The organism is Rhizobium sp. BK176 (genome assembly GCF_024808055.1).
On sequence record NZ_JANUBV010000032.1, the window covers coordinates 1 to 50,223 of the forward strand.

49 protein-coding genes and 1 pseudogene are annotated in these 50,223 nt (G+C 57.6%); 33 read left to right on the forward strand and 17 right to left on the reverse strand.

All coding sequences use genetic code 11. From position 1 onward, the window contains the following. Positions 1–271: 271 nt before the first annotated feature. Positions 272–1,495, reverse strand: coding sequence for an ATP-binding protein (locus FHT76_RS37870; RefSeq protein ID WP_183865041.1), 1,224 nt, complete (start codon positions 1,493–1,495; stop codon positions 272–274). Positions 1,496–1,842: 347 nt separating this feature from the next. Between FHT76_RS37870 and FHT76_RS37875 the strand changes: the two are divergent. Further along, a pseudogene (locus FHT76_RS37875) lies at positions 1,843–3,129 on the forward strand (cellulose biosynthesis cyclic di-GMP-binding regulatory protein BcsB); the annotation flags it as partial. A gap of 167 nt (positions 3,130–3,296) precedes the next feature. On the opposite strand, the gene FHT76_RS37880 reads toward FHT76_RS37875, so the two are convergent. The 4 genes from FHT76_RS37880 to FHT76_RS37895 all read right to left on the reverse strand — a co-directional run bounded on the left by FHT76_RS37880 (position 3,297) and on the right by FHT76_RS37895 (position 8,909). Next, a complete protein-coding gene (locus tag FHT76_RS37880) occupies positions 3,297–5,009 on the reverse strand; it encodes a hypothetical protein (protein ID WP_183865040.1) in 1,713 nt (570 codons plus the stop codon). A gap of 23 nt (positions 5,010–5,032) precedes the next feature. Then, positions 5,033–5,623, reverse strand: coding sequence for a hypothetical protein (locus FHT76_RS37885; RefSeq protein ID WP_183865039.1), 591 nt, complete (start codon positions 5,621–5,623; stop codon positions 5,033–5,035). 512 nt (positions 5,624–6,135) lie between these two features. After that, positions 6,136–8,001: an ABC transporter ATP-binding protein gene (locus FHT76_RS37890; protein WP_405049534.1), complete on the reverse strand. Its 1,866-nt coding sequence runs from the start codon at positions 7,999–8,001 to the stop codon at positions 6,136–6,138. A 20-nt stretch (positions 8,002–8,021) separates the two neighbouring features. Continuing rightward, on the reverse strand, positions 8,022–8,909 hold the full coding sequence (locus FHT76_RS37895) for a LysR family transcriptional regulator (protein ID WP_183865037.1): 888 nt from the start codon (positions 8,907–8,909) through the stop codon (positions 8,022–8,024). 431 nt (positions 8,910–9,340) lie between these two features. On the opposite strand from FHT76_RS37895, the gene FHT76_RS37900 reads away from it, so the two are divergent. The 8 genes from FHT76_RS37900 to FHT76_RS37935 all read left to right on the forward strand — a co-directional run bounded on the left by FHT76_RS37900 (position 9,341) and on the right by FHT76_RS37935 (position 18,984). Continuing rightward, complete coding sequence (locus FHT76_RS37900; protein WP_259186650.1) at positions 9,341–10,660, forward strand: amidohydrolase family protein; 1,320 nt, start codon at positions 9,341–9,343, stop codon at positions 10,658–10,660. Further along, positions 10,651–12,699, forward strand: a complete 2,049-nt coding sequence (locus tag FHT76_RS37905; protein WP_183865035.1) for an alpha-amylase family protein — start codon at positions 10,651–10,653, stop codon at positions 12,697–12,699. Before FHT76_RS37900 ends, FHT76_RS37905 begins: the two co-directional genes overlap by 10 nt. 71 nt (positions 12,700–12,770) lie before the next feature. Continuing rightward, positions 12,771–14,291: an ABC transporter substrate-binding protein gene (locus FHT76_RS37910; RefSeq protein ID WP_183865034.1), complete on the forward strand. Its 1,521-nt coding sequence runs from the start codon at positions 12,771–12,773 to the stop codon at positions 14,289–14,291. 67 nt (positions 14,292–14,358) lie between these two features. Continuing rightward, on the forward strand, positions 14,359–15,279 hold the full coding sequence (locus FHT76_RS37915; RefSeq protein WP_183865033.1) for an ABC transporter permease: 921 nt from the start codon (positions 14,359–14,361) through the stop codon (positions 15,277–15,279). Next, complete coding sequence (locus FHT76_RS37920) at positions 15,276–16,130, forward strand: ABC transporter permease (protein ID WP_259186625.1); 855 nt, start codon at positions 15,276–15,278, stop codon at positions 16,128–16,130. The genes FHT76_RS37915 and FHT76_RS37920 overlap by 4 nt, the downstream gene beginning before the upstream one ends. Further along, positions 16,130–16,846: an MBL fold metallo-hydrolase gene (locus FHT76_RS37925; protein WP_183865031.1), complete on the forward strand. Its 717-nt coding sequence runs from the start codon at positions 16,130–16,132 to the stop codon at positions 16,844–16,846. Before FHT76_RS37920 ends, FHT76_RS37925 begins: the two co-directional genes overlap by 1 nt. Next, complete coding sequence (locus FHT76_RS37930; RefSeq protein WP_183865030.1) at positions 16,847–18,142, forward strand: amidohydrolase family protein; 1,296 nt, start codon at positions 16,847–16,849, stop codon at positions 18,140–18,142. Positions 18,143–18,153: 11 nt separating this feature from the next. Then, positions 18,154–18,984 carry an MTAP family purine nucleoside phosphorylase gene (locus FHT76_RS37935; RefSeq protein ID WP_259186627.1) on the forward strand — a complete coding sequence of 277 codons (831 nt, stop codon included), beginning with the start codon at positions 18,154–18,156 and terminating at the stop codon, positions 18,982–18,984. 484 nt (positions 18,985–19,468) lie between these two features. Here FHT76_RS37935 and FHT76_RS37945 read toward each other — a convergent pair whose 3' ends face one another. Continuing rightward, positions 19,469–19,936 carry an Hsp20 family protein gene (locus FHT76_RS37945; RefSeq protein ID WP_183758746.1) on the reverse strand — a complete coding sequence of 156 codons (468 nt, stop codon included), beginning with the start codon at positions 19,934–19,936 and terminating at the stop codon, positions 19,469–19,471. A 28-nt stretch (positions 19,937–19,964) separates the two neighbouring features. Here FHT76_RS37945 and FHT76_RS37950 point away from each other — a divergent pair, with 28 nt between their 5' ends. The 3 genes from FHT76_RS37950 to FHT76_RS37960 are packed head-to-tail and all read left to right on the forward strand — an operon-like array spanning position 19,965 to position 20,811. Continuing rightward, complete coding sequence (locus FHT76_RS37950; RefSeq protein WP_183758748.1) at positions 19,965–20,171, forward strand: hypothetical protein; 207 nt, start codon at positions 19,965–19,967, stop codon at positions 20,169–20,171. Between the two features lie 11 nt (positions 20,172–20,182). Further along, the gene (locus FHT76_RS37955) at positions 20,183–20,494 is read left to right on the forward strand and encodes a hypothetical protein (RefSeq protein WP_183865027.1); all 312 of its coding nucleotides are present in this window, start codon (positions 20,183–20,185) and stop codon (positions 20,492–20,494) included. A 14-nt stretch (positions 20,495–20,508) separates the two neighbouring features. Next, the gene (locus FHT76_RS37960; RefSeq protein ID WP_183865026.1) at positions 20,509–20,811 is read left to right on the forward strand and encodes a hypothetical protein; all 303 of its coding nucleotides are present in this window, start codon (positions 20,509–20,511) and stop codon (positions 20,809–20,811) included. Between the two features lie 141 nt (positions 20,812–20,952). Here the strand turns inward: FHT76_RS37960 and FHT76_RS37965 are convergent, their stop codons facing one another. Continuing rightward, entirely contained in the window at positions 20,953–21,240 is a 288-nt protein-coding gene (locus tag FHT76_RS37965; RefSeq protein ID WP_183758754.1) for a hypothetical protein, read from the reverse strand. Positions 21,241–21,507: 267 nt separating this feature from the next. Between FHT76_RS37965 and groES the strand changes: the two genes are divergently transcribed. The 4 genes from groES to FHT76_RS37985 all read left to right on the forward strand — a co-directional run bounded on the left by groES (position 21,508) and on the right by FHT76_RS37985 (position 24,041). Further along, the gene (groES, locus tag FHT76_RS37970) at positions 21,508–21,822 is read left to right on the forward strand and encodes a co-chaperone GroES (RefSeq protein WP_183758756.1); all 315 of its coding nucleotides are present in this window, start codon (positions 21,508–21,510) and stop codon (positions 21,820–21,822) included. Between the two features lie 38 nt (positions 21,823–21,860). Next, positions 21,861–23,489: a chaperonin GroEL gene (groL, locus tag FHT76_RS37975; RefSeq protein ID WP_183758757.1), complete on the forward strand. Its 1,629-nt coding sequence runs from the start codon at positions 21,861–21,863 to the stop codon at positions 23,487–23,489. Positions 23,490–23,534: 45 nt separating this feature from the next. After that, entirely contained in the window at positions 23,535–23,732 is a 198-nt protein-coding gene (locus tag FHT76_RS37980; RefSeq protein ID WP_183758760.1) for a hypothetical protein, read from the forward strand. 78 nt (positions 23,733–23,810) lie between these two features. Then, positions 23,811–24,041, forward strand: a complete 231-nt coding sequence (locus FHT76_RS37985; RefSeq protein WP_259186631.1) for a hypothetical protein — start codon at positions 23,811–23,813, stop codon at positions 24,039–24,041. 362 nt (positions 24,042–24,403) lie between these two features. Here the strand turns inward: FHT76_RS37985 and FHT76_RS37990 are convergent, their stop codons facing one another. Further along, on the reverse strand, positions 24,404–24,907 hold the full coding sequence (locus FHT76_RS37990) for a hypothetical protein (RefSeq protein ID WP_246712841.1): 504 nt from the start codon (positions 24,905–24,907) through the stop codon (positions 24,404–24,406). Positions 24,908–25,697: 790 nt separating this feature from the next. On the opposite strand from FHT76_RS37990, the gene FHT76_RS37995 reads away from it, so the two are divergent. Both FHT76_RS37995 and FHT76_RS38000 read left to right on the forward strand, forming a co-directional pair. Further along, positions 25,698–26,528, forward strand: coding sequence for a FecR domain-containing protein (locus FHT76_RS37995; protein ID WP_405049532.1), 831 nt, complete (start codon positions 25,698–25,700; stop codon positions 26,526–26,528). Next, a complete protein-coding gene (locus FHT76_RS38000) occupies positions 26,525–29,263 on the forward strand; it encodes an EAL domain-containing protein (protein ID WP_259186633.1) in 2,739 nt (912 codons plus the stop codon). The genes FHT76_RS37995 and FHT76_RS38000 overlap by 4 nt, the downstream gene beginning before the upstream one ends. A gap of 72 nt (positions 29,264–29,335) precedes the next feature. Here the strand turns inward: FHT76_RS38000 and FHT76_RS38005 are convergent, their stop codons facing one another. The 6 genes from FHT76_RS38005 to FHT76_RS38030 form a co-directional block, all read right to left on the reverse strand. Beyond that, entirely contained in the window at positions 29,336–29,878 is a 543-nt protein-coding gene (locus FHT76_RS38005) for a DUF1003 domain-containing protein (protein WP_183865024.1), read from the reverse strand. Positions 29,879–30,177: 299 nt separating this feature from the next. Then, positions 30,178–30,588: a DUF2442 domain-containing protein gene (locus FHT76_RS38010; protein WP_183758783.1), complete on the reverse strand. Its 411-nt coding sequence runs from the start codon at positions 30,586–30,588 to the stop codon at positions 30,178–30,180. After that, positions 30,581–30,739, reverse strand: coding sequence for a DUF4160 domain-containing protein (locus FHT76_RS38015; protein WP_259186635.1), 159 nt, complete (start codon positions 30,737–30,739; stop codon positions 30,581–30,583). Before FHT76_RS38015 ends, FHT76_RS38010 begins: the two co-directional genes overlap by 8 nt. 154 nt (positions 30,740–30,893) lie before the next feature. Next, positions 30,894–31,430 carry a hypothetical protein gene (locus FHT76_RS38020; RefSeq protein WP_183865023.1) on the reverse strand — a complete coding sequence of 179 codons (537 nt, stop codon included), beginning with the start codon at positions 31,428–31,430 and terminating at the stop codon, positions 30,894–30,896. Between the two features lie 22 nt (positions 31,431–31,452). Then, entirely contained in the window at positions 31,453–32,196 is a 744-nt protein-coding gene (locus tag FHT76_RS38025; protein WP_183758787.1) for a thermonuclease family protein, read from the reverse strand. After that, a complete protein-coding gene (locus FHT76_RS38030; RefSeq protein ID WP_183758822.1) occupies positions 32,193–32,765 on the reverse strand; it encodes a hypothetical protein in 573 nt (190 codons plus the stop codon). Before FHT76_RS38030 ends, FHT76_RS38025 begins: the two co-directional genes overlap by 4 nt. Before the next feature lie 544 nt (positions 32,766–33,309). Between FHT76_RS38030 and FHT76_RS38035 the strand changes: the two genes are divergently transcribed. From FHT76_RS38035 to FHT76_RS38100, 14 genes are all read left to right on the forward strand, one after another. Further along, positions 33,310–33,804: a lytic transglycosylase domain-containing protein gene (locus FHT76_RS38035; protein ID WP_183865022.1), complete on the forward strand. Its 495-nt coding sequence runs from the start codon at positions 33,310–33,312 to the stop codon at positions 33,802–33,804. 17 nt (positions 33,805–33,821) lie between these two features. Then, complete coding sequence (locus FHT76_RS38040) at positions 33,822–34,160, forward strand: TrbC/VirB2 family protein (RefSeq protein ID WP_183865021.1); 339 nt, start codon at positions 33,822–33,824, stop codon at positions 34,158–34,160. Positions 34,161–34,164: 4 nt separating this feature from the next. Next, a complete protein-coding gene (locus tag FHT76_RS38045; RefSeq protein ID WP_183758790.1) occupies positions 34,165–34,461 on the forward strand; it encodes a type IV secretion system protein VirB3 in 297 nt (98 codons plus the stop codon). A 3-nt stretch (positions 34,462–34,464) separates the two neighbouring features. Continuing rightward, complete coding sequence (locus FHT76_RS38050; RefSeq protein ID WP_183865020.1) at positions 34,465–36,876, forward strand: VirB4 family type IV secretion/conjugal transfer ATPase; 2,412 nt, start codon at positions 34,465–34,467, stop codon at positions 36,874–36,876. Continuing rightward, positions 36,873–37,976 carry a lytic transglycosylase domain-containing protein gene (locus FHT76_RS38055; protein ID WP_183865019.1) on the forward strand — a complete coding sequence of 368 codons (1,104 nt, stop codon included), beginning with the start codon at positions 36,873–36,875 and terminating at the stop codon, positions 37,974–37,976. The genes FHT76_RS38050 and FHT76_RS38055 overlap by 4 nt, the downstream gene beginning before the upstream one ends. A gap of 14 nt (positions 37,977–37,990) precedes the next feature. Further along, on the forward strand, positions 37,991–38,692 hold the full coding sequence (locus tag FHT76_RS38060; RefSeq protein WP_183865018.1) for a type IV secretion system protein: 702 nt from the start codon (positions 37,991–37,993) through the stop codon (positions 38,690–38,692). A 1-nt stretch (position 38,693) separates the two neighbouring features. Then, positions 38,694–38,912, forward strand: a complete 219-nt coding sequence (locus tag FHT76_RS38065) for a hypothetical protein (RefSeq protein WP_183865017.1) — start codon at positions 38,694–38,696, stop codon at positions 38,910–38,912. Beyond that, positions 38,912–39,940: a type IV secretion system protein gene (locus tag FHT76_RS38070; RefSeq protein WP_183865016.1), complete on the forward strand. Its 1,029-nt coding sequence runs from the start codon at positions 38,912–38,914 to the stop codon at positions 39,938–39,940. The genes FHT76_RS38065 and FHT76_RS38070 overlap by 1 nt, the downstream gene beginning before the upstream one ends. 22 nt (positions 39,941–39,962) lie before the next feature. Continuing rightward, complete coding sequence (locus FHT76_RS38075; protein WP_183865015.1) at positions 39,963–40,655, forward strand: virB8 family protein; 693 nt, start codon at positions 39,963–39,965, stop codon at positions 40,653–40,655. Next, complete coding sequence (locus FHT76_RS38080; protein WP_405049533.1) at positions 40,652–41,464, forward strand: TrbG/VirB9 family P-type conjugative transfer protein; 813 nt, start codon at positions 40,652–40,654, stop codon at positions 41,462–41,464. Before FHT76_RS38075 ends, FHT76_RS38080 begins: the two co-directional genes overlap by 4 nt. After that, positions 41,464–42,699, forward strand: coding sequence for a type IV secretion system protein VirB10 (virB10, locus tag FHT76_RS38085; protein WP_259186640.1), 1,236 nt, complete (start codon positions 41,464–41,466; stop codon positions 42,697–42,699). Before FHT76_RS38080 ends, virB10 begins: the two co-directional genes overlap by 1 nt. Then, positions 42,665–43,690, forward strand: coding sequence for a P-type DNA transfer ATPase VirB11 (gene virB11, locus FHT76_RS38090; protein WP_259186641.1), 1,026 nt, complete (start codon positions 42,665–42,667; stop codon positions 43,688–43,690). Before virB10 ends, virB11 begins: the two co-directional genes overlap by 35 nt. Continuing rightward, the gene (locus tag FHT76_RS38095; protein WP_259186643.1) at positions 43,687–45,696 is read left to right on the forward strand and encodes a type IV secretory system conjugative DNA transfer family protein; all 2,010 of its coding nucleotides are present in this window, start codon (positions 43,687–43,689) and stop codon (positions 45,694–45,696) included. The genes virB11 and FHT76_RS38095 overlap by 4 nt, the downstream gene beginning before the upstream one ends. Positions 45,697–46,424: 728 nt before the next feature. After that, positions 46,425–46,736, forward strand: coding sequence for a DUF736 domain-containing protein (locus FHT76_RS38100; RefSeq protein ID WP_183865012.1), 312 nt, complete (start codon positions 46,425–46,427; stop codon positions 46,734–46,736). Between the two features lie 262 nt (positions 46,737–46,998). Here the strand turns inward: FHT76_RS38100 and FHT76_RS38105 are convergent, their stop codons facing one another. Then, a complete protein-coding gene (locus FHT76_RS38105; RefSeq protein ID WP_259186645.1) occupies positions 46,999–48,258 on the reverse strand; it encodes a DUF1173 domain-containing protein in 1,260 nt (419 codons plus the stop codon). 223 nt (positions 48,259–48,481) lie between these two features. Between FHT76_RS38105 and FHT76_RS38110 the strand changes: the two genes are divergently transcribed. Continuing rightward, positions 48,482–48,646 (forward strand): hypothetical protein, encoded by a 165-nt coding sequence (locus tag FHT76_RS38110; protein WP_183865010.1) that lies wholly within the window; start codon positions 48,482–48,484, stop codon positions 48,644–48,646. Between the two features lie 63 nt (positions 48,647–48,709). Here FHT76_RS38110 and FHT76_RS38115 read toward each other — a convergent pair whose 3' ends face one another. Together FHT76_RS38115 and FHT76_RS38120 are read right to left on the reverse strand one after the other, a co-directional pair. Then, positions 48,710–49,129 (reverse strand): hypothetical protein, encoded by a 420-nt coding sequence (locus FHT76_RS38115; RefSeq protein ID WP_183865009.1) that lies wholly within the window; start codon positions 49,127–49,129, stop codon positions 48,710–48,712. Then, the gene (locus tag FHT76_RS38120) at positions 49,126–49,836 is read right to left on the reverse strand and encodes a ParA family protein (protein WP_259186649.1); all 711 of its coding nucleotides are present in this window, start codon (positions 49,834–49,836) and stop codon (positions 49,126–49,128) included. Before FHT76_RS38120 ends, FHT76_RS38115 begins: the two co-directional genes overlap by 4 nt. Between the last annotated feature and the right edge of the window lie 387 nt (positions 49,837–50,223).

Here is a 50,223-nt window from a genome sequence, read left to right on the forward strand (position 1 = left end):
CAAAGGCCGTACATATGAACGCACCGTCCGCGTGGATAAATCGGTTGAGAAGCCCCTTGCACCGCGGGCCGTTCCACATATGAGGTTGTATAGGTCCGAGAACGGATCGGTAATTGCTATGGGCTTAGACCATGGATCCGCCCACATGCCACTCCAATGATCCATTTGACAAAAGACCTGATGTGAAGGGAATTGAACCTGAGGCCTATCCGTTAAAACTGTATATCTCAAGAATGCTCGGGTCTGAAGACTGAAGCGTAATTCTCGCGCGCTAACGCCACAATGCCGATATTGGAACAGCGGACAAACGTTCCCCGAAAGGGATCACCTTATGGTGGTCATACAAGACCATGCCCGAAACAAACCGTTCTCCGGATGCCTTGGCTAAAATTCGCAATCCCGAAAAATCGGAATTGGAGACGGATGCTGCCGCCTTTATCTCGATACCGACGATCCGCCCCCTTCTATCTTCGATGACGATATCGACTTCGTTCTGCTGCTTGTCACGAAAATGCGAAAACTCGAAGCGGGTTTGCCCGCCGCTGGCGAGTTTAAGGATCTCGGCAAAAACGAAAGTCTCCAGCAGTGCCCCGAACTGACCCCTGTCGTCGTGGAGGCGGTCGAGAGAGAGGTCACGAAGGGATGCAAGAAGGCCAGAATCGAGGAAATGTACTTTCGGTGTCTTCGTGAGACGTTTCAGTTTGTTAGAAAACCAGGGTTGTACGGTGCAAGCGAGGAACAGGCTCTCGAAGATACCGACATATTTTTGCGTTGTGATGTGGTTCATCCCAATGGCCGCACCAATCCGGGAATAGTTCACCAACTGTCCCGAATGCTCTGCCAGAATGCGTAGCAGGCGCGGCATTTGAGCAATCTGCTCGATTTGCGCGACATCACGAACGTCGCGTTGAACGATCGCCTGGATATAATCCGCATACCAGTCCTGTCTACGGCTCAAGGTTTTGCGGCCCAGCGCCTCGGGATATCCACCGGCCAAAACTGCAGCCATAAGGTCGTCTCCGAAGATTGGCTCTCCGGCCTTGGCTTCGTTTCGAAAGGCGTCGCGCAGGAAGCTGCTTCCGGCGGTTCTGATCTCGCTTTGCGCAAGCGGCAGCAATCGAACGACCTCCATGCGCCCTGCGAGCGAGTCTGCCACGCGTGGCAACGTCATGAGATTGGCTGAACCCGTCAGAAGGAAGCGCCCTGGTCGCTGGTCGGTATCCACGCTTTCCTTGATGGCCAACAACAGCTCGGGCGCGCGCTGAATTTCATCGATGATGGCGCGATCCATACCTCTTACAAAGCCAACTGGATCCTCTCGCGCGGCGTCCAGAGTCGTTGCATTATCCAGCGTGTAATACTCCATCCCTTCATTGGCCATCTTCTTGGCCAACGTCGTTTTTCCTGATTGTCTGGGACCGACGATCAGCACGACTCGCGTGTCTGACATGGCGTCGGCAACGCGTTGCTCAGCGAGCCTTGGATACAGCGCCACAACTTCATTCCTTTAATGACTGTTTGAAATTACGGCGATGACCAATTGAAAGTCAACATGTGACTATTTGAAATTTGCATGGCGGCAGATTGAAACGAGAAACCAAAAAGTGGGTGGCATGTTAGATGGCGGCATGGGGCCACAGCCCACGCAGGCGCCGCTGAACCTTTCGCTGACTGGTCGCCGGAACTGGCCTAGCTGATCCTCAATGGAGGGGTATCTGCTCAGAAGCGAAGCGAACGCAAATTTGTGCATATTGCTCGAGATCAAGAACCTGAAGCTCGCTTACGCAGCACCCCGATCCTGATCGGCGTCGATCTTTCGGTGAAACGAAGCATCGCGTCGATTGCTCCGTCGATGCAACCTATGAACTCTGGACCCAGGTCGATTCCGAGCGCAGCGGCTTCGTCTTCGGTGGAGCCCCCAAGACAGCCGGCAATTCAATCCCCGACCTCATCGCACTTGGCGGTAGCAATGATGGGCGCACGCCAATCCGTGGATTGATTACATCAGGCGCAGCTCCGGGTGAATACAACCCCATCCTGGCCGTCATTCAGTCATTGGCAATTGCTGGCAGCTTCGACCGCCCGGCCGTCACCATCGGCGCGGAGGCTGGCCAGGGTCCGGGCATCGACGTCGTCGTCGGAACGAGAACAGTGATCGCTCCCGCGCTCGGCGCGAACAGGGCCGCAAGCCTGAAGGACGGCATCAGTGTTCTCGCCGACGGTGCCAACAACCGAAAGACTCTGGTGATCACCGGCCAGACCGCGGCCGACGTCGACGCTGCCGTCGCCGAGTTCCAGCGGTCAGGTGAACAGCAGCGAAACGACGGCACGCCGCAGGGCTTACGGGCGCTTGCTAACGCCAAGGGTCGAGCGCTGACGCCGAACTCCATCGTGCCGCTCCAGAACCTCGGTTTCATTGCTCAGCCGTTCTCGGGTCGCCTCTACAAGGAGCGTGTCAACTTCTCGATGCCATCAGACTTCCACCCCGGCGACTATGGCTCGATGGTCCTCCACCTCAACGCCCAATATGCCGCCAACCTGTCCCGCGACGCCGAGTTGATCCTTCGGGCCAACGGGGAAACGGTTGCGGACATCACGCTTGGCGCAAGCCCCACTGGCTTGATCGACGATCAGCGGCTGCCGATCCCGCTCGGCAAGTTGCGTCCTGGTGAAAACACCATCGAGTTCGAAGCGCGGCTGCCGACGGCGGCAGACACTGTCTGCGATCCCATCACCGGGACAAACGAGGACCGCGCCCGCCTGTCGATCCACGGATCGAGCTTCCTCGAAACCCCGTCCTTTGCCCGCGTTGGTCGCTATCCCGACCTCGCAGCGCTTGTCTCAGGCGCATCGTTCAGCGACCGCACGGATACGGAAAACACCTCGGTCTATGTGCCGGGCCTCAATGCGGCTTCGCTCGACGCGGCTGGTTCCTTCCTTGCCAAGATGGCCTACTCCTCCGGACACGTCCTGCCAGTCGATGTCACCACGGCGGTTCCGGATGCAACTCGGCGCCGTGTTATGGCCTTCGGCAGCTTCGGCAAGGTGCCTGCCGAAATTCAGACCGAAGCACCTTCGGTACGCAGAAACTCGGTCGCCGCAATTCTATTCCGGTTGTCTTCGTGCTAAGAGCCGCTCCTAGCACCGACGACGATGGGAACTGAGAACCTCTCACTCGAGACGACCCTCGCTTGCGCCGTGCCCGAATATCGGCCCGCCAAATTCCAGTCCCAACGTCACTCGTATTGGCATTCATTCGCCAGCATCAGCGGAACCGATAGCCAGAGCGATTAAGCTCATTGGGCCTTGTGAAAACCAAACCGCGCATTCCAAATCGGAAGTTTACCACTGGGGCAGTAGGTCTCCACCAATAGGCTCTTAGCGTCTTTGCATTTTCTGTTTGGATCTATCAGAACATCTATTACATCTGCGCAGGCGCGTGGACTTGCGAAACTTGTGCCAAACTCCGATCCTAAATACGCTAGATGGGCCATCAAAGGGACCTCCAGCCCCCCATTTGCCGTGTCGTATTCGGCAGCCGGGCCTCGGGAAGACCCCTTCCAAACGTTTCCGTTTCTGTCGAGGCCGGCGACACTGAGAACAGCGGGATCGCTCGCAGGAACGATTACGTTTCCTTGGGCACCGCCTTCAATGAAGTTGGTCGCGGCCGTCAACGGGTCCGCCTCAGCTACCACAATCCAACCGTTCACGGCTGTCCGGGTCGTTGCTGGTGCGTTCTGCGCCTGAAGCCGCAGCTTGATGTCTAGGACTGGCAAAGCAGCCTTGTTTGTCGATGTGATTGCAAACGAGATGCAGTTTAAACTATTATGACAACGTGCTCCAAATAGCGACTGCATTATCATTGTTGTAGGAAGCCCTGTGGGGGTCACCGACAAAGTACCAAGAGCTGATGAATCGATCCGCAAGGTAGCGTGATTTGTACGAGTGCCGACATTATGGGTAACGTCGGTTTCCCATATGTCGACGTCGATAGACATACTGATCCCAGCGGAGTCCTCCCACCAGAATTCGACCAGCATCTCCTCACAAAGTGAGCCGGTCCTAATACTAAGATAATCCGGCTCGTCTCCCTCCAGCGTGCATTTCGCGGAGTGACCCGCGCCACCTTCGTTGCCGGCCGCAACCACTAGATACCGATCATTTTTTGTCAACTTTGCTGCAATGTATTCTTCCAAAGGAGATTCGCCATTGTGTGGTCCGACGTGTGTTCCGAGTGACAGATTTACGGCAACTGGAAGGCCGTCCGCGTCGAGTTGCGTTTTCAACGCTTCGATGGCGGTCAAGATCTCGGGCGAGCATGCTTGATCGAATGCGGACAAGCCGGTGCCTATGAATGCGGTTGGCGGTCGCACCAACGCGCAACTCACCGTCGTTTTGTCCAGCTTGGAGTTTTTGTCCAGGCGCTCCAGAAGAACGGATAGGACCTTCTCAGCGTGACCGGACAGCTTTATGTCATTGGTGACGGCATGTCGTAGCTTGTTGCCATAATCGTCGGGCTGGCAGCCTATGTCTTCCTCCCCCAGATCAACGATCGCTGCGGCCACCGTCGCCGCTGACAGTGTTGCGGCATGTTGAAACAAGCTTCTGCAGGTCTGATCATGTGGCGAACCGGAGCCGAGTTCGAAGAGGGGCGTGCCGATATCCAGTAGTTCCTCGGTGGGATCCAAGTGGTGAAATTGAGTGAAATAGCCGACGAGCCTGTCCAAACGGAAGCGTCCCCAAAAGACAGAAAATGGATCTAGTTGGTCAAACCTAAAGCTCTGTGACCCGATTTCCTCGTTGGAGAAATACTCTTTCAATAGCGAGATCGGTTGGCGCGTCCGTGCAACCACTGGAATAGTTGTGCGCGAACATTTCACCTTGTCCGCGATTGCATTTAGTTTGTCAGCTATGTCTTTGGCGGTCACATAGCTTGTCGGATTGGAAGACCAAGGCATCTCCCTATCGAAGCTGTGGAACATGATCGATACCAGGCTCGGACTGAACATTTGGGCGTTCCCTAGCCAGCCAATTACTCTTCGCCACGAAGCGTGAAATTGCGCTCTTGGAAAAACCAGAGCTCCCCGCGTCGCTCCGCCATGTTGTCGGACGAGAGTTTTTCCATGGTAGTTGTGATCCAGTTCGGCTGCTCGATCACCTGCAGTGCCTGTGCAGCTTTGGCTTCGGTCATGCCGAGATGCCAGGCGAACTGGAATAGCTTGGGATCACGCACGAACTTTTCAACGTTTTGCTTCAGCGTCGCCTCAGTAACCCCATTGGGCGATTGTGCTAGCATCACATAGGTTATGTAGTTGATTGCCGACAGTTGTTGTACCAGCGCAGCGACGACCGTTTTCACAGCAGCAACGGCTTCTACACCTATGCCCAGCCATGTGACCGGGTCAAAAGTGGTGTGAGCGGCCGCAAGTACCTTCACCGCAACACTTCCCGTTTCCCAGGTGGCTTGCAGAGCCTTTATAAGGTTGATACGAAGATTGATTCCAAGGAAAGGTGCCTTAGCCGCGGAGGGCGACGCCGGAATTTTCTGCGCTGCCTCTTTCCAGATCTCGCGGATCCGCGCGCCTTCGCTGCTCTTTGAGAATTCAACCTGTTCCCCCGGCATTGCCAAGCCCTCCAGATCCTTCCACAATTTCAAATCTGTTATTAATATTAGAACTAGCTAATAATTAAACTGAAGTCCACGACTTTAGATTGCTCGAAAGGGAAAACGTCCATGACGCGGCAGCGCGGGCTGGACGTCAAACCAGCTGTCAGCGCATGAACGTTGTCTCGGCCTGGGCGATGATTGAGTAGTTGCTCAGCCCTCAATTCTCTTGTGTCCCGCAACGCAGTGGGGTTTCCCTTCGACAAACGCCCGTCCCGAATTGCCAATAAGGAGTATCGAGTTCGCCCATCAGATAGCCAAGAACATCAAGGTGGACCGGTTCCCGCATGACCCGAATGGGGCAAGGCGGGCCCGGTTTATTTCTCGCGGATCGCCTTTGAGACGCGGTCGCGGATCGGCTGCCACAGATACGGGCGAACGTCCTGCTCGAGGTTGCAATGAACACCTCGGCAGGCATTCCCAGCACGAGCCGAACGCCGTCCTCGTCGCTATTCCTGCGATGTCAAAGCCTACTCATTCTCCGCGAAGCTCACCATATCTGACCTGACTAGATGCCCTGCGCTCACGACGCGATATGAGGGTTTGGCCGGGATATACTGAAGTGTCCTGAGCGGCGATTTAAGTTCTTCTGCAGGTGTTTCACGGCGAATGGCACGCCTGGAGGGGTCGGGCACAGGCACTGCATGGATGAGTCTTCGGGTATATGGATGCTGAGCGTTTTCGAAGATGGCGGATCTCGGTCCAATCTCGACGATTTCGCCGAGATACATCACCGCCACCCGGTGGCTAACTCTCTCCACGATAGCCATGTCGTGTGAGATGAACAGGAATGAGAGGCCAAGCTTCGCCTGCAGTTCCAGCAAGAGATTCACGACCTGTGCCTTCACCGACACGTCGAGTGCAGAGACGGACTCGTCAGCAATAATGAGCTTGGGTTCCAGAGCAAGCGCCCTGGCGATCGAAATGCGCTGTCGTTGGCCTCCAGAGAACTCATGCGGAAACCGCTCTGCCATATCGGGTGAGAGCCCAACCTGCGATAGCAGTTCGGCCACCCTCGCCTTCGATTGCAGCCGGTTACCAAGGCCATGAGCAAGGTAGGGTTCAGCAATTGCATCACCGATCCGCATTCGGGGATTGAGGCTTGCATATGGATCCTGAAAAATCATTTGGATGCTTCGGCGAATGCTCCGCATCTCTTGCTTGCCAAGTGTAGAAACGTCCTGTCCCTCAAACAGGATTGCCCCCGATGTCGGCTTCACCAACCCGATGATGGAGCGACCGGTCGTTGATTTACCGCAGCCGGACTCCCCGACAAGCGACAGGGTTTCGCCCGGTCGTATCGAAAAGGAGACATCTTCCACTGCATGCACGCGCCCTGAAAGTCGCCCGAAGGAACCGGAGTGAATATCGAAACGCGTTGACAAGCTGGATACTTCCAGGAGCGCGCGATGTTCATGAGAAACGGTAGTAACCACGGTGGACTGGGGCGTTTGAATTCCGCTTTCCATATCAATAATCGGGAACTTTAGAGGTTCTGTATGTCCACGCATTGCTCCTAATCGAGGAACCGAGGCGAGAAGAGAGCGCGTATAGGCGTGATTTGGAATGTTGAAAACCTGCTCGGTCTGGCCGGACTCCACGCACTGGCCCCTGTACATGACGATCGTTTGATCAGCCATCTCAGCAACGACGCCCATATCGTGCGTGATAAACAGCACCGACATCCCGTCTTCGTCCTGCAACGATTTTATGAGGTCGAGCACCTGTCCCTGTATGGTAACGTCAAGTGCTGTTGTCGGCTCGTCAGCGATGAGCAGTTTCGGGCGGCTCGCAAGGGCCATGGCGATAACGACACGTTGCCGCATGCCTCCGGAGAACTGGTGTGGAAATTCGCTGTAACGACTTGCCGCGGCTGGAATGCGGACCTTATCCATCAGTCGCAGGGCCTCGGTCTTGGCTTCTGCATACGACATGGATTTGTTGTGACACAGCAAGGCCTCCGAAATCTGGTCTCCGATGGTGAAAATCGGATTGAGGCTTGTCATCGGCTCCTGGAACACCATTGCAGCGTCCCGACCGCGGACCTGCCGCATCTGGCGGTCAGTGAGCGATAGAATATCGGTGCCACCGAGGACGATGTTCCCCTCGATACGGCAGGATTGCTTGGGCAAAAGTCGCATGATTGACAGCGATGTGACGCTCTTGCCGGATCCGGACTCACCGACGATTGCGAGCGTTTCCTTCGGAGCAATCTGGAAAGAGACATCCTGGACGACGGGTTTCCAACGTCCCTCAACCAGGAATGAGGTTGTAAGATTGGAGACGGAAAGAACCGATTGCTCAGCGGCGATCTGGCGCGACGTTGCGAGTGCGATCATGATGTCTTTTCCTTCGATCAACTCTGGCTGCTACGGGTTATTTGCAAGAGGAAGTCAACGACTGCCCTGACTTTCGCCGGCGTCCGGCGATGGGCCGGGAAGACAATGGATATCGGATCAGCCTCGATCTCGAAATCTTCGAGCATCGGGATCAACGCGCCGTTATTGATGTCATCGCGAAAGATCCACCAGGTCGCCTGAGAAATTCCGAGACCGGCGACTGCCGCTTCACGCAGAATGTCCCCGCTATCAGTGACCAGTTTTCCGGCCACTCGGATGACCTGGTCTTGGCCATCGAGTCCGCGAAAATGCCAGTTGGCACCAAAGCCTCCGACTATGCAGTTGTGCTGCTGGAGATCGGTTGGGGATTGTGGCATACCGTGTCGCTCAAGGTAGCGTGGCGATGCAACGGTCTTTTGGGAGCCACGCACGAGGATCCGGTTTATCAATCGGGAGTCGGCAAGGCGACCGGAATGAACAACCAGATCGTATCCGCCGTCAATTGGATTGGCAGTCTGGTGTTTGAGACACAAATCTAGCGTTACTTCCGGATAACGCTCGTAGAAGGATTCAAGCGCAGGGATTACGGTCCTCCGCCCAAAGGATGGCGGTAAGGCGACACGGACGCTACCGCGCGGCCGAAGGTTCTTCTCGCGCGCCGCATTCTCGGCCGTTTCGAGATCTTGGAGGATATCACGACAACGTTCATAGAATTCCGCGCCGGTCTCGGTGAGATGCATTCGCCGTGTTGTCCGATGAAGTAGCTGTAGTCCAAGCCCTTCCTCGAGGCGTGTTACGCTCTTCGTCACCGCAGATGTGGTCAGGGAGAGCGCACGAGCCGCCGCCGTGAAGCTGCCGAGTTCGGCCACGCGGGCGAATGCCAAAATATCCTGGAACTTGTTCACGATGCCGTCACGTTCCCTGCCTATTTATGTTGCGCACCGCATAAAAACCCGTCATTCAGCAGCAAGTCGACTGGTTTCCCGACCAATACGCGGACAGCATAGCAATTGATGTGCCGTGGGAAGCCTAAAAATGCGCTGCGGCACCTTGATTGTGGGAAAATGATTTTTTCCAAAATGCCGTATTCTCCTAATTCGATACTCTGAAAGACTTAGGACATAAGAGCCCGCAAGCGGCCAAGGGAACATGCCGATAGGAACCCGCTTTGTCCTCGATGTATTTCAGAAATGCATTATGCCTTACACAGGACTCAGGTGCCTGGGTCGCAAAACGGCATTCAATCGAAATTCGCGATGGAACAATCTCCGCGCTCGAGGTTGATGAAGACCGGGTATCGAACTCCGACAAAATGGAGATGATTGATGCATCAGGGATGCTCGTTGTTCCCGGCTTCGTCAATGCGCATTCTCATTCACCAGATAACCTGGTTCGCGGGACTGGAGACAACCTGCCACTCGAACTTTGGTCATTGTCGTCGTCAGCGGGTCGTGAAAACCGCAGTTTGAGAGAAGTCTACCTCTCTGTCTTGCTGGGCGCGATCGAGATGATGCGAAACGGCACCACTACCGTACTCGACCACGTTCGAATTTCTCCCGATATCAATGCGGACGCGCTTGATGCGGTCGCGTCGGCTTGGTTGGACAGCGGCATGCGGGCGACGATCGCTCCGATTGTCTCAGACCGCGCCGTTGTAGACACGATGCCCTTTGAGGCAAGGGATTTTGATGGCGTGGACCAGTCGGACTTCGGGACACGCCTGCCCTTGCCGGCCACCGAACAGATTGCGATCGTCGAGGATTTCTACGAGCGATGGCATGGAAGAGGAAATGGCCGGATTCGGGTGGCTATCGGCCCTTCAGCGCCTCAGAGATGCTCCGACAAGTTGTTGGTGCAAGCGGCGGACTTCAGTCTGCGCAAGAATGCTCTCCTTCACATGCACGTGCTGGAGACAGACGTCCAGCGACACATGGGGGACAAGCTCTACCGGACTGGCACGATTTCGCATCTTGCAGACTTGGGGCTTTTGAGCTCGCGCACACACCTCGTCCACTGCATCTGGGTCAACGAAAGCGAAATCGAGACCATTGCGCGCCACGACGCCTGCATCGTCCACAATCCCGTGTCGAACGCGCGGCTTGGCAGTGGCTATTGTAAGCTTCCCGCCATGCTCGATCGGGGAGTCCGGGTCGCCCTGGGAACTGACAGCACCTGCTGCAATGACGGAAGCAGCATGCTCGAAACCATGAAATGGACTGCAATCTTGCACAATCTCGCGTCGACCGATCCGTCCCATTGGATTGGGCCGGACCGCGCCCTGGCAATGGGCACGGCAGGCGGTGCAGACGCAATTGGTCTCGGCGACAACATCGGCAGAATAGCGAAAGGCCTTTCAGCCGACCTCACGCTTTACCGTCTTGCCTCACCATCTTTCGTCCCACTTAGGGAGCCTGTCCGTCAGCTAGTGCTGTCAGAGACGGGAATGTCTCATGGCCTGACCCTGTGTCACGGCCGCGTCCTCGCAAGAGATGGTCGGGCGACAGTCATCGATGAGAGGGCGGTCTGGCAGGAAGCCGAAGACCTGGCTGCCCGTCGCAAGCGCGACAATGCCAGCGTCTACGAATCTGCCAACAAACTTGAGAGGCCGATCATGCGCATGCGCGCTCGGCTGATCGGAGGATGCGCATGTCACTAGAATGGACCAATAACCCTATCCGCTTCTTCCAGCACCTTTTGCGGGAGTCGGATGCCAAGAACCTTGATGTCAAGTCCCTGATCTCGGAGGTGACAGAGGTCGGCGCTGGCGGCTACATTGCCATGGGCGGTGGCTTCTCGGCCTGGTATCCGACGGCGCGGACTTCCCAGACGATCAATCCCTATCTGGAGTTTGATTTCTTGGGCACCGTGATCGATGCCGCCAAGCAGAATGACATCCGAGTCCTGGTTCGGATGGATATCTCAAAGGGACGCGCGGGGATGGACAGCAACCATCCAGACTGGTTCGTCAGGCGAGAAGACGGCAGTGTTTCGAAGGTATGGGATATGCCCCAGATCTGTGCGACGGGTCCTTTCTGGCAGGATGAGGTATTCGCCATTCTCGATGAGATCATCACCCGTTATCCCCTACTCGACGGCTTCTTCTTCAACTACCTCCATGTCCCACGCTGTTTTTGTTCGCGTTGCGTCAAAATCGTGTGGGACTCGACAGGTGGTTCCGTTCCAAGCTCAGGTGTTCGTATAGTCGGATACGAGCGTTGGCGGCAAAACTTTCTCGCTGACCACATGGCAGGGGTTAGGAGGTTTATCCGTGCGCGGCACCAAAGTGCTGCGCTCGTGCCCTATCACCATGTGCATGACGGTTGGGACATCCGACGGATGGCTGAAATCTCTGACGTTATTAGTTCGCAGGTGTCAAACCCGGTCATTCCAAATCCTGTTGATCCGCAGCCGATGTGGAATTTTTGGGCTGCGGAGGAAGCCTTGACCGCCAAAGCCCTGAAGCCTGAGACCGCGCCAATTCTCATACAGACGAGCTCCGAGGTCTTTGCGAGCCGCCAAACCTCAATGCCATCGGCTCGTCTGGTCCATAACCTCATCCAGGCGGCTGCCCACGGGGCAAACACTGCGCCGGCAGTGAATGGACTACTCAGTCAGTCAGATACGCGGTTCGTCCCCGCTCTGAGGGATTTCGGTGACTATCAGCTTCGGGCGGAGGAATGGTATCGCGAGCTCCAGTCTGCAGCAAAGGTCGCGATCGTCAAATCGGAAGACAGCCGTTTATGGGGACGCGACGACGGGCGCGCGGCCGGTGCGGTTGATGGACGTGGCCATGTCTCCGAGTTTCGCGGGCTGTTCGAAATTCTTGCCGATCTTCGATACCCCTGCGATGTCCTCGTCGCTGGCAACTTGGACCGAAAGAAGCTTGCCGTTTACGACGCAATCGTCCTGCCCGCGGTCGAGGCGCTATCGCAAGATGATGCAGAACTGATCGATGCTTTCGTTGCAGCTGGCGGGCAGATCTTCGTTACGGCCGATACAGGCCGAACTGACGACAACGGCAGAGCGAAAGTGACCGCGGCACTGAACTGCCTCCCAAGCCTGCCGGGTGATGCGCTTGATGTAACAGGCGCCTATTTCAATCTCGACGCGCCGCAGATTTCTCAGGCGTTCGGCGGGATTCCACATATTGCAGCTGCGGGCGACTTCTGGCCGGTCGATTTGGTGCATGACAGCGATTGCCTTCGGCTGATTGGGCCCTATGCGAATAACGCACCTGAATTCACGGTTGTCGAAGGTCCCGGGAAAGCACCAGGCGTGATTGCGAGACGATTTGGGAAGGGTAGAGCAACCTGGCTGCCTTGGCGCATCGGGTCGTTGTATCACCAATTCTCCATGCCGGAATATCGAACTCTGTTTGCGGCTCTGGCAGAACCGGCCATAGGGGAGCCCCCGGTGAAGACATCGGGATCATCGGCTGTTGAGACAATCCTTTATCGTCGCGGTGAAACGGACATTCTTCATCTTTTAAACGGTGCGGCTGCCCGGCAGAAAGTTCTGACGGAACTTACGCCGCTGGCTGGCTTCGACGTGGCAGTTACGACTGGTGCGCGCCGCGCCGTCCAGATCGGCGACGGTCGCGAAGTCCCTTCGAGGCGGAATGGAGACCAACTGGTACTTCACATCGATCGCCTTGAGGGCTTCATGGCGATTGCACTCCTTCCGTCCGGTTCCTAGCCAAAGCCAAAGCGACACTGAAGATCGCAGCCAATTCCGAGATAATAACCAAGACCAAAATGAGGTGAACCATGAACAAGATACTGAGACGAACCTTTCTGACAGCAGCACTTGCGACGACATCGCTGGCGATCGCTCCTTTTCCAGTGGCTGCTCAAGAGGCTGATACGCTTGTCGTTGCGCAACCGGCCGACGCCTATTCGATGGACCCTGCCAAGCATTCTGCCTTTCCGACCGCAAACATTCTCTTCCAGATTTATGATGGGCTCGTTACGCAGGGCGACGACGGCCAGATGGCTCCCGCTCTGGCGAAATCGTGGACCAACCCCGATCCATTGACTTGGCGCTTCAAACTTCGCGAGGGCGTTAAGTTTCAAAATGGCGAACCCTTCAATGCCGAGGCAGTAAAGTTCACATTCGACCGTGCGCTCGATCCGAAGTTCAAGGCCCCGTACTATTCGCGTATTTCGGCGATCAAATCCGTTGTGGTCGTCGACGACTACACGGTAGACTTCAAGACTGCAAAGCCGTTCCCGACGATGCTCCTATCGCTCTATGAGGCTTCTTTTGCGGCGCTTATTGTGCCTCCGAAGCATACCCAGGAGAATGGCGGCAACGCCCTCGCGACGACCCCCGTCGGAACCGGCCCCTATAAATTTGTCAAATGGCTGAAGGACGAAGAGGTCGAACTCGAGGCGAACCCCGACTACTGGGGTGGCAAGCCAAAGATCGCCAAAGTGGTTTTCCGCCCCATAAAGGAAACCCGCACCCGTATAGCTGAACTCACAATTGGTGGGGTCGGTCTTGCTGCCGATATCCCTCCCGAGGATGTCCCGTCACTCTCCAGCGGCGATACCAAGATTGAGACCGTCCCAAGCGACTTTCTATATTTTCTCGCTTTCGACACAACGCGCGATACCCCTCTCAAGGACAAGAGGGTTCGGCAGGCAATTAACTATGCGGTTGACGTCGATGCGATCCAGCAGGCGCTCCTGAATAGCATGGGCAATCGCATTGCGCTGACACTGCCCGCCAATGGCTTTGCCTACAATCCAGACTGGAAGCCCTATCCCTACGATCCGGACAAGGCCAAGAAACTGCTTGCCGAAGCCGGCTACCCGGATGGTTTCACGATCCCGCTGATGACGCGAAAGGGACGCTTCCTCAAAGACGCCGAGATCGTGGAAGCAACAGCTGGATTCCTCGCCAAGGTCGGGATCAAGGCCGAGATCAAATATCTCGAGCCGGGTGTCTGGGGTCAGATCTCCGAGAAAAAGGGCCGAGAGGGCATTACGTTCCCGGGTTGGAGCGGACGCGACCCCAACCTCGTTTGGGATCCGCTCCTCAAGACCGGCCAGTATCAAAGCTACTTCAGCAATCCCGAGCTGGACGCTTTGCTGGATCAGGGCGCCTCGACAATCAATCCCGAAGAGCGCAAGTCGATCTACGAGAAGGCCGCCGTGATCATCAAGGATGAAGCTCCGCACCTGCCCATGATCCAGCCGCCGCTGATTTATGGGCTCAGTGCAAACCTGAACTGGAAGCCGCGCACCGACAGCATCATCGACCTGCGCAAGGCCAGCTTCCAATAATGTTAACCGCCATGGCTGGAAATGAACCAGCCATGGCGACCCGTCAAGCACAAGGGAACCACCTGTTGTGAGCGCTTTCTTGTTGTCGCGAATATTATACGCGATCGCCGTAATCTTCGGGGTTTCGATCGCCGTCTTTTTCCTGATCAGGATTGGCGGCGATCCCTCGGCACTCTTTCTCCCCCCGGAAGCTTCGGCGGAGGAAATTGCGCGCTTCCGTCACTTGATGGGGTTCGACCGTTCATTGGGGGCACAATACCTGGACTTTCTGGGCCGCGCGCTCCGTGGTGATTTTGGCATGTCACTCCGTTACGAGCAGCCGGCCATGCAACTGGTGCTCGACCGCGTCCCTGCGACGCTGGAACTCAGTGGAATGGCGCTGGGGCTGTCTCTTGTGGTCTCCATTCCATTGGCTATCGTGGCAGCTGCATGGCGGGGTTCGATCGCGGACCGCGCTAGCCTGTTGGTATCTCTGATTGGCCAGAGCTTTCCTGCTTTTTGGCTGGCGATCATGCTGATCCTGCTTTTCTCGGAGACATTTCACATCCTGCCACCGTCGGGTCGTGGTGGTGTTAGGCATCTGATCATGCCCGCAGTTGTGCTGGCGACATACTCGACAGCGATCATCACCCGCCTGCTGCGCTCGTCCATGATCGAAGTCTTGCAGTCTGACTATATTCGCACAGCACGGGGCAAAGGCGTCAGCGAACGGCGCATCGTCCTGAAGCATGCCCTTCGCAATGCCGCGATCCCAACCCTCACCGTGATTGGTCTTCAGGTGGGAGCGCTACTGGGCGGGGCCGTCATTACCGAAGAGGTATTTGCCTATCCCGGCATTGGTCGTCTTGCCATTCAGGCAATCTCAAACCGTGACTTCACGGTCGTACAGGCCTTTGTCCTCGTCATGGCCACCGCGATCGTCTCGATAAACCTTCTGGTCGACCTCTCTTATGGCTTCCTTGATCCACGTCTGAGGAAAGGCAAATGACCGCATTTCTGAGACGCTACGTAAGAAGCGCGCTTGCCGCCCTCGGGCTTGCCATCGTGCTGCTCATCGTCTTCCTCGCCGTTTTTGGCCACTGGCTCATGCCCTTCGACCCTGACGCGCAGGAAATTCTCCAGCGTTTGAAACCTCCGCTCTGGTCAAACGGCGATGGAATGCACTTATTCGGTACCGACGCCCTTGGCCGCGATGTTCTCAGCCGTGTTATTGCAGGAGCTCGCGTTTCGCTAATTGTCGGAGTGACGTCAGTCGTCATCTCTGGTGCGATCGGTGTCACATTAGGGCTGATGGCTGGATATGATGATCGCCGTTCCGGGCGCGTGATCATGGCCGCTACCGATATACAACTTGCCATTCCCTTTCTCGTATTGGCCCTTGCTGTCGCAGCGGTCGTTGGTCCCAGCCTCTGGAATATCGTGGCCATTCTCGGCATCACCAATTGGGTGCAATACGCCCGAGTTGTCAGGGCTGAATGCCTGGTCTTGCGGGAAAGGGAGTTCATTCAGGCAGCACGAACGATGGGGATATCAACTCCAATGATCCTGATCAGGCACCTTCTGCCGAATGTGACGTCCTCCATCATTGTCATATCGAGCTTGCTTGTCGCCAAGATGATCCTGTTTGAATCGTCCTTGAGCTTCCTGGGACTTGGGGTCCCACCGGAAACCCCAACATGGGGCACGATGATATCTGAGGGCCGGAACTATATCGGCAATGCGTGGTGGGTCGCGACCATTCCGGGCTTTGCAATTTTCCTTACGGTCGTCGGCATCAATCTCATTGGCGATCGGCTTCGCGACCTCCTCGATCCTCGCCTGCGGCAGGTGGAAACCTGATGACAACACAATACGACATTCTTCTTTCAGGCTTTCCAGGTAAATGCAGCCGAGGCTTCCTCGGCTGGAGCACGACGGTCTTGCTGAAGACCAGGGCAGGATATGCGTTGTTCGACACCGGCGGCGCGGGTGATCGGCCTGGCATTCTTGAAGGACTGGCCAAACGTGGGGTCGACGCTGGCGACATTCGCACAGTCATTCTGTCTCACCTGCACTTTGATCACATCGCCAACGCTGAGTGCTTCCCGGACGCCGAAATCGTTATCCATGAGGCAGAACTCAGTTACTTCGATAGGCATTGGGCGCACGACAGGGCTGTTCCCAAGTATCTGGTGGAAGGACTATTGCGCAGACCGCAACTCTCTGTGGTTTCCGGAGAGCTGGATATCCTGCCGGGAGTTCGAATGATCAGAACGCCGGGACATACTGGCGGTCACATCGCGCTTGTCCTCCAGATCGACGGCGAATGCGTTGTCCTGGCGCAGGATGCCTTGAAGCATCGTGGTGAAGTTGCCACCAGCGTATCGGCTGGCTCGTTTGACGCAAAGGCCGCATCCGCGAGCGTTCAGCGCATCGTCGGTATGGCCGATATCATTGTCCCTGGTCACGATGCTCCCTTCCGCATCCACGACGGAGCCGTCGTACTGCCTGGCCGTCTGCATGAGGAGATCCGGATCACGATCGACGACAGACTATATGAAATGGAGATCGGATAGATGAAGCTGCTATTCAATGCGTTTATCTGCACTGGCCTGCCTGGTGGATTTTACGCAGACGGCGCGATCCTCGTCGAGGGCAGCACCATCAAATGGATCGGCCCATCGAGCGACTTGCCGGACGTAGCGATTGGGGCAACAAGAGATGATCAAAATGGGAAAGTGGTCATCCCCGGCCTCGTCAACACCCATGCCCATGGTGGGCTTTCCACTCACCGTGGCTGCTGTGACGATGGCGACCTTTTCCAATGGGCAAAGGCACTTGCTCCGCATACCGCATCCCTGACAATCGACGACAACCGGCGGGGCTCCACCCTCGCTGCGATGGATATGATACGCGCGGGCATTACGACCGCATGCGACTGTACACGGTACGGTGCAGGTGTCTTCGCATCGGTGGCGAGCGAAATTGGCATGAGGTCGTTAAGCGGCGCTCTTGCAAACTCGCCCGAACTTCGACCCAACGGCCGCCCCAATTGGCCGCTTGCGCTTAAGGAGACACGGCAAGCGATTTCGGACAATGCGGGCAACGGACTGTGCCGCTTTTATCTCGGGGCCCATTCTCCGTACAGCTGCACGCCAGAGCTATTGAGGGCCGTCAAGCGCGGGGCCGAGGCGCTCGGACTTCCCTTCACGATACATGTGGCGGAGAACCTCGCTGAAAACGATCTGATTGCGGAGCGCTATGGTCGCTCACCCGTCGCCTGGCTCAACGATCTCGGCGTGCTCGATGGGACCTCTATTCTTGCCCATTGTGTATGGCTCGATGACGCCGACATGGACATCCTTGCTGCGACCGGAGCTGGCGTGGCTCATAACCCCGCGAGCAATGCAAAGCTTGCGAGCGGTGTCGCACCCATCCCGGCGCTGCGGCGGCGCGGCGTGCCCGTCGGACTGGGTACCGATAGCACCCTTTCGAACAACAGCCTGGACATCTTTCAGGAGATGAAGCTGTCGGTCCTTCTCCAGCGCGCGACAACTCTTGATGCTTCGATCCTCGGCGCTGCGGACGCCTTCTCGATGGCCACCATCGAGGGAGCGCGGGTCCTCGGATGGGATCGCGAGATCGGCAGTCTGGAGCCCGGAAAGCAAGCCGATCTGGTCGTCCTCGCCTTGGAGCACCCGTTGGGAATGACCTACGAGAGAGCTCTTTCTGACATCGTCTACCACGCCGGTCCGCAGCACGTCCGCAAAGTGATGATCGCGGGGGAAACCGTGTTCGACGAAGGCAAATTAACAAGGATCGACGAAGCCGCGGTGCGGTCAACGATCCATCGTCACTATCAATGCAATTGAGGGAATCGAGTATGAACAGAGCACCAGTCGGACTGCTTACGAGCGCTGCCTCCGAAAACCTTCTTCAAAATCGTCGGTCGGAATCCGTTTCGACCCCGTGGGGTAAAGCCGAAGTCCTGCTCGGAACCATTGGCGGGCGCGAGACGGCGGTCATTCTGCGGTATGGCGAAAAGCTGACGGTACCCAGTCACAAGATAAACTATCATGCGAACATATGGGCGTTTCGCGAACTGGGCGTCGAGGCCATCATTTCCCAGAACGCCATCGGCTCCGTCAATCCGGCCATTCGGCCCGGTGATATCGTCATTTCCGATGACTTCCTCGACAAGACGAAGTCGCGCGCCCAGTCCTTGTTCGACGAGAGCGATTGCTGGGTGCGCGTCGACTTCACTGATCCATTTTGCCCGCGTCTTCGCACGGAACTGATCGCCGCCGCAAACAAGTACAGTAATCGCGTCATCGAGCGTGGCACCTTTGTTTGCACCGAAGGTCCCCGTTTCGAAACGCCCGCAGAAATTCGCTCCTATCAACGCGACGGGGGTGACATAGTCGGCACGCCGCTTGTGCCAGAGGTTATCTTCGCGCGCGAAGCGGAACTGTGCTTCGCGTCGATAGCACCAGTTATCAATTTTGGTTCGGGGATGGCACCAGCGGTGGTTCACTTTGGACCCGGCAGCATGAACGAAATCTACTACAAAGAAGGTCTCCACGACCTTATTGAAAAGACACTGATAGAAGCAATTTCAGGGCTTTCAACCGATCGGACATGCGGTTGCTCGCACGCTCTCGACGGAGGCTTTCATGGAACCCCGCCGACGTGGCTGAAACGGAAGATCGCTTGAGTTCACCTCGGGCGTGACCGTCGCGTTTCAGCAGCGCTCTCCAATCTTCCTCGGATTCGAGGGCTTGTCGACGATCCCGCCTGGGGGTTCGTCAGTGATCGGTTCGCGCCGCTCTTCGACCTTGGCGACGCCAGAACTGGCCATCGCACCCCAGATGTTATGCCTCAGATGGTCAAATTCGCTTGTAGCGCCGTTGTGCCCTTCAAAGTCAATGCCGCGTCTCAAGCAATCCCCGTGCAGTTCGCACCATCATTGCCAGATGCGCCGGATCGCGCACTCCCTCGCGGTAAAGTGTCACAAGGATCGCTGCTATGCGATCCGCTTCTTCCGACCCCTTTTCTAGACCACCTTCTGTAAGCACCTGGTTGAACACCGGCTGACAGGCGGCAAGATCCCGGGCGTCAAACGTATTTGGCTTTCGAACGTCAATCGTCTTCATCGCTGCAAAGGGAGCGCCGCAATCGCGACGCCCCCGCCCCCCCAGTTACGCGACTTGCTTTTCGGCGTCGATCTGCAGCGAGTGAGGCGCAGTTTCTGCGCCAATCGCAATCTTGCGCGGCTTCATGGCCTCGGGAATTTCTCGCTTCAGGTCTATGCTGAGGAGACCATTTGTCAGCGTTGCATTTTCAACGCGAACGTGATCGGCAAGCTCGAAGCGTCGTTCGAAGGCGCGGCCAGCGATCCCTCGGTGGAGGTATTCGCCGCCACTGTCTTCCGCCTTCTGGCCCTTCACCACGAGAACGTTGCGTTCCTGCGTGATGTCAAGATCACCATCGGAAAAGCCCGCGACCGCCATCTGGATCCGGTAGCCATCCTCGTCCGTCTTCAGGATGTCATATGGCGGCCAGGTTTCTATCCCCTGAACGCGCTGCGAGTTGGCAAGAAGATTGAACACCCTGTCAAAGCCGATGCTGGATCGGAAAAGCGGTGTAAAGTCGAGTTCGTTTCTCATAACCAAAACCTCCGTAAAGCGAGTTGGAATGGAGACGCGCAAGTCGGGCGCCTCCGACGCTGCCAGCCCCTTTCAGGCGGCCGGCGAAAATGATCTGGTTTGGGGGATTTGCAGATTCAAGATGGCTCATAAAAATTTTTTTAACAGCGGCCAGCCCGACCTCTTGAACGATGAAATCGTTGAAACAATCTCAGTTCTGCCTGGAGATTTTCACTCCCTTGATGAAGGTTTTTAGGAGAAACGAAGATGACGACTGAAAGGAACGATCAACTCAACCCTCGTGCCTCGGAGAAGCCGGGCACGAATCGGATCCTTGACAGGAAACAGTCCTATGATCACCCGCGCGACATCCTCGCAACCGCGCTATGCGACAGCGAAAAGCGGGCCATCCTTGCTTCCTGGGCTTCCGATCTCTTTGCTGTCGACTCCTCGCCACAACTGCGGCGCCCACCGGGGGTCAGGAAACCTGTGCGCTATGAGGACATCCTCAAGGCTCTCAAGGCCCTCGATGACGGTGAGGCTCCGTCAATGGCCAGACCCGAAGCTTATTACCGCTGATTTCGGAGGCCATCATGATCGTGAAGCCAAATGCGATGGCCGCTGGAAACGGTCCCCATGTCGATAAGATCGGCGGCCGAATGATTGTAGCGTCCCGCTATGCGGATTGCCTATACCGTCTTGCCCGACAAGCGTACCGGTTTGATATGGCCGACCTTGGCGCCAAGCTAAATAATGTCGCTCGAGCAATCGAGGCCATGGCGCACCGGATCGGCGTCGACCAGCGTGGAGTCGTTGTCCTAGGACGGGCAAGCCGCCTCATCGGCGCGGTAGAAGCAATCGTCGAAAAAACGTCCAAGAGGACCTTCCTTCACTAGAGCACTGGTAGTTAGGGGCGGCGCAAGATCTTGAAGGCCGCCCTTTCCTGAGGCGCAAGGCAAATAGATCGCGAGGCTAAGGAAGCGCTTCAGCCTCTCCAACGCAGCGAAGCTGCCGATGGTGGCGGTTCTACGTGAACCCTAGTGGATGGCGTGACTGCGCATGCGGTGAGGGTGGACGGCCTCGAACTGGCGGACGAGTTCCCTCGCCTGTTTCATGACATGGAAAGGAGTATGACTTTCGTCGCGGGCCAGCTCATCGGCGCTGATGAAGATCGCATCGGCCATGTTCTTCGAGACCATCGCGAACTTCCGGTTGCCTTCCACCATAGATTCCAGGGCGGTACGATCCAGCTGCCGCGCGATATCGATGAAGATCTCCTCGCGCTCCTCGACACTCAGCGCCCTCATGTCGCCTTCTGTATTCATGCTTGTCTCACTCCATTGACGTGAAGCCGCGCGGCCTCCCGTGAAAACCGCGGCCAAAACCTAGGAACCGAGAATTTACAGATCAAGAGGGCGGCTGGCACTCGTTGGCCATGAGTGCCAAAATTTTTTCGAGACCATCTTGAAAGCCGAAAAATAGCAAAATAAATCTTTGCCGCGAGGTGCTCTTCGAGGCCTCGCACCCGCCCGGACTGGCCATCCGGTCCGGCAAGGGTTTCAAAACATGATCGTTTGTCCAAGGAGGAAAACATGTCATTCCGTCCACTGCATGACCGTGTCCTGGTCCGCCGCGTCGAGTCTGAAGAAAGGACCAGGGGCGGCATTATCATCCCCGACACAGCCAAGGAAAAGCCCCAGGAGGGAGAAGTGGTCGCCGTTGGCACCGGCGCTCGCAACGAGGCAGGTCAAATTCAGGCACTCGACGTAAAAGCGGGGGATCGCATCCTGTTTGGCAAGTGGTCCGGCACCGAGATCAAGATCAACGGAGAAGACCTTCTGATCATGAAAGAAAGCGACGTTTTGGGAATTATCGAAATTCACAGCGAGCAGAAGCAGGCCGCTTAAGGCGCAGTTGGGTCAATTGCTATCTGGGAGTTAGAAAGATGGCTGCAAAGGAAATCAAGTTCAGCACTGATGCGCGCACCCGCATGCTGCGCGGCGTCGATACACTTGCAGACGCTGTCAAGGTGACCCTTGGTCCCAAGGGACGCAACGTCGTCATCTCCAAGTCTTTCGGCGCGCCCCGCATCACCAAGGATGGGGTAACGGTTGCCAAGGAAATCGAACTGGAAGACAAGTTCGAGAACATGGGCGCGCAAATGCTGCGTGAGGTAGCATCAAAGACGAACGATCTGGCGGGAGACGGAACGACGACCGCAACCGTCCTCGCACAGGCCATCGTTCGCGAGGGCGCCAAGGCTGTCGCCTCCGGCATGAACCCGATGGATCTAAAACGCGGCATTGATCTGGCTGTCGATGCGGTGGTCAATGAGTTGAAGACCAACGCGCGAAAGATATCCAACAACTCGGAAATCGCTCAGGTCGGAACCATTTCCGCCAACGGCGATTCCGAAGTCGGTCGCTTCCTCGCAGAGGCAATGCAGAAGGTCGGTAACGAAGGTGTCATTACCGTTGAGGAAGCCAAGACTGCCGATACCGAACTCGAGGTCGTCGAGGGAATGCAGTTCGACCGCGGTTATCTCAGCCCCTATTTCGTCACCAACCCTGAGAAGATGCGTGTTGAGTTCGAGGAGCCTTACATCCTCATTCACGAGAAGAAGCTGTCGAACCTGCAGTCCCTGCTCCCGGTCCTCGAAGCCGTCGTACAGTCGGGCAAGCCGCTCCTTGTGATCGCTGAAGACGTTGAAGGTGAAGCTCTTGCGACACTCGTCGTCAACAAGCTGCGCGGCGGCCTGAAGATCGCTGCCGTCAAGGCTCCGGGCTTCGGCGATCGCCGCAAGGCCATGCTTGAGGATATCGCGATCCTCACCGGCGGAACGGCGGTTTCGGAGGATCTTGGTATCAAGCTGGAGAATGTCACCCTGAACATGCTTGGTCGTGCGAAAAAGGTCACCATCGAAAAGGAGAACACGACGATCATCGACGGCGTCGGATCAAAAGCCGAGATCGATGGGCGCGTCGCACAGATCAGGGCTCAGATCGAGGAAACGACCTCCGACTACGACCGGGAAAAGCTGCAGGAACGCCTTGCAAAGCTTGCCGGTGGCGTTGCCGTCATTCGTGTTGGCGGTTCGACAGAGGTAGAGGTCAAGGAGAAGAAGGACCGCGTAGACGATGCTCTTCACGCGACTCGTGCCGCAGTTGAAGAAGGAATTCTTCCCGGCGGTGGCGTTGCACTGCTGCGCGCCGTCAAGGCTCTCGAGGGCCTTGAGACGGACAACCGCGACCAGCGCGTGGGGGTCGATATTATCCGGCGTGCCATCGAGGCTCCCGTCCGGCAGATCGCAGAAAACGCTGGCGCCGAGGGTTCGGTCATCGTCGGAAAACTCCGCGAACAGACGGGCTTCTCCTTCGGCTGGAACGCACAGACGGGCGAGTTCGGCGACCTCTATGGCCAAGGCGTGATTGATCCGGTCAAGGTTGTCCGCACCGCGCTTGAGGATGCCGCTTCGGTTGCGGGCCTGTTGATTACGACAGAGGCAATGATTGCCGAGAAGCCAAAGGATGAAGCCGCTCCAGCGCTGCCCGCAGGCGCCGGAATGGGCTTCTAGGAGAGCTGCTCATGCCGTCGTTAGGCGAGCGTCCTGGAGGAAGGAATGACGACGCGTCTTCTGACTAGAGAAGAACTCCGCCTTTGTGTAGATGCCGTAAAGACGGTCGCACGCGAACGCGGGGTGGAAAAGGATGGGGCTGCGGTGGCCAGGATCATGGCAACCGTTGCCGATCTTTTCAACAAAGGCATGCGCACGCATGAGGATCTGGTAGCGGCCATGAAGGCCGAAACCACCATATGATCGGGAGCGCCCGGGAAATTGTCGGGCGCTTCCACCTGAAAATTTTCATAGCCACTGAAGGTTTTTGGGACAGACGAAATGAACATGAACGGCACCAATTGGATAAGTCGCAACGTGCTGACTGATGCGCTTTCGGCCTCCTACATCCTGGACCATTACCGCTCCATCATCACCAAAAAAAAGATAGAGGTTCCTTTCAAGGCGCAGAAATTGTCGCAAAAGGCCTGCAAGCCTGGTGTTCACTGGCCCGCGGCTCGCCCCCGCCATCCGGCAAAAGCGACCTCCAAATGCGAGGGTCGATCCCGTTAATCGACAATGGTACCCTCGGCCGACAGCTTTCGAAGCTTGGTCCTGGAAGGTATGATAGGCCAACATTCAACGGGGGCCTTGTGTCGACGACCGCTGGCTTGATCCTTGCTGCTTTCATCGCGATCGACCCCAGTTCAGCGTTCGCCCACGGCGGTGGGGTGGGAAATGGAACAATATGGGATTGGGCAACGCTTGCCTTGCAGGAGCGCAACGTCATCGGCGGCTGCCGAGCAAGGACATTTAGCACCGAGAGAAGCTGAAGCGGAGCATGGAGAAAAAAGGTTGCACGGCTGAAGTCGATTGAGGCCCGCCGCCAATCAGCCGGCTGCCCGGCGGATTTGGCTCCTCGAACGTCAGTCTGGTTACTGCTCGTGTTTTAGTCGCTCGATCGCTTCGTCGGCGTCCTCTTCGAGAAACTTGATGCGGGTCCAGAGCTGTTTTGGATTGACCTGGTGGAGCCTTGCAAGCTCCAGGACAGAGACATCGGCGCCCCGCGATCTCACCAGAATGTTCTCATAAGCCGCTGGCTTGCGTTTGGACGCCCATATGCAGTTGGCTGGCTCAAAGTCTCCCGTATTTTTGAGACGGCCGAGCACCGTACCGGGAGGACGCTCACCCATGTCTTCAAGGAAAGCTGAAAATGAAGCCCAGCGCGGGCACAATTTGACACCTGCCCCACCGAACTTCCCGTAAAGCGGATCGGCTCTGTTTTCACATCGGCTTTTCACCTCAGTGTACGCACGTCTCGTCGGAGTGACTTTATGGCCAACCGCGTGTCCATGAACCAGGGATCGCTCCCGGTTGCGTTCTGCGCGCAGGCATCCGCAACTTTTGCTGTCTCCCTTTTTTACGGCAAAAAGAAACATAGAACGCTCGTTGCCGCAATCGCACCGAAAGATCCAGCGCTTGTGACGGCCAGGCACGCTATCGGGACGGAGCCCTGTCAGACGGCCGTATCTTTGACCGGTAATATCGTCAGCGCGTGGCATTCCCTTCCATTCCTGTGTTCTCAACCGACAAAAGCATCACGAGGTGCCTTTCAATGCCCGCCGGACGGAGGACAGAGAGCTTGCTCTCAGGAATTGATGCGACCCGGGGCAATGCCCCTTACGCCGGGCCCCGCCCATTCAGCGGTGTTGGTCCGTGCAGCAGGCTGCCCAGCGCTGACTGTTCGCACCACCGCTCGACCGCATTCAACGAGTTGCGTTCCTTGCGACGACCTTGCAGGCATCCTCATCTCGATGGTTTGGGTTTTCGATGACGAGCTCCCGATTACTGAAGTGGAAGAATAGTACCGTTGCTACATTAGAGGTCAATAAATGATGCGGTACGCCAGCGCACGCCGAGTACGCGGCCGTGCGTCACAATTACAAATTCGGGAGGAGGATCCGCATCGACAAGGACTGTCCGTCCGTTACCGTACGCTGGGAAACTTCGCCGACGATCTATAGCCATTCTTAACAACCCCATGATGTCTTCGTCAGATCAGAGGGGAAGATCATGTTCGCTTGTTTCCGTTTTATCGTTCTCGCATTTTTACTCGTACCGGTGTCTTCGTTTGCTGCAAATGATGACTGGCGGGTAGCCAAAGCCACGAAAGAGGTTCGATATTCACTCGGGGACGCCAAGTGGATCGATTTGCATGCCGGAGACGTCTTGCCGAACCACGCATCGATTACCACAGGTACCCGGGGACGGGCGCTGTTGGTTCGCGGTGTCGAGAGGATCGAATTTCAACCGAACACAACTGCGTCCATCACGACGACGTCAGGCTTCTTGTCGCCGCGCAAGACGGAAATCAAGCAACAGATTGGGTCGCTCGAGCTGGAAATCGAGAAGCGGAGCCAACCGCACACAACAGTCCAGACACCCTTCCTCGCAGCCGTGGTAAAAGGGACGATCTTCCACGTCTCCGTCAGCAAGACGGCGGCATCCGTCAAGGTCGACCGAGGTCTCGTTCAGGTTACCTCCTTTGCCAGCGGCCAGCAGGCAAATGTCGGCCCGAAGCAGTCCGCCAGCGTCGGCGCCAAGACCGGTATGAGTGTCGCTGGGCAGGAAGCAACACCTTCGATCACGTCGGTCCCGGCGTCGGCAGCAAAGCTTCCGGCCGCGGGAAGCAAAAAACTGGGCAGCGAGAAGCAGGCCAACAGCAATAATAAGCCTTCGAAGGCCGATGATGGATCTAAGGCTGCCAACGGCAAGAGCCACTTTGGCGGAAGCAGCATTGGCGGTGATAGATCCAGCAATGGAAACAACGGATCGGATCGTTCGCGTGGCAGCGGCAATGGCAATGGAAACAGCGGCGACACCGGTCATGGAAACGGCGGGAACAACGGCGCGAAGGGCAACAACTCTGGCAGCGGAAACCATGGCAATTCCGCTAGCGGAAACAACGGCAATGGGCATGGCAGAAGCGGGAACAACGGAAACGGCAAGGGGGGCAGCGGTAATAACGGCAATGGCAATGGGAATGGCAAGGGGCGGTGAGGAAGGCAGCTGCGAATTTGCTGCGGGTTGCCAGCAGTTTCGCTGGAGCGACCGCGTCTCGCTGCATCATCATAGCAGGGATGCTGGGTGTCGCGGCGTTTTGCGCCGACCTTCGTCCAATCGTACAATTGGACCACGCGCTGATTGCAAAACGCTTTTCCCTGGCCGAACGCCCTGCATCCGGAAAGATCGTTTTCGTCGCGATCGACAAACGTAGCATCGATCAGGTTGGTACATGGCCGTGGCCGCGGGGTCTTTATGGAGAGCTGCTGGACAGGCTCGTGTCTGCCAAGGTCGGCGACATCGTGCTGGATATCGATTTTTCAACGCCCTCCACTGCCGAAGAAGACGCGCTCCTTTCAGCTGCGCTGGAACGCGCAGGCACAGGCGTCTTGCTTCCCCTTTTTCGCCAGCAAGCGTCGGCAAATTCGTCGGAAACCGAGATATCAAGACCTATCCCTCAACTCCTCGACAAATCCTGGCCGGCCTTCGCGAATGTTTCACTTGACCTGGATGGATTGGTCAGACGGTTCTCGCTTGGGGACATTGATAACGGTACTCCCACGCCATCCGTGGCCGCCGCACTTGGCGGCGCCTCGGCAGCGATCGAAAGCCAGTTGGTGGATTTCTCGATCACACCGCAAAGCGTGCCAACCTACTCCCTGTCGGACGTTCTTGACCGTACGGTCGGAGCCGCTGAGCTTGCCGGCCGCTCGGTCGTCGTCGGTGGTTCGGCAACCGAACTCAAGGACATTTTCCCCGTCCCGGTCTACGGCGCGCTAGCTGGGCCTTTGATTCACGTCCTGGCGGCCGAAACACTGCTTCAGGGCCGCACACTCAAGACATTCGGTCAACGACCGCTCGAGCTTCTACTGGCGACCTGCCTCATCGCGGCCCTGCTTTCCTTTCGCTACATCGGCATGACAAGAACGAGCGGTTTGCTCGCAGCATTCGGATTGATCGGCGAGATCGCCGCATATCTTCTCCAGAGGGACTTTGCGTTCGTGATCCGAACCGCGGTACCGTGGATGCTGCTCTTCCTCGCATGGGTTCTTGCATTGAACGAGCGCATCGACCTCGGCCAGGTAGTCGCAGCCATCGCCAGGACAAACGCCAGCAATACACGGCGCCTGATGGCCCGCATCATCTCCAATAGCTCGGATGGCATCGTGGCATTCGGCGACGACCTGAAGATTGTGGAGATCAACGAGTCGGCAAGATCGATCCTGAAATCCGATCTTGGCGCCGATATTCTCGCCGCCGTAAATGAGCGCGTCTCCCGAGCCCTTGGTGAACTGGTCCATCAGTTTGCCGCAAGTCCTGGTTTGGTTCGCTCAGTGACCGTCCAGTTTTCCGAAAATGAGGCAGACAGCCATTTCGACTACGAAGCAATCATCACTCTTTCGCCGCTCGAGGACGCGATCTCGAAGTCCGGAACAAGATTTGGCGGCTGCATCATCATCCGTGACATCACCACCCGCAAGCGCTACGAAGCCAGGCTGAAGCGGCTGTCCGAAGAAGATCAGCTCACCGGGCTCCTCAGTCGTCGTGAGTTTCTCGCGCGTATCGAAGGGTGCGATGGCATGGTCGCGGTCCTCGACGTCGATCGGTTCTCTCGCATCTGCTCGACACTGGGAAGAGCTGTCGGTGACAATATGCTCAGAGCAATCGCCAACCGCCTTTCTGAAAACGTGGAGGCAGTGCTTGCGCGTATTGACGGTGACCTTTTTGCGATCGCATGGCTCGAGGAAATCCAGGATAAAGCGGTCGTTGCTGAACATCTCGTTTCGCTTTTTGACGAGCCCCTCTTCGCGAACGATATGCGGACGAATGTCTCTGTTCGACTGGGAGCCGCACCGCTGGGGCCGACAGATCCGGAGGAGGCCTTGCGCGCCGCTGAATCCGCGCTTTATGAGGCCAAGGCAGGGTCGACGCGCTGGGCGATGTTTGACCCGGCCACGGCCCAAGCTCAGGCACGTTCCCGTCGCCTTGAAGCCGACATGCGAACAGCAATGGCAGAGCGTCAGTTCTTTCTGCTGTTTCAACCGCAGATCAATCTCGCCACCGGCAGATTTGTTGGCGCGGAGGCCCTATTGCGATGGCGACATCCTGAGCTCGGCCTCATATCGCCAGCTGAGTTCGTGCCAATTGCCGAGACATCAGGGCTGATCTGCGAAATTGGCCGCTGGGTCCTCATGGAGGCTTGTATCGAAGCTTCAAGGTGGCCCTATGGCATAGTCGCCGTCAACGTCTCGCCGATCCAGTTCGAACGCTCAGACGTCGAAGCGGAAGTGAGGCTGGCTCTTGCGTTAAGCAGGTTGCCCAAATCCCGACTCTGCATCGAAATGACTGAATCGACGTTTCTCGACAATAATGCACGCTCGACCGAAAAAATGGCCGCATTACGTGCTGCGGGCGTCGCTCTGGCATTGGACGATTTTGGAACAGGATATTCCTCGCTGAGCTATCTCGCCGACCTTCCGCTCGACAAGCTCAAGATCGATCAGTCCTTCGTGCGCAGGTTGACGCGGGACGCCGGCGTCATGGAGATCGTAAAGGGCATCGTGTCGATTGCCCATGGTCTCGGCCTGGAGATCGTTGCGGAAGGCATCGAAGGCGAGGCTGAGATGGAAGCGCTCCAAAACCTGCGGTGCGAGACGGGCCAGGGATACCTGTTTGGCAAACCGCAGACCGCAAGCGAGATGCTGGCAAATCACGTGCTACAAGAGGTTTGAATAGGACCGCCGCTTTCAGACGGACTGGTCACTACAAATCTGTCCCTACGCCAATCGAATTTCATCTCAACGTCAGGACGGCCCATCGGTGCTGTTTGAGATCTTCTCCATCGTGTCGAGCACGTCTTCCGGAGTGACGTCCTCTTGCAGTTCCTCGATCTCGTCCTTTTGCTCAAGCTGCACTCCGAGCTTTTCCGCAATCGCTGACACAATTGTCAGAACCTGCGTCGCCTCATGCTCGGCCAGTAGCGATATCTGAAGGTTGAGGTCGGCTCGTTTGTCGTCGGCGTCAGCCATCCGATTCTGACTGATCATTACGAAGGTGGAGATGAATATCGCTTCGACCGAGGCAACCATGGCAAGGATGACGAGCGACGGGTCGAAAGCGGGAACGAAGGGTAGAACGCCGATATTGATCAGGATCCAGCTTCCGAACACGATGGCATTAATGTAGACGAAGGTCATCGAACCCGCAAAATGCGTCATAGCTGCTGCAACCCTGTCCTGAGCCGAAGCCTTTCTCTCCTCCTCGCGCCTTCTGGACAGTAGCGCCTCGATATTGCGATCGAGGCGGCTTGAAACACTCGACTGAGACGTGGAATTGGAAGCTGCCATGTTGATGCTCCGGGCTTGCGAACAAAACCCCGTCCTGCGCGTGAGGTTCCAATGCGTCACAGCGGAATGGATGCGACGGAGTTGTATTGAACGATAACGCGCAGCACTCCCTGTCGATTATGGCAGGTCTGCTCCAGGCGGAGCTCAATGCCCGGCTATGGTCTCGGTTTGATTAAGTCGTTGTGATGACAACTTCAAATTTGTGGCGTGGCCAGACCAAACCTCCATACACCGGGTTGGGAGATGCATTCGCTTCAGGACCCAATCGCCCTTGGAACAGTCAGGACTTCTCCGCCAACCTAGCGGATCTTCCGGGGCCGTCCGCCTTTTGCACCGTTGGCACGGCTCGCCTCGATCTTCGCAGCAGATCGGGATTGACCGCCTCGGCGCTGCGCGTCCAGGAACTTTGCAGTTCCGAAAATGCCGTTCATCAATCCCGAAATTGTAAAGTCCACGTCCAGACTTTCCCAGTGCAAACCTGTTTCGCCTAGAAGCTCGACTTCGGCCAACTGGGCAACCGTCGCCTTTTCAAGACCTTGTATCGAACGGGCAGGCAACATGAAAGCCGCACCGTTCGTAAAATCAACGACGATACGCCCGGACGCTTCATCAAAGCGAACCGTCGCTGGGATCGGCGCATGGGCTCGTTCTGCGGCCCTTTTCAGGGTAGCGTCTCGATAGTGATGATCGTCGAAGATAATCTCACCCATGAATACTCTCCCATTTCTCGGTGAACAGGCGCTGGTTTGCTTGAACAATCGCAAGGGCCACACCCAAGTCCCGCTTCATCATTCTACGGTTCGATAATACCGTGAGGCGGAGAATATTGATTCTGACCTCGGCGTTTCCATAAACATGCACATGCGCCGGTTCATGATCATCCGTGTAACAAAACGCATGCCAGCTTCGCGGAGAACTCTGACCATTGTCATTTAACCTAACAAGTTGGGTTTTTTCAAGGCCGAGAAGCGCCAGCCTGCCATTATGGAGGCCAGCTCTTGAGCGCGGGTGGAGGTCAGTTCAAGTCGAAGTAAACCCTTCTGGACGAGGCATTGCCATCATCGACAATGTCGAAGTAGTAGGGCTTTTCCCGTCTGGGCCGCGCCATGTAGTCCACATAATCACATCGCCAGCGGCTGTGATAAACGCGGGTGACATCGCCTCGCTCCACACTTGAAAGACGCCCGCCTCTCGTTTCTCCGACAATCCTGCCTTCCCAACAGTCGCTTCCTTTTCGAATGCACTGCGACAGCTCACCCGGGTGGTGTCCACTCATGAATCCGCCAGCTGCTGGTGACCAGCCTGATGGACAATCTTCAAACTTCTCGAAACCCGGTTTTCCAGCACCGCCCTCCGGACATGTCGGCCAGGAAAAGCCCGGCCTTTTCATGGCCGAAATCAACCGGCTCATGGGGGGACGGCATTCTGCAATGTCATGCCAGGATGGATCAGACAAGGCAGCGCAAAGAAGGACTTCGCAGCCCCATTCATCGGCTGCTGCATGGTTCACGGCGCTCGACAGCAGTAGAACGGAAAGGAGGATAGACTTCATCCCAACGGTCTCCGGTAAACGATCAACGGTCGGTGCGTTTCGGTAATCGCTTGGCATCAACAAATGGCGGTGAAATCTCAGCGCGTCGTTGGCGCAGTAAATTATAATCGGCGATAGGCCGTCGGCTGGCCGTGCGATCGATGGCCTTCTGCCCCCACTCGTTCATGTCGAGGACATACGTCCCCCACATGCCATAACGGGCGTCCATGGCGCGCCTTTGCGCCAGCCGGTACGCGGCAACGCCGGTGTTCCAAGGCGCAACTCTTGCCCAGCCAACCCTCAAAAGCTCGAAAGCAAGGTCACGATTACCGGCGCGACAACGTCCGGTGCGAAGATATCCTCTCCCCTCGATCCGGCATTCGACGCCGTGGGCTCCAATCGACCTCTTCAGCCAGGCTTTTGCGAAGGCACCGCAGGGCACCGGTTTCAGGCGATCGCCAGCTGCGTTACGCACGTCGCCATTGAATGCCCATTGCGCAAGGTCGCACCCGTCGATGCCCGCGAGCGTTACCCTTAGTCCATGTTCGGGAAAGAGCAGCGTGCGCCCATCGATGACGGATGCCCTGCCGGCAAGTTCGAGTGAGCTCGAATGCTGTCGCGACGACAATGGCTGTGCGTTGATCGCGTCTGCGCTATGAGAGGTAGTCGCGGTGGTGATGGTAACGACCACCATCATACCGACCGCCCCTAGTGGCGGCACCGTTACGTTCCACATCGCGCCGCAGGCGCGACAGTTGAAGTCTCCGAAACAATTCGCGATTGTCATGGCCGCGTCCTCGGATCGGCCCACATTCCATAGCCGTGGCGTCCGATTTTCTCGGCATCTACAAGATCCGGCCGCATCGGGGAGCCGTCCTGGTTCTTTGCCAGTCTGAGCGCGCCGATAGAAAGCAGCTGTTCCTCAAAATTGTCGATGCTGTCGAGCACGCCAGGGAAGTAATAATAACCGAAGCAGGTAACGTCCTGCCGCGGCGCATTTTCCTCCGAAACGAATGCCCGGCAGAGGATCACCTTCGGCGACTTGAGAAGAATCTGAAGATGCTGCCGCCCAAAGTCCGAGCAGCTGCCGGAAAATCCTTCCCGTCGGTTTACCATCTCGCCTTCGCACGGCTCTACACCGTAGAGGTGCAGGGTCGTTTCGCTATCGACGCGAACGTCAAGGGCAGAGACCGCACGAAAACCGGCGGCAGACGCATATCCCTTTCGAGACGCCACCGTGTTGGCTCCGTCGTAGTACTCGATCACAAGAACTGTCTTTCCAGGGGCCTCAAGTGACTTGATGTAGGCGCGGTCGACTGGGGCCGCAGCCGGGACCTGCGATGGGACCACAAGCATTGCCGCCAGCAGCGCGACGTTTTTCGATTGATGAACCAAAACCGCTATTCCCATCCCATCCCCCTTACATCGGGCCGGGGGCAGTTTGCAAACTATAACAGTTCATTTTCGGGATTGACAAGTAGCAATTTTTGATATGTTTTCATTTTACATTGAACGCAGGGGTAGTTTCATGCCACGCAAAAGCTGGATCCCTATTGTGATCACACTCGCATCCCTGCAATCCGTCACGGCCTGGGCTCAACCTACCGAGACTGCTGATAAAGCCGGCGCTGCGGGTGAAGTGAACCGACAAGCAGCACCTGGAGTCGTTGCCTTTACCGATACCGAGGGGCGGGCCACTCAAACACGGACGGGCATGGCGACCGCCGCAATCGACCGCCTATCGGCCCCTTCCCTTTTGAACTATATTGGTTCGCTTTTTTCTGCTGCTCACGTCAATCCCGCGATCGAGAAGCATGACAAGTCGGCAGGTCCGGATAGAACCAAAACAGTCCATACTCGGGCTCCGTCCTCTGCCCCCGCACCCTGTGGCCCATCGTCGATGTCTGTTGACGACGTCAAGGCCCTGGTGGTTGATCGTGCCGGCAGGTACGAGGTCAATCCTGACTTGGCGCTCGCTATCGCCTGGACTGAAAGCCGCTTTGACAGGGTTCGCAACAGTCCTGGGGGTGCTCGGGGACCAATGCAACTGATGCCTGACACCGCACGGCTCCTCAACGTCATCGACGTTTGCGACCCCGTTCAGAATATCGATGGCGGGATACGCCACCTGCGCGCCCTTCTCGACGAGTTCAAGAATCCGATCATTGCTGCTGCCGCATACAACGCTGGTGCAAAGGCCATCCACGACAATGGTGGGGTCCCAGCCTATCCGGAGACCGTCCGTTATGTGGCCTCCGTGATCAATCACCAACTCGGTCTCACCTTTACCACGGAGCCAACAAAAGGCGGTTCTGGACAGGAAACCGACGTCATCGGCCGCACCACCATTGGCGCTCGTCCACCGCAATTCAAAGGCGGGGTCATGCAGTTCTGAACCAGAAGGAGAAGGTTATGAAGCCCGTCCTGTCTCATCTTCAAGAGGTCTTGGCGCGAGCTACGGCCATGACGTGTGCAGTTATCCTGGTGCAGTTGATCTTTGCAGACGCCGCACTGGCGCAAGCGACCAATCAGGCGTTTGCTCCCTTGCAGACAGTGGTACAGGCGGTCGTCGACTTCATCACCGGTCCCTTCGGTCGGCTGGTTGCCATCATCGCCGTCATTGGTCTCGGCTTCCTCGCCTTTGCGGGGCGTCTGAGCTGGTTCACCGCTGGTGCTGTCGTCCTTGGGATCGGTCTCGTCTTCGGGGCGCCTGCCATCGTCGACCAATTGATATCGACCGTCGGGAACTAGGATCATGACTAGCGACGACGATAAGCCTCACCTCACCCCCTTGGTGATCGGTCTGACACGCTCACCAACCGTTTGGGGCGTTCCTTACATGGCCGCGGTCATCGTCATTGGGCTGACAATCATCGCCTGGCTGATAAGCAATGAACTATGGGCGCTGCTGACCGCGCCGATTGCCTTTGTCGTTCTTTTCACGCTGTGCAGTCGGGATCAACGCGCTCTCGATGTGCTGCAGGTCATAACCCGTCTCACCCCGAGAACACCGAACAGGACGTTCTGGGGCACCAACTCCTATGGACCATAACCTATGCTTGCCGTCATCAGCCAGGAACTCGGCTTCGGTTCTGTCCGCCAACGCGAACGATCCATGGCTCGCCATATCCCCTACGTCAGGCATGTGGCGGATACCGTCGTCAGTCTTGAAGACGGTACCTTGACGAGCACGATCAGGCTGGACGGGCTCTTCTTCCAGACGGAGGATCAGGCTGAGATCAACATGCGCTCGCTCGTGCAGAACACCTTGATCCGCGCGCTTGGGTCAAGTCGGTTCTCCCTTTGGTCAACGGTCGTCCGCCGCCGGCTTGATACCGCGCTAGATGGCGCGTTTGACGATCCGTTCCTCACAGAGCTCGACCGGCGCTATGCCGCGTCACTTGCCGGAAAACGCATGTTCACCAACGAGCTCTATCTCACTGTTTTGCGGTCCGACACGCACGGCGCGCTGGCGCTCGGTGATCGCGCCCGTCGTATGTTCCGGCGAGCATCCGGCCGCAAGTCGCAGGAATACCTGCGCGAGGCAGTTGGAGAGTTGGAAGAGCTTGTCGGCAATATCGTTCGCGATCTCGGCAAATATGGCCCAACAGTCCTTGGTATCTCGAGCATTGATGGCGAGCCCTATTCAGAACCAGCCGCTTTCTTCAACACACTCCTGACTTGCGGCGTTGCGCGGATGATGCGGCTTCCCCGCATGGGTCTTGCAACCTACCTTGGGACATCCAGGCTGCATTTTTCCACGCGCACCATGCAGGCGCAAGGACCGATCAGGGAGGATGACCGCTTTGGCGCCATGCTCTCCATCAAGGAATATCCGCCCTTCACTGGTCCCGGGATGCTCGACGGGCTATTGCAGGTGAACCACGAGTTCATACTCACCCAGTCCTTTACGCTCGTCGACAAGCCAATCGCCCAGGAGAGGATCACAAGGCTGAAACGGCAGATCGGCGCATCCGACGAGGCCGGCAGCGATGTCGAAACCGATGTCGATTTCGCCTTGAACAGTCTGCTCAACCAGGAAGCTGTCTTCGGTTTCCATCATCTCTCCCTGCTATGCCTGTCGCGCGACATGACAGGGGTCAACAAGTCAGTCGCAGATCTCGGCGCCTGTCTGACAGACATGAACATCAACTGGTTGCGCGAGGACCTGAACCTGGAGGCTTCCTTCTGGGCACAGTTGCCCGGCAATCAAGCCTATATTGCGCGCCGCGCACTACTCTCGAGTGCCAATTTCTCCGGGCTTTCCTCGATGCACAATTTTGCCGCTGGCAAGAGGCTGGGTGTGCATTGGGGTCGTCCAGTCACCATCCTGGAGACCACGAGCCAGACACCCTACTGGTTCAACTTTCACCAGCGTGATACCGGTCACTTCCTGGTCACAGGCCCCACCGGTTCGGGCAAGACCGTGGCTCTCACCTTTTTGATGGCACAGGCTTTCCGGATCAGGCCCACGCCTCGAGCCATCTTTTTCGACAAGGATCGTGGCGCAGAGATCTTCATTCGGGCGATGAATGGTGCCTATGAGATCCTGTCGCCGGGAACCCCGACAGGTTTCAATCCACTGCAGCTTGAAAACACCGGACAAAACCGGGAATTCCTGCTTCGGCTGCTGAAGGCGATGCTTCGCAATCACCGTGATGCAGTGTTCGACCAGCAGGAAGAAGATACACTGGAGCGCGCCATCCTGCGGCTCATGGAAGAGCCTGCGGCAGAGCGAACCTTGCCGAACCTTGCCGGACTTCTGACCGGCCGATCACGTGCCGAGCAGAACGATCTTCATGCCAGGCTTCGTCCCTGGATCGACGGCGAAAAGGCCTGGCTGTTCAACGCAAGCCAAGATGTCCTGTCGTTCAGCGACCGTCGGATATTTGGGTTCGACATGACCAGCATCCTTGACAATGACGAGGTGCGCACACCGGCGCTGATGTACATTCATCACCGCCTCGAAGAACTCTTCGACGGCACGCCGGTCATGATCTTCATGGATGAAGGCTGGCGTCTGTTGAGGGATCAGACCTTTTGTGACTTCATCGTCGACAAGATGAAGACCATCCGTAAGCTGAACGGGATCGTCGGCTTCGGCACGCAATCAGCCGCCGATATCGTGCGCTCGCCAGCTGCCCACACACTGATCGAACAGTCTGCCACCAACATCCATTTCCCCAACCCGCGTGCTGACGAAGAAAGCTATGTCCACCGCTTCGGTCTGACGGCAAAGGAATTCAATTTCATCCGCACCACCGCGCCTGAAAAGCGCACGTTCCTGATCAAGCACGGCAATGACAGCGTCATTGCCAGGCTCGACCTCACCCTGATGCAGGACCTCGTCAAGGTCTTATCCGGCCGCAAGGAAACCATCGAGGAATGCGAGCGCCTGCGCACTGAGCGTGGCAGCGCTCCGGCAGCCTGGCTTGCCCGCTTCTGTGGCTGGGAGGATCAGCCATGAGAGGCCGCGATGCACCGAGGTCGCATTTGGCAGTGATCACCTTTGCGGCAGCAAGCTTCGTTGCCGCACCCGACGTTGCCAAAGCCGATGTGCCGACGATCGATCGTTCTGCACTTGGCCTGCGTCAGCATCGCGCGCGGGTAACCGGCAATCTCGAAGTGATCGAGCACAATCGCTACATCATGAATACCTCGGTCACCTGCTCCATGTATCGGCCCGGACGCCGCAACGATCCGGTTGGTGCTGCTGAGGCAAATCCTGAAATCGCGGGCCTCGTTCGTCGTATCGCCCGTGAGGAGCACGTGGACGAGAACCAGCTTCTCGCGCTGGTCTACCAGGAAAGCCGCTTTAATCCATGTGCCAGGTCAGCAGCCGGAGCGACCGGCCTTGCCCAACTCATGCCGGAGACCGCCGCAGCCCTTGGCGTCGATATCAACAATATCGAAGAGAACCTGCGTGGTGGCGCACGCTACTACAAGGACCAACTTCAAGGTTTTGGCGGCAACGTCAACCTGGCGCTTGCCGCCTATAATTCAGGGCCTGGCAATGTCAGCAAATACGGCGGTATTCCTCCCTTCAAGGAAACTCAAGGCTATGTCGGTCTCATCACGAAGGCTTGGCTGCCCGCGTTTGGCGGCTCGGACAAATCGGCAATCCCCCTGAACTTTGGTGGAGGCGAAACCGCCTTCACCAGCGTGCGCTCCTCCACGTTGCTCGCCATGGGAACGACTGCTTCAACATCGGCAAGTCTTGGCGACGTAACGCGCTGGTACCGTCAGCTCAGCGCCGCAGCACCTGGAACCGTGCAGGAAAGCTTCGATCAGAATTCCTCTGCGCGCAACGCCAACCTCGAGATGATGAATAATGTCATCAAGTTGACGGCCGCAATGGCCGAGCTGATCAATTCCCGCAATGCCGTTTCCGCCGCCAGCCTCTCGGGCTCCTCGCAGTCATCATCAATCAGCGAGGTCCGGCAATCCGGCGACACGATCCAACTATGTGATCCGCGACAAAACCTGACGTGGAGCGACGAGGCCAGGGCTTGCGTCGAGAAGAGATCCGACGAGAAACAGGTGCAGCTCCTGCTGCACCCTCAATGACGGGAGAAGATGCAATGAGACATGAACTTGTAGCCGTTTGCCTCCTGCTTGCCTCTGCACCGGCAGCCCTTGCCGACGTGCCGGTCATTGACAGGACCAACTACCAGGTGGCGAAGCAGACCGCCGAGACCACGGACAAGATCCTGGATACCAACAAGAACATTCTGACGACCGTCCAGGACACATTGAAGGCGGTCACCGGAGATCGCGGTAGCACGGCAGCCCCCTTGAAGGATCTCGCGGTCGGTAACGGCTTCAGTGCTTCATCGATCCCATCCCTTGACGGTATCCTGAAGCAGGGGGCGCCGAATTTCGGATCCTTGAACGGTGATGTCGCAAGAGCAGCAGCAACCTTCGTCAACGGGCTGCAACTCGTCAAAAGCCTGTCGGGAAAGGATGAAAGCGGCTTCTCCGGCGATAAATCCTATGAGCAGCTCGTCAACACGGTGCTTGGCGTCTCAGCCCTCATCAACGGCTCCCAGACGGCACTTAAGACCCGCCGCAATGCTTTTCAGCAGGCTGGAGCGCATATTGGTGCGGCCGAGGACATCAAGGGATCGATCGACCAGAATACCCAGTTGCAGGTGCAATCCGGCCTGACGCTTAACGAGATGATCGGAGTGATGAATGGCGCCGTGTCATCGTTGCAGGCCGAAAACCAGCGCCGGCTTACCGATATTTCGAACACCAAGAAACTTCTGAGCTTAGGCAAGTAGAATGATCCAAAAGCTTTTGGTCATTGCCGCAGCCTGCGCTGTTTTCCTGACGGGCTGCGGCAGCGCAAGGGAAAAGTCCGCTCCGTGCAAACGGCCAGGCCCGCTTGCCTATGCCCCCGATCCAAGAAGCGATTGCGGCGCCATGCACCGCCTTAACGATCCGGTGGCCGCGTTTGACGCGATCGGCATTGTCGATCCCGCCCGGAAGGACAGCCGGTAATGCAGGACTTCCTCGGCGACCTTCTTCAGCGCATCGAAGAGACAGGATCGAGCTTTTCGGCGCAGGCCTATACTGTCGTCGGTGATGAGCTGATGCCGCTCCTTCGCGTCATGTTCATGGCCTATGTCGCCTGGTACGGTTTGCAGCTCGTCATGGGCACGTCACGACTTTCCGTCGGCGAGGTCATTGGCAGGCTCGTCAGGATGATGCTGATCCTCACCCTTGTCAGCTCCTGGGCAAATTTCGACAATCTCTTCTATCGCTGGCTCAGCGACACGCCTGAGGATGCCGGTCGCGCCATTCTGGCTGCCTCAGGCACGGGGATTACCGAGCCGACAAACGGTCTGTCGCAGATCTGGAACACCGCCAATGAAGCAGCATCGGTGTTTGCGGAACAGTCCGGCTATTTCTCCATCCTGCCAAGCATGATCGGTATCCTGATCATGGCGGGTGCTGGCATCTTCATCGCCATAGCGCTTGCCATCCTCATCCTTGCCAAGGTCATGCTCTGGGTCCTAATCGGCACCGCTCCGATCTTCATCGCCTGCCTGCTGTTTGACCGGACGCGGGCCTACGGCATGGGCTGGTTCAACCAGGTGCTGACCTATGCGCTGATCCCGCTCTTCATCTACGTCATTGCTGCCTTCCTGATTTCCGCGATGGATCCGGAGCTGACGAAGATCGACGCAGCAAGCAATTCCCGCACGCTGACACTTCCCGACATTGCCGGCTTCCTGCTGCTCAGTCTCGCCGGCGGATTCGTGATGCTTTACATCCAGTCGATCGGGCAAGGGATCGCAGGCGGTATCGCCTATGGCGTCGGGAGCGCTGCAACAAGAACGTCGGCCCTGCTTGGGTTGCGACTTCCGATCAACGCAGCGGGTGCAACGACAGGCGGCGCCAGGCGCGCCTATCGCGCTGGCCGTTCACTCTCAAGCCGCTTCACCACGAACGATAATAATCCCGCTGCTTCCGGCGCGCGCAACGCCATGCAAGCAAAAATTTCCAGACAGGGCCTTCCCGGCTGAACCATCACAAAGAGCTTGAACGATGGCTGACACAAAGGAACTTGATCTTCGCACCTATTACCAGAGCGGAGACATCTGGGAACAGGAAATCGTCAAGAAGGCGAAGCGATCGCGAACGCTTGCCTGGCTGGTGACCTCGGTCTTCGCAGGCATTACGGTGCTTGCCCTTTCGGCGCTCGTCCTCATCGTCCCGCTCAAAAGCTTCGAGCCTTATATCGTCGAGGTCGACAGGAATACCGGCTATGTCGAAGTCAAGAGTGGCCTGACCCGGCCCGCCAGTCTCACCGACCAGCAGGCGATCACCCAGGCCAACATCGTTCGCTACATCCGCTCCCGCGAGGGTTATGATCCCTACGCCATCGAAGAAAATTTCGGGGTTGCCGCATTGCTGTCGACCGGCAATGCCGCGCGCGAGCTGAAGGAGCTTTATAGCGCCGCCAATGCGAAGAATCCCGCAAGGGTCTTTGGCAAGAACAGGAAGGTGACAACCGAAATTGCATCGGTGACGTTTCCGAACAGCTCGACCGGGATCGTCCGTTTCTCGACAAGTGAAATTTCCGACACGGATACCATCACCCGACATTGGATTGCCGTGGTGCGCTATCGCTACACCGATACGCCTGCGACCAACGAGTGGCGCTTTGAAAATCCGCTCGGCTTTCAGGTCTACGACTACCGGCGCGACCAGGAAACCGTAACGGAGAATAACCAGTGAGAGGCTATAGAATGATTGCCGCGGCTCTCGCCGTTCTCGCGCAAGCCCTGCCTCTGGCAAGTGCGGAGACACCATCGGCCGGCCGGCTTGATCCGCGTGTGACCCGTGTCGTCTACCAGCCCGAAAACGTCGTGCGGGTCTCCGCCACCTACGGGATTTCGACCATGATCATCTTCGACGAGGACGAGACTTTCGAGACCATCGCTGTTGGCGATACCGAAAGCTGGGACGTTGTACCAACGGACAAGGGCAATATTCTCTTCGTCAAGCCGAAGGCAAGGAATGTAGCGACCAACCTCAACGTCGTGACCACGAAAAGGATCTATTATCTGGAGCTCAACGACTTTGCGCCCGAGGACAAGAGACAGGTCTTCGGCATCCGCTTTGTCTACCCGGACCGGGACCTGAACAGGTCTCTCTTGAAAGAGGCCGAAGCTCGCGCCTCCTATCCGAACATCTCAGGCATCGACAAGGCCAACGTCAACATAAACTATTCGTTCTCCGGCAATCCCGGCCTGAAGCCGCTGATGGTCTTCGATGATGGCAAAAAGACCTTCTTCAAGTTCGGTTCCAAGGTGCCGGCAATCTTTGCCGTCAACGATGATTTCAGCGAGACGCTTCGCAACATGCGGCGCGAAGCAGATTACCTCGTCGTTGACGGCACGGCGGTCCAGTACACGCTGCGCGATGGAAGTGACTGGACCTGTATTTTCAATTTGGGAAAACCGGACTTCGGCGGGCCGGATCCGGCAATCCTTGGACCCTCCCCGGAGGACAAGGCAAGCATTCGTCGAAGGAGCGGCAACTGATGCAGCGCTCTCCGGAACTGGAAGCAATGCTTGCCGCCGATGAAGCCGAAGTGCGTGACAGGCACGTTCGAGGAAAGCGCATACTTGGCGGCACTGCCCTTGTGCTTGGCGGAGCAGCACTTGCCTATGTCTTCGCTCTTTCGCCGCAAAAGCCGGCTCAAAATGCCCTGCAGGAAGACGAGGAGTTTTCCACCACGACGTTCAGGCCACCGTCGTTCCTGCGCGAGGAGAAAAAGGAAGTAGCACCCCCGGCCGACAACATCATCCAGATCCCCGAGCCACCACCGCCGCCCCCCGCACCCGAACCCGAGGCGAGCGAGTTCAATGTCCCTCCCCCTCCGGCGCCAGCGCCGGCTGTCGACGCGGCTCCTTCCGAAGCGGATGTCTTCCCGGAACGATACCGGTCAAAGCAGATCGTCGCCGACATCGCGGCAACGGCAAGCGATGCGGCATCGGTGAACGGTAACGAGGCCGGCGGAGCAATCGTTGCCGGCGAGGACCGCAACAGCAAGTATCTGGCTGCAGCATCCGCCATTGCCGACCGATCGGCCAAGGCTCGCCAGATTGCCCGCATCGATGCGCTGATCCCCGAAGGAACCCTTCTCCCTGGCATTCTCGAGACCGCTGTAAACAGCGATCTCCCGGGCCAAATCCGCGCCATCACATCTCAGGATGTCTATTCCTTCGACGGTCGCCGTGTGCTGATCCCGACCGGAACGCGTCTGATCGGCGAATATCAGTCGGACATCACGCGCGGGCAAAAGCGGATTTTCATAATCTGGACGCGTTTGCTGCGCGACGACGGGGTCTCGGTCCGTTTGAACAGCATAGGTGCCGACAGTCTCGGACGCTCCGGCCTCACCGGCCGGGTTGACAACAAGTGGCGCGAACGCTTCGGCTCCGCGATCCTGCTCTCCATCGTCGGTGCAGGCTCGTCCTATCTGACCGGGTATGGCAGCAACCAGTTTGCCACAGGCAGCGATGGGTATTCCCGGTCGGGCGAGGCGGCCGACCTCGCGCGGCAGACAATAGCCCAGACATTTTCCGACATGGCCAACCAGGCGCTTTCCGAAAACCTCAAGATCCCGCCAACGATCAGCGTCCACCAGGGCGAGCGCATCTTTGTCTACGTCCGCCAGGACCTCGACTTTTCCGCCATGTATCCGGATCCGGTCCAGGAAGCACTGAAGGAAATCAAGCATGAGCGAGGCCTTAATCAGGACCGTTTCCGGTAACGACCCACACTACTTCCTGCGCCGCGCGCTTTCGCCGCTGGCAGACTTTCTTGGCGATCCATGCGTCATGGAGATTTCCGTCAACCGTCCTGGCGAGGTGTTCGTCGAACGTCTCGGTGCCTCGGCAATGGAATTCCACGCGATCCCGGCACTGACGTGCGCGCAGATCGAGCATATCGGAGAGCGGGTTGCGGCTGCCAGCAGCCAGTTCATCAGCCGCGCCAATCCCTTGTTGAGCGCTGCATTGCCGTCCGGCGAACGCATTCAGATCATACTGCCGCCAGCAGCACCCGACGGCGGAGCACTCTCGATCAGAAAGCAGGTCATCAATGACCTGAGCCTTACTGACTACCGGAACAGTGGCGGGCTGGACAGGGTTTGCGTGACTGTCGGTGGTCCGAGCGAGACTGAACATCACCTGACAACGCTGCTTCAGGCCGGCTCCATCCACGACTTCATCGAAACCGCGATATTCAGTCGCGTCTCCATTCTGATCAGCGGCGGCACCTCGACCGGAAAGACCACCTTCCTGAATGCCTGTCTGAAGTCAGTGGATGAACACGAACGCATCCTGACACTCGAGGATACACGGGAGCTTTTACCGCCGCAGCGCAATCGCGTTCATCTTCTCGCCTCTCGCGGCGATCAGGGCACGGCCCAGGTGACGATCCAGTCGCTGCTCGAGGCAGCACTGCGCATGCGGCCCGACAGGCTGTTTGTCGGCGAAATCCGCGGTCCGGAGGCATTCGCATTCCTTCGTGCCATCAATACCGGTCATCCCGGTAGCATGTCGACCGTGCATGCCGATACGCCGATGGGCGCCTACGAGCAACTCGCCATGATGATGATGCAGGCAGGCATGACGTCCGGTTACTCCAGGCAGGATCTGATGTCCTATATCCGCATGGTCATCCCGATCGTCATCCAGCTTCGGCGTGACGGAGGTCGTCGCGGCGTTTCCGAAATCCACTATGCGCCACAGTCGACATGAGCCGCTCTTACCTCATCACCTATTTCTGTTTCTGCCTGCTGATCGCAGTCGCCATCTGGATGCTGAGTTACAGTCTTATCCTGCAAATCGTCTGGAGGGATGGCCGGATCCTGAGGCTGATGACGACAACGGACCCGCTTGCCCCCATGCGTCAGTTCATTGCCTATGCAGACAACAGGTCGTTGCAGTTCGTCGCCCTCGCCTCATTGCTTCCGGCAATCGCCGCAGGGGCGTGTTCTGCAGCCCTCGGGTTACGGCGACCAACAAACCCGCTTGGTGATGCCGCCTTCCAGGACGTTGCCTCACTCCGACGCGCCGGCTGGTTTCGTCGCGACGGCCATATCTTCGGCCGACTGGGCGGGCGTATCCTTCGACGCAAGGACGACCGTCACCACCTGATCATTGGGCCGACCCGCTCCGGAAAGGGTGTCGGTTACGTGATCCCGAATGCCCTGATGTTCGAAGGCTCGATGATCGTCTCAGACCTGAAAGGCGAAATATTCGAGCGCACCGCCGCCTACCGGAAGGCAAGAGGCAACCAGGTTTTCTTGTTTTCGCCAGGTGCGTCGAGGACCCATCGCTGGAACCCGCTGGATTTCGTGCGGGCAGATCGCGGCGAAAGGACCATCGACATCCAGAATATGGCGGCAATTCTCATCCCCGAGTCCGCCGGATCTGATAATGCCGTCTGGCAGGGACTGGCGCAGCAGGTAATTGCCGGCGTCATCAGTTATGTCCTGGAGAGCCGGCATTATCGCAACCGGCGCAATCTCGGCGAGGTCAACGCCTTCTTCAACACCGGTGAGGACCTGCAGGTCCTGATGAAATCGCTCAAGGAGAAAGAGAAGGATCTCTCCCGCTTCACGCTCTCCAGCTTCAACGCATACATCGCGCTCAACGAGCGGGCAGCCCGCTCGGCCCTCCTCGATATCCAGAAAGCGCTGGCGCCGTTCCGTAACGAACGCGTTGTCGCAGCGACCGCCGTCACCGACATGAACATCGTATCCCTCCAGCGCCGACCGGTGACGATCTATCTTGCACCCAACATCACCGACATGACCATCCTTCGACCGTTGCTGACCCTCTTCGTGCAGCAGCTGATGGATCTCCTGACACGCGACCATGATCCGAATGCCGTGCCGGTCTATTTCCTGCTCGACGAATTCCGGCAGCTAAAGCGCATGGACGAAGTTCTTAACAAGCTCCCCTATATCGCAGGCTACAACATCAAGATGGCTTTCATCGTCCAGGATCTCAAAAGCATCGATGAGATCTACGGAGAAACGACCCGCCATTCACTGCTTGGCAACTGCGGCCTGCAACTGATCCTCGGTGCCAATGATCAGGCAACAGCGGAATACGCCTCGCGCTCGCTCGGCAAACGGACGATACGCTATCAATCGGAAACACGCACGATCGAGCGCCTCGGCCTTCCGCGTCGAACCAGGGTCGAACAGATCCGCGAACGCGACCTGATGATGCCGCAGGAGATCCGGCAGATGCCGGAAGATCGGGCAATTCTCCTCGTCGAGGGTCAAAAGCCGATCCTGGCAGGCAAACTGCGCTACCACGCGGTCGAGCCGTTCAAAAGCGCTGCAGCCCATGGAACCTACGCCAGCGTCGAGATCCCCGAAATCGATTTGCCGCCGAACTCCACCGTGCCGGATATGGTGGCAGATCGCGAGGAACTAGCGACCGATCTCCAGCAAGAGCAAGGACCTGTCGTGGACGAACCCGTGCCGGCGCCCGTCGTCATTGCAGAAGCGGTCAACGACGAGACATCCGTTGCATCGGCACGGTCCCGCTCCGTCGTGACCGCAGGCAGCCCCGGTTCCGAAGCAAGACTTTCGATGACCGCATTGCGCCTTGATGCAATTGTTGCAAGAACTCTTCGCGACACTGCTCTGACGGCCGAGCAACGCGTGAGCATCCAGGAAATTCTCGCAAACACAGTGCCGGACCCCACCGATGTCGGTCTCGAATCCGTCGACGATGACGTGAGCTGAACAGCTGAGAAAACCTGGCGCCGACTGTTGCCTCGTTTTCCGCGAGGATGCCGAGTAAGTGCCGCCGGGCCGACTATTGACGACGAACGTGTCGCCGCTGGCGCTTGCGCCATCAATCAAAGACCTCGGAGAGCCACGCCCGTGATCATGCCGGCACATCGCAAGTTCTGCCGGCGGTGACGCAAAGCGACAAGCGTTGTGCACTGCCGCGGTTCAATGCGCAATCGTACCGATCTGCACGAACAGCAGCCTTCACCTGCAGGCCAAAAGCAGTACGGTGTCACGCGGATCCTGTCCTTGCCGCAGCGCCAGCGCAACAAAGAGGCAGTACCCGTCAAACCTAGAGTCTCCCGAAGTTTGATGCGATGAAGTAGAGCCCTGAATTACGGCCGGATCGATCGGGCAGCGAAGGCATCGTGCGAGCGTTTCTCGGTGATTGCCTGGCTGTGTCCCCCGTTTTGACAAGACGCTCCACTGCGGTCTCGATGAGGCTTGTCTGACCCAAGACCGCCTCGCCTTGCTCGGCTCGTTCGGCATGGCGCAACGGCCGGCTCGTTTTCTTCCCCTGCCGGCCAGGGCCGTCATTCCTCGCGATGACAAGAAAGCCTCGACCAGGCCGTCCTCCACTTCGTTGCGGTCTTTGAAGATGCGCGCCGCCCGTCTTCGGTCTCATCGACAGCCATCGAGACCGCGATGGGCGCGGTCCGATCAACAGAAGGAAGACAGCAATGGCAACCATCGGCTCTTTCACCGCTTCCAGCGACGGCTTCACCGGCACGATCAAGACCCTCAACCTCAATGTCAAAGCCAAGATCGTTCGCGTCGAACGCTCGTCGGAAGACGCCCCGGACTTCCGGGTACTGGCCGGAACGGTCGAGTTCGGCGCCGGGTGGCAAAAGCAGGCCCGCGAGAGTGAACGCGACTACATCTCGGTCAAGCTCGATGACCCATCGTTTGCAGCACCGATCTACGCGACCCTGGCCGAAGTCCAGGGCCAGGAAGGACTGCAGCTCATCTGGTCGCGCAGCGCCCGCAGATAGGCCACGCAATGAGGCCCCGCCCAGATCCGGGCGGGGCATTTCCCATGTCACCTGTTGAGCGCGCCGTTCAGATTGCTTTTGTGAAGCCGGTTATTACCGGCGGAGGCTCGATCGTCGCGTCGCTCCCGGCTAACGCCCTGCGCCTCGCCGCCTCCTTCGCCTCGAACTTACGAGAACCCGGCCAGCGCTCTTCGCAACGTTTCACGGCGCCTGCGGTGATCATTGCAGGACCACCACTTCGACAGATGCCAGGTCCGGGACATCAGACGGAATTGTTCTGCAGCGGCAGCGAAGGCATCTCGCCATCTGCAACTCGCCAGATCCATGCCGAGAGGTCAGGTCTTGCGACGAGCATCTCCTTAATCCCCGCTTCGAATGCCTCGTCGGCCGACGGCGGCACGATATAAAGCGCGACCGGCTGCGGCTTCATCTCAGGCAAGGTCGCATTGGCAAAAGGCTGACCGCGGCTAAGATCAAAGCGCAAACCTTTCACAGATTTTGTCCGCAGGCGGGCCAGACGTTCGACGAGCTGTCGCTCGTAGGCACTCTCGATCGGCAGCCATTGTTCGCTCACGCTCATCAGTGCGATTTCGTTGACGGTAAGGATGCCAGCGTCTCCGCTCGCAATTGTCGCGATCATCATCAAATGCGAAGTCTCGCCAGATTGCCAAAGTTTGAGCTCCGGCTCGAAGCGGCGCTGAACGTTCTTCCAGGTTTCCTCCTCGAGATGAAGACGAAACCCGGGCATATGCCTGATCACGATCTGTCGACCATTTCGCGCCCCCGCGAAATCCTTGACCTCGCCGACAAGGATCATCAGCCGCCCTGATCCCGCTGATGGCTGGAAAAGGCGCCGGAGCTTGTAGGAGCGTCGCTCTTCGATCGCAAGCTTGTCCTCGGTCTTGAAGGGCTCGGGTATCAATAGGCACTCAGAAAGAGCCTCGCCTCTGACCGTCATGTGGCCGGCCGCGTCGACCAAATGATGATAGACCTGCCACCAGTGACGCCTGCCGCTCCAGTTTGCCGTCCATTCCGTCAGCCCGCTTTCATGCCACAGGAAATGCAGGAGCGCGCGCAGCGACAGTTTCTTGCCCTTGATCTTAACGCTTTTGGCGCCCAGCGAGGCGGTCGCTGCACGTGCTGTCGCTGCCCGCTTTGTCAGCGCGAAATCCAACTTCAAAGACGCCAGTCCGTCGGCCCCGTCCAGCTTGATCGCGCTGCCCAGCAATGGACCCAGTCCTGACAGATCGTAGGGCAGCTCGTAGGATGGGCAAGCCGGATCATGACGGCCACCAGTCAGCGGCATGCGCTTGACGACGAGCTGTTCGCCGACATCTGCGATGTACATTTCCACACCGGGATCCCGGCAGAGGCAGAGGGGGCGGACGCGTCTGCTATAGGCATCGCCCAGAAGTTCCGCAAACGCCCTATGATCTTCACTGCACTCGACACAGTCGAACCGATAGCGCCTCGTCACGACAGCACCCTTGGCACCCGGACGCAAGGGAAAAACTGGTGCCACACGAGAGCTAAAACTGTCAGCTCAGACCGGGCCAGTGTGCCGGGTGGGCAAAGCCAGCTCAAGGCCGCACGGCCCCTCCGATTTTCTCTCCGCTTCGCTGCACTACGCTGCGACAAAATTGGTTCCTCCGCACGCCGGCTCTGCCGGTCGCATGCGCGCCTTGACCTGTCTCTCCCCGCCCTGCCTGCCGCCGTCATCTGTCACATCAGTCACGGAGACGACGATGACCATCGACCAGCACATCGAAGAACTGCGCGCCGAGGCCCGCAATGCCGAAACGCTTCTGGAGCGCAAGGCGATCGAAGCCGAACTCGAACTGGCGCTTGCCGAACGCGAAGTCATCTGGGCCGAACTCGACGGCCGCATCGAGCCGGAGCCGCCGTTCTGAGTCGGCTTTGCCCCTTGTTGATCGAAGCCCGCCGGATCGACCGGCAGCCTTCGATGCTGTCTCTCAATAGCCATTGTCTTGCAGATAGATGTCGATGGCCGCCTGCAGGATCGCGGTCATCTTCACATCGTTCTCATGGGCCGCCCGCATCAACCTCTCCTTCACCGCCTGCTCCAGCGGCACGTTGACGTAGAAGCGGACTGCCCGGTCCTTTGCCCGCTTCAGGTTCTTAAGCCGCCGTGCAGCCTCCTGCTGTTCGCTGCCACGTTTTGCAGCGCGGCCGCGCCGCTCCTCTTCAGGGAGCCGAGGTAACAAGGTTTCCGTTGCCTGCGGCGGCAAGGATTTGGCCGTGTTCGTCAGCGGAGCCCTGCGATTATCTGCCGCCCCGACACTGCGTTTCGCATCCACCAGGGTTCGATTGGCTTCCGGCTCGCGGCGCGGTGCAAGCGAGAACTGCTCAATGTCGATTGTGTCCTTGCTCACGCTGCCACCTCATCTGATGCCGCCACCCGCCGCAGCTCGATCTCCTCGACCAGGGCCTTTACCTCAAGGCGCGCCTTGCGCACGCTTTCGGTCAGATCTTGCATCTGCAGCGTGCCAAGACCGTTCTGGATGTCACGGTAGACGTTGCGCTCGAACAGCTCCGTCTGCAGCAGCATGGTCTGGTAGTTCGCCTCGATGAGGCCAGCGACGAAAGGACGAATGAAGCGGTAGGCTGCAAGGCTTCGGCCAGGCAGGGTAATTCGGGTGCGAACGTTCATGTGGATGACAGACAGCCCATAGCGGTCATTGATGTCATTGACCTCGGCGACCGTCTGCCCTGCTGCCTCGATCTCCTTGATGCCTGGCTGGACCGGCGACAACACCACGTCGGAGGATCGGATGATTGTCGTCTGCAGCACACTGTCAACCCCTGCGGCGTCAACCAGGATCACATCAAAGGCATCGCGGTATCGATCTATGGTCTCAGCAACCGCCTTGTGGGTGGCCGCGATGGTAACCTCGATATTGCCAGGAACGTTGCCTTTGGCGTGACACAGCTTCCACCAGCCGGCGAGATTCTGGCGGCCATCGGCATCGACCATCAGGACACGCCGCCCGTCAAGCGCATACTCCCCGGCCAGAAGTGTCGCCAAGGTCGTCTTCCCAGCGCCACCCTTGTTGCTTACCACTGCATAGATCAGGGACATCGTCAGCTCCGCCAGATATCGCAGAATATGAACCATTATAGTTCGTCTTTGCGTTTCGTCCAGCCTGTCGTTTTTGCCCCTGCGATGTGGACAATCTGCCCCATCGTGGGCACCCACCGATCGGGCATGGCTCACGACGGTAAGATGTGGACACGTGTCCACAGAATGTGAAAGCAGGCTATGCCTATGTCATAGCGTAATACTTTCTTGCTACATCGAACTATCGTGTGTTCACACGACATGGTGGTGTGATGGCGAGACAAGACTTTTCCCAATACGCCGGCTAGCCTCGCGCTCTGGGTATGCATCCAGTGACGGGTTGCAAATGCGAACCGAAACAGTCTATATTGGTTTGGCAGGATACGCAAATTTGTGATACAAATTTGC

Coding starts and splice junctions, on each gene's coding strand:
- FHT76_RS37880 (WP_183865040.1), bottom strand. CDS start 5,009: ATGTTCAGTCCGAGCCTGGTATCGATCATGTTCCACAGCTTCGATAGG.
- FHT76_RS37885 (WP_183865039.1), bottom strand. CDS start 5,623: ATGCCGGGGGAACAGGTTGAATTCTCAAAGAGCAGCGAAGGCGCGCGG.
- FHT76_RS37900 (WP_259186650.1), top strand. CDS start 9,341: ATGCTCGTTGTTCCCGGCTTCGTCAATGCGCATTCTCATTCACCAGAT.
- FHT76_RS37905 (WP_183865035.1), top strand. CDS start 10,651: ATGTCACTAGAATGGACCAATAACCCTATCCGCTTCTTCCAGCACCTT.
- FHT76_RS37910 (WP_183865034.1), top strand. CDS start 12,771: ATGAACAAGATACTGAGACGAACCTTTCTGACAGCAGCACTTGCGACG.
- FHT76_RS37920 (WP_259186625.1), top strand. CDS start 15,276: ATGACCGCATTTCTGAGACGCTACGTAAGAAGCGCGCTTGCCGCCCTC.
- FHT76_RS37925 (WP_183865031.1), top strand. CDS start 16,130: ATGACAACACAATACGACATTCTTCTTTCAGGCTTTCCAGGTAAATGC.
- FHT76_RS37930 (WP_183865030.1), top strand. CDS start 16,847: ATGAAGCTGCTATTCAATGCGTTTATCTGCACTGGCCTGCCTGGTGGA.
- FHT76_RS37935 (WP_259186627.1), top strand. CDS start 18,154: ATGAACAGAGCACCAGTCGGACTGCTTACGAGCGCTGCCTCCGAAAAC.
- FHT76_RS37945 (WP_183758746.1), bottom strand. CDS start 19,936: ATGAGAAACGAACTCGACTTTACACCGCTTTTCCGATCCAGCATCGGC.
- FHT76_RS37950 (WP_183758748.1), top strand. CDS start 19,965: ATGGAGACGCGCAAGTCGGGCGCCTCCGACGCTGCCAGCCCCTTTCAG.
- FHT76_RS37955 (WP_183865027.1), top strand. CDS start 20,183: ATGACGACTGAAAGGAACGATCAACTCAACCCTCGTGCCTCGGAGAAG.
- FHT76_RS37960 (WP_183865026.1), top strand. CDS start 20,509: ATGATCGTGAAGCCAAATGCGATGGCCGCTGGAAACGGTCCCCATGTC.
- FHT76_RS37965 (WP_183758754.1), bottom strand. CDS start 21,240: ATGAATACAGAAGGCGACATGAGGGCGCTGAGTGTCGAGGAGCGCGAG.
- groES (WP_183758756.1), top strand. CDS start 21,508: ATGTCATTCCGTCCACTGCATGACCGTGTCCTGGTCCGCCGCGTCGAG.
- groL (WP_183758757.1), top strand. CDS start 21,861: ATGGCTGCAAAGGAAATCAAGTTCAGCACTGATGCGCGCACCCGCATG.
- FHT76_RS37980 (WP_183758760.1), top strand. CDS start 23,535: ATGACGACGCGTCTTCTGACTAGAGAAGAACTCCGCCTTTGTGTAGAT.
- FHT76_RS37985 (WP_259186631.1), top strand. CDS start 23,811: ATGAACATGAACGGCACCAATTGGATAAGTCGCAACGTGCTGACTGAT.
- FHT76_RS37990 (WP_246712841.1), bottom strand. CDS start 24,907: ATGTTTCTTTTTGCCGTAAAAAAGGGAGACAGCAAAAGTTGCGGATGC.
- FHT76_RS38005 (WP_183865024.1), bottom strand. CDS start 29,878: ATGGCAGCTTCCAATTCCACGTCTCAGTCGAGTGTTTCAAGCCGCCTC.
- FHT76_RS38010 (WP_183758783.1), bottom strand. CDS start 30,588: ATGGGTGAGATTATCTTCGACGATCATCACTATCGAGACGCTACCCTG.
- FHT76_RS38020 (WP_183865023.1), bottom strand. CDS start 31,430: ATGAAGTCTATCCTCCTTTCCGTTCTACTGCTGTCGAGCGCCGTGAAC.
- FHT76_RS38025 (WP_183758787.1), bottom strand. CDS start 32,196: ATGACAATCGCGAATTGTTTCGGAGACTTCAACTGTCGCGCCTGCGGC.
- FHT76_RS38030 (WP_183758822.1), bottom strand. CDS start 32,765: ATGCTTGTGGTCCCATCGCAGGTCCCGGCTGCGGCCCCAGTCGACCGC.
- FHT76_RS38035 (WP_183865022.1), top strand. CDS start 33,310: ATGTCTGTTGACGACGTCAAGGCCCTGGTGGTTGATCGTGCCGGCAGG.
- FHT76_RS38040 (WP_183865021.1), top strand. CDS start 33,822: ATGAAGCCCGTCCTGTCTCATCTTCAAGAGGTCTTGGCGCGAGCTACG.
- FHT76_RS38045 (WP_183758790.1), top strand. CDS start 34,165: ATGACTAGCGACGACGATAAGCCTCACCTCACCCCCTTGGTGATCGGT.
- FHT76_RS38050 (WP_183865020.1), top strand. CDS start 34,465: ATGCTTGCCGTCATCAGCCAGGAACTCGGCTTCGGTTCTGTCCGCCAA.
- FHT76_RS38055 (WP_183865019.1), top strand. CDS start 36,873: ATGAGAGGCCGCGATGCACCGAGGTCGCATTTGGCAGTGATCACCTTT.
- FHT76_RS38060 (WP_183865018.1), top strand. CDS start 37,991: ATGAGACATGAACTTGTAGCCGTTTGCCTCCTGCTTGCCTCTGCACCG.
- FHT76_RS38065 (WP_183865017.1), top strand. CDS start 38,694: ATGATCCAAAAGCTTTTGGTCATTGCCGCAGCCTGCGCTGTTTTCCTG.
- FHT76_RS38070 (WP_183865016.1), top strand. CDS start 38,912: ATGCAGGACTTCCTCGGCGACCTTCTTCAGCGCATCGAAGAGACAGGA.
- FHT76_RS38075 (WP_183865015.1), top strand. CDS start 39,963: ATGGCTGACACAAAGGAACTTGATCTTCGCACCTATTACCAGAGCGGA.
- virB10 (WP_259186640.1), top strand. CDS start 41,464: ATGCAGCGCTCTCCGGAACTGGAAGCAATGCTTGCCGCCGATGAAGCC.
- virB11 (WP_259186641.1), top strand. CDS start 42,665: ATGAGCGAGGCCTTAATCAGGACCGTTTCCGGTAACGACCCACACTAC.
- FHT76_RS38095 (WP_259186643.1), top strand. CDS start 43,687: ATGAGCCGCTCTTACCTCATCACCTATTTCTGTTTCTGCCTGCTGATC.
- FHT76_RS38100 (WP_183865012.1), top strand. CDS start 46,425: ATGGCAACCATCGGCTCTTTCACCGCTTCCAGCGACGGCTTCACCGGC.
- FHT76_RS38110 (WP_183865010.1), top strand. CDS start 48,482: ATGACCATCGACCAGCACATCGAAGAACTGCGCGCCGAGGCCCGCAAT.
- FHT76_RS38120 (WP_259186649.1), bottom strand. CDS start 49,836: ATGTCCCTGATCTATGCAGTGGTAAGCAACAAGGGTGGCGCTGGGAAG.